Annotated in this window: 48 protein-coding genes and 1 tRNA gene (1 of these 49 running past the window's edge); 22 read left to right on the top strand and 27 right to left on the bottom strand. The window is 53.6% G+C overall.

The annotated features are described in order from the left end of the window. On the top strand, nucleotides 1–604 hold the 3' portion of the coding sequence (locus ACN0VD_RS15380) for a M14-type cytosolic carboxypeptidase (protein ID WP_417595828.1). The gene continues 521 nt to the left of window position 1, outside the view; 604 of the gene's 1125 nt are visible here — the last part of the coding sequence; its start codon lies off the left edge, out of view; the stop codon is at nucleotides 602–604. Between the two features lie 116 nt (nucleotides 605–720). Here ACN0VD_RS15380 and ACN0VD_RS15375 read toward each other — a convergent pair whose 3' ends face one another. Genes ACN0VD_RS15375 through ACN0VD_RS15350 form a run of 6 tightly spaced genes read right to left on the bottom strand, consistent with a single transcriptional unit; the run spans nucleotide 721 to nucleotide 10970 of the window. Then, nucleotides 721–1527, bottom strand: coding sequence for a peptidylprolyl isomerase (locus ACN0VD_RS15375; RefSeq protein WP_417595826.1), 807 nt, complete (start codon nucleotides 1525–1527; stop codon nucleotides 721–723). After that, nucleotides 1520–2239: a respiratory nitrate reductase subunit gamma gene (gene narI, locus ACN0VD_RS15370; protein ID WP_417595824.1), complete on the bottom strand. Its 720-nt coding sequence runs from the start codon at nucleotides 2237–2239 to the stop codon at nucleotides 1520–1522. Before narI ends, ACN0VD_RS15375 begins: the two co-directional genes overlap by 8 nt. After that, complete coding sequence (gene narJ, locus ACN0VD_RS15365; RefSeq protein ID WP_417595822.1) at nucleotides 2232–2948, bottom strand: nitrate reductase molybdenum cofactor assembly chaperone; 717 nt, start codon at nucleotides 2946–2948, stop codon at nucleotides 2232–2234. The genes narI and narJ overlap by 8 nt, the downstream gene beginning before the upstream one ends. Beyond that, the gene (gene narH, locus ACN0VD_RS15360; protein ID WP_417595820.1) at nucleotides 2945–4471 is read right to left on the bottom strand and encodes a nitrate reductase subunit beta; all 1527 of its coding nucleotides are present in this window, start codon (nucleotides 4469–4471) and stop codon (nucleotides 2945–2947) included. Before narH ends, narJ begins: the two co-directional genes overlap by 4 nt. After that, on the bottom strand, nucleotides 4468–8229 hold the full coding sequence (locus tag ACN0VD_RS15355) for a nitrate reductase subunit alpha (protein WP_417595818.1): 3762 nt from the start codon (nucleotides 8227–8229) through the stop codon (nucleotides 4468–4470). The genes narH and ACN0VD_RS15355 overlap by 4 nt, the downstream gene beginning before the upstream one ends. A 20-nt stretch (nucleotides 8230–8249) precedes the next feature. Beyond that, nucleotides 8250–10970 carry a nitrate/nitrite transporter gene (locus tag ACN0VD_RS15350; protein WP_417595816.1) on the bottom strand — a complete coding sequence of 907 codons (2721 nt, stop codon included), beginning with the start codon at nucleotides 10968–10970 and terminating at the stop codon, nucleotides 8250–8252. Nucleotides 10971–11176: 206 nt separating this feature from the next. Here ACN0VD_RS15350 and ACN0VD_RS15345 point away from each other — a divergent pair, with 206 nt between their 5' ends. From ACN0VD_RS15345 to hemN, 6 genes are all read left to right on the top strand, one after another. Further along, on the top strand, nucleotides 11177–11875 hold the full coding sequence (locus ACN0VD_RS15345; RefSeq protein ID WP_417595814.1) for a helix-turn-helix domain-containing protein: 699 nt from the start codon (nucleotides 11177–11179) through the stop codon (nucleotides 11873–11875). 214 nt (nucleotides 11876–12089) lie between these two features. Then, entirely contained in the window at nucleotides 12090–12314 is a 225-nt protein-coding gene (locus tag ACN0VD_RS15340) for a hypothetical protein (RefSeq protein WP_417595812.1), read from the top strand. Continuing rightward, nucleotides 12311–12565 carry a hypothetical protein gene (locus tag ACN0VD_RS15335; RefSeq protein WP_417595810.1) on the top strand — a complete coding sequence of 85 codons (255 nt, stop codon included), beginning with the start codon at nucleotides 12311–12313 and terminating at the stop codon, nucleotides 12563–12565. Before ACN0VD_RS15340 ends, ACN0VD_RS15335 begins: the two co-directional genes overlap by 4 nt. Before the next feature lie 2 nt (nucleotides 12566–12567). After that, entirely contained in the window at nucleotides 12568–13785 is a 1218-nt protein-coding gene (locus ACN0VD_RS15330; protein ID WP_417595808.1) for an NnrS family protein, read from the top strand. A gap of 35 nt (nucleotides 13786–13820) precedes the next feature. Further along, nucleotides 13821–14576, top strand: coding sequence for a Crp/Fnr family transcriptional regulator (locus ACN0VD_RS15325; RefSeq protein ID WP_417595806.1), 756 nt, complete (start codon nucleotides 13821–13823; stop codon nucleotides 14574–14576). A 129-nt stretch (nucleotides 14577–14705) separates the two neighbouring features. Beyond that, nucleotides 14706–16052, top strand: a complete 1347-nt coding sequence (hemN, locus tag ACN0VD_RS15320; RefSeq protein ID WP_417595836.1) for an oxygen-independent coproporphyrinogen III oxidase — start codon at nucleotides 14706–14708, stop codon at nucleotides 16050–16052. Here the strand turns inward: hemN and ACN0VD_RS15315 are convergent. The 3 genes from ACN0VD_RS15315 to ACN0VD_RS15305 are packed head-to-tail and all read right to left on the bottom strand — an operon-like array spanning nucleotide 16031 to nucleotide 18205. Beyond that, nucleotides 16031–17260, bottom strand: a complete 1230-nt coding sequence (locus tag ACN0VD_RS15315; RefSeq protein WP_417595804.1) for a diaminopimelate decarboxylase — start codon at nucleotides 17258–17260, stop codon at nucleotides 16031–16033. The genes hemN and ACN0VD_RS15315 overlap by 22 nt on opposite strands. An 8-nt stretch (nucleotides 17261–17268) precedes the next feature. Continuing rightward, nucleotides 17269–17733 (bottom strand): SET domain-containing protein-lysine N-methyltransferase, encoded by a 465-nt coding sequence (locus ACN0VD_RS15310; RefSeq protein WP_417595802.1) that lies wholly within the window; start codon nucleotides 17731–17733, stop codon nucleotides 17269–17271. Nucleotides 17734–17782: 49 nt separating this feature from the next. Beyond that, on the bottom strand, nucleotides 17783–18205 hold the full coding sequence (locus ACN0VD_RS15305) for an ATP-binding protein (protein WP_417595800.1): 423 nt from the start codon (nucleotides 18203–18205) through the stop codon (nucleotides 17783–17785). Between the two features lie 123 nt (nucleotides 18206–18328). On the opposite strand from ACN0VD_RS15305, the gene ACN0VD_RS15300 reads away from it, so the two are divergent. Next, the gene (locus ACN0VD_RS15300; protein WP_417595798.1) at nucleotides 18329–18661 is read left to right on the top strand and encodes an STAS domain-containing protein; all 333 of its coding nucleotides are present in this window, start codon (nucleotides 18329–18331) and stop codon (nucleotides 18659–18661) included. On the opposite strand, the gene ACN0VD_RS15295 is transcribed toward ACN0VD_RS15300, so the two are convergent. From ACN0VD_RS15295 to ACN0VD_RS15280, 4 genes are read right to left on the bottom strand one after another with little or no spacing between them, the layout of a single operon-like run. After that, on the bottom strand, nucleotides 18635–19897 hold the full coding sequence (locus ACN0VD_RS15295) for a hypothetical protein (RefSeq protein WP_417595797.1): 1263 nt from the start codon (nucleotides 19895–19897) through the stop codon (nucleotides 18635–18637). The two genes, ACN0VD_RS15300 and ACN0VD_RS15295, sit on opposite strands and share 27 nt — an antisense overlap. Continuing rightward, nucleotides 19894–20283, bottom strand: a complete 390-nt coding sequence (locus ACN0VD_RS15290; protein WP_417595795.1) for a Crp/Fnr family transcriptional regulator — start codon at nucleotides 20281–20283, stop codon at nucleotides 19894–19896. The genes ACN0VD_RS15295 and ACN0VD_RS15290 overlap by 4 nt, the downstream gene beginning before the upstream one ends. After that, nucleotides 20280–21554 (bottom strand): histidine kinase, encoded by a 1275-nt coding sequence (locus tag ACN0VD_RS15285; RefSeq protein ID WP_417595793.1) that lies wholly within the window; start codon nucleotides 21552–21554, stop codon nucleotides 20280–20282. The genes ACN0VD_RS15290 and ACN0VD_RS15285 overlap by 4 nt, the downstream gene beginning before the upstream one ends. Then, nucleotides 21544–24174, bottom strand: coding sequence for an MFS transporter (locus ACN0VD_RS15280; protein ID WP_417595791.1), 2631 nt, complete (start codon nucleotides 24172–24174; stop codon nucleotides 21544–21546). Before ACN0VD_RS15280 ends, ACN0VD_RS15285 begins: the two co-directional genes overlap by 11 nt. Nucleotides 24175–24285: 111 nt before the next feature. Between ACN0VD_RS15280 and ACN0VD_RS15275 the strand changes: the two genes are divergently transcribed. Further along, nucleotides 24286–25920: a PP2C family protein-serine/threonine phosphatase gene (locus ACN0VD_RS15275; RefSeq protein ID WP_417595789.1), complete on the top strand. Its 1635-nt coding sequence runs from the start codon at nucleotides 24286–24288 to the stop codon at nucleotides 25918–25920. A gap of 9 nt (nucleotides 25921–25929) precedes the next feature. Here ACN0VD_RS15275 and ACN0VD_RS15270 read toward each other — a convergent pair whose 3' ends face one another. From ACN0VD_RS15270 to ACN0VD_RS15255, 4 genes are all read right to left on the bottom strand, one after another. Beyond that, nucleotides 25930–26721, bottom strand: coding sequence for a hypothetical protein (locus ACN0VD_RS15270; protein WP_417595787.1), 792 nt, complete (start codon nucleotides 26719–26721; stop codon nucleotides 25930–25932). Between the two features lie 14 nt (nucleotides 26722–26735). Then, nucleotides 26736–27449, bottom strand: coding sequence for a TorF family putative porin (locus ACN0VD_RS15265; RefSeq protein WP_417595785.1), 714 nt, complete (start codon nucleotides 27447–27449; stop codon nucleotides 26736–26738). A gap of 387 nt (nucleotides 27450–27836) precedes the next feature. Next, nucleotides 27837–28472, bottom strand: coding sequence for a glutathione S-transferase family protein (locus ACN0VD_RS15260; protein WP_417595834.1), 636 nt, complete (start codon nucleotides 28470–28472; stop codon nucleotides 27837–27839). A gap of 175 nt (nucleotides 28473–28647) precedes the next feature. Further along, nucleotides 28648–28896, bottom strand: coding sequence for a hypothetical protein (locus ACN0VD_RS15255; protein ID WP_417595783.1), 249 nt, complete (start codon nucleotides 28894–28896; stop codon nucleotides 28648–28650). A 254-nt stretch (nucleotides 28897–29150) separates the two neighbouring features. On the opposite strand from ACN0VD_RS15255, the gene ACN0VD_RS15250 reads away from it, so the two are divergent. Both ACN0VD_RS15250 and ACN0VD_RS15245 read left to right on the top strand, forming a co-directional pair. Continuing rightward, nucleotides 29151–29654, top strand: a complete 504-nt coding sequence (locus tag ACN0VD_RS15250) for a hypothetical protein (RefSeq protein WP_417595781.1) — start codon at nucleotides 29151–29153, stop codon at nucleotides 29652–29654. Between the two features lie 64 nt (nucleotides 29655–29718). Then, nucleotides 29719–30276, top strand: coding sequence for a thermonuclease family protein (locus ACN0VD_RS15245; protein ID WP_417595779.1), 558 nt, complete (start codon nucleotides 29719–29721; stop codon nucleotides 30274–30276). A 124-nt stretch (nucleotides 30277–30400) separates the two neighbouring features. Here the strand turns inward: ACN0VD_RS15245 and ACN0VD_RS15240 are convergent, their stop codons facing one another. Beyond that, entirely contained in the window at nucleotides 30401–31543 is a 1143-nt protein-coding gene (locus ACN0VD_RS15240) for a Fic family protein (RefSeq protein WP_417595777.1), read from the bottom strand. Between the two features lie 427 nt (nucleotides 31544–31970). Here ACN0VD_RS15240 and ACN0VD_RS15235 point away from each other — a divergent pair, with 427 nt between their 5' ends. The 7 genes from ACN0VD_RS15235 (at nucleotide 31971) to mobF (ending at nucleotide 41133) form a co-directional block, all read left to right on the top strand. Beyond that, entirely contained in the window at nucleotides 31971–33251 is a 1281-nt protein-coding gene (locus tag ACN0VD_RS15235) for a hypothetical protein (protein WP_417595775.1), read from the top strand. 30 nt (nucleotides 33252–33281) lie between these two features. Beyond that, nucleotides 33282–35207 carry an ATP-dependent nuclease gene (locus ACN0VD_RS15230; protein ID WP_417595773.1) on the top strand — a complete coding sequence of 642 codons (1926 nt, stop codon included), beginning with the start codon at nucleotides 33282–33284 and terminating at the stop codon, nucleotides 35205–35207. Beyond that, complete coding sequence (locus ACN0VD_RS15225; protein ID WP_417595771.1) at nucleotides 35194–37011, top strand: UvrD-helicase domain-containing protein; 1818 nt, start codon at nucleotides 35194–35196, stop codon at nucleotides 37009–37011. The genes ACN0VD_RS15230 and ACN0VD_RS15225 overlap by 14 nt, the downstream gene beginning before the upstream one ends. Nucleotides 37012–37619: 608 nt before the next feature. Beyond that, complete coding sequence (locus tag ACN0VD_RS15220; RefSeq protein WP_417595769.1) at nucleotides 37620–37811, top strand: helix-turn-helix transcriptional regulator; 192 nt, start codon at nucleotides 37620–37622, stop codon at nucleotides 37809–37811. Nucleotides 37812–37854: 43 nt separating this feature from the next. Then, nucleotides 37855–38394, top strand: a complete 540-nt coding sequence (locus ACN0VD_RS15215) for a hypothetical protein (RefSeq protein ID WP_417595767.1) — start codon at nucleotides 37855–37857, stop codon at nucleotides 38392–38394. A gap of 211 nt (nucleotides 38395–38605) precedes the next feature. After that, nucleotides 38606–38974 (top strand): hypothetical protein, encoded by a 369-nt coding sequence (locus ACN0VD_RS15210; protein ID WP_417595765.1) that lies wholly within the window; start codon nucleotides 38606–38608, stop codon nucleotides 38972–38974. After that, nucleotides 38971–41133 carry a MobF family relaxase gene (gene mobF, locus ACN0VD_RS15205; RefSeq protein ID WP_417595763.1) on the top strand — a complete coding sequence of 721 codons (2163 nt, stop codon included), beginning with the start codon at nucleotides 38971–38973 and terminating at the stop codon, nucleotides 41131–41133. Before ACN0VD_RS15210 ends, mobF begins: the two co-directional genes overlap by 4 nt. Here mobF and ACN0VD_RS15200 read toward each other — a convergent pair. Further along, complete coding sequence (locus ACN0VD_RS15200) at nucleotides 41018–41683, bottom strand: DNA methyltransferase (RefSeq protein ID WP_417595761.1); 666 nt, start codon at nucleotides 41681–41683, stop codon at nucleotides 41018–41020. The genes mobF and ACN0VD_RS15200 overlap by 116 nt on opposite strands. A 705-nt stretch (nucleotides 41684–42388) precedes the next feature. Between ACN0VD_RS15200 and ACN0VD_RS15195 the strand changes: the two genes are divergently transcribed. Both ACN0VD_RS15195 and ACN0VD_RS15190 read left to right on the top strand, forming a co-directional pair. Beyond that, nucleotides 42389–42613, top strand: coding sequence for a hypothetical protein (locus tag ACN0VD_RS15195; protein ID WP_417595759.1), 225 nt, complete (start codon nucleotides 42389–42391; stop codon nucleotides 42611–42613). Next, nucleotides 42610–42888 carry a hypothetical protein gene (locus ACN0VD_RS15190; protein WP_417595757.1) on the top strand — a complete coding sequence of 93 codons (279 nt, stop codon included), beginning with the start codon at nucleotides 42610–42612 and terminating at the stop codon, nucleotides 42886–42888. Before ACN0VD_RS15195 ends, ACN0VD_RS15190 begins: the two co-directional genes overlap by 4 nt. 59 nt (nucleotides 42889–42947) lie before the next feature. Here the strand turns inward: ACN0VD_RS15190 and ACN0VD_RS15185 are convergent, their stop codons facing one another. The 3 genes from ACN0VD_RS15185 to ACN0VD_RS15175 all read right to left on the bottom strand — a co-directional run bounded on the left by ACN0VD_RS15185 (nucleotide 42948) and on the right by ACN0VD_RS15175 (nucleotide 46140). After that, nucleotides 42948–44153, bottom strand: a complete 1206-nt coding sequence (locus ACN0VD_RS15185; protein ID WP_417595755.1) for a tyrosine-type recombinase/integrase — start codon at nucleotides 44151–44153, stop codon at nucleotides 42948–42950. Between the two features lie 174 nt (nucleotides 44154–44327). Continuing rightward, nucleotides 44328–44414, bottom strand: a tRNA-Leu gene (locus ACN0VD_RS15180). A gap of 343 nt (nucleotides 44415–44757) precedes the next feature. Then, nucleotides 44758–46140, bottom strand: coding sequence for a DcaP family trimeric outer membrane transporter (locus ACN0VD_RS15175; protein WP_417595753.1), 1383 nt, complete (start codon nucleotides 46138–46140; stop codon nucleotides 44758–44760). 155 nt (nucleotides 46141–46295) lie between these two features. Here ACN0VD_RS15175 and acs point away from each other — a divergent pair, with 155 nt between their 5' ends. Further along, nucleotides 46296–48266, top strand: coding sequence for an acetate--CoA ligase (acs, locus tag ACN0VD_RS15170; protein WP_417595751.1), 1971 nt, complete (start codon nucleotides 46296–46298; stop codon nucleotides 48264–48266). A gap of 3 nt (nucleotides 48267–48269) precedes the next feature. Beyond that, nucleotides 48270–48908: a LuxR C-terminal-related transcriptional regulator gene (locus tag ACN0VD_RS15165; RefSeq protein ID WP_417595749.1), complete on the top strand. Its 639-nt coding sequence runs from the start codon at nucleotides 48270–48272 to the stop codon at nucleotides 48906–48908. Nucleotides 48909–48910: 2 nt separating this feature from the next. Here ACN0VD_RS15165 and ACN0VD_RS15160 read toward each other — a convergent pair whose 3' ends face one another. From ACN0VD_RS15160 to ACN0VD_RS15140, 5 genes are all read right to left on the bottom strand, one after another. After that, nucleotides 48911–52267: a PAS-domain containing protein gene (locus ACN0VD_RS15160; protein ID WP_417595747.1), complete on the bottom strand. Its 3357-nt coding sequence runs from the start codon at nucleotides 52265–52267 to the stop codon at nucleotides 48911–48913. 105 nt (nucleotides 52268–52372) lie between these two features. Further along, nucleotides 52373–54148, bottom strand: coding sequence for a sodium:solute symporter family protein (locus ACN0VD_RS15155; protein ID WP_417595745.1), 1776 nt, complete (start codon nucleotides 54146–54148; stop codon nucleotides 52373–52375). Between the two features lie 11 nt (nucleotides 54149–54159). Further along, on the bottom strand, nucleotides 54160–54471 hold the full coding sequence (locus tag ACN0VD_RS15150; RefSeq protein WP_417595743.1) for a DUF4212 domain-containing protein: 312 nt from the start codon (nucleotides 54469–54471) through the stop codon (nucleotides 54160–54162). Between the two features lie 120 nt (nucleotides 54472–54591). Further along, nucleotides 54592–55284: an exonuclease domain-containing protein gene (locus ACN0VD_RS15145; RefSeq protein WP_417595741.1), complete on the bottom strand. Its 693-nt coding sequence runs from the start codon at nucleotides 55282–55284 to the stop codon at nucleotides 54592–54594. Further along, entirely contained in the window at nucleotides 55281–57152 is a 1872-nt protein-coding gene (locus ACN0VD_RS15140; protein ID WP_417595739.1) for a DUF294 nucleotidyltransferase-like domain-containing protein, read from the bottom strand. The genes ACN0VD_RS15145 and ACN0VD_RS15140 overlap by 4 nt, the downstream gene beginning before the upstream one ends. Nucleotides 57153–57671 lie beyond the last annotated feature (519 nt).

Raw genomic sequence — 57671 nt, 5'->3', positions numbered from 1 at the left:
GTGGATGGAAGGCGCGCTGGAAATGCTCACCGATCCAGCCGATCCCCACGCACGGCTTTTATTGCAGCAATGCCGGTTCCATATCATCCCCAATATGAACCCGGATGGTTCGCGCAGGGGGCATTTACGAACCAATTTCGCCGGAACCAATCTCAATCGCGAATGGCACGAACCGAGCGCAGAAAAATCTCCCGAAGTGCTTTGTGTCCGCAACGCCATGGACGAGACCGGCGTTGCCTTTGCCATGGATGTGCACGGGGACGAAGCAATACCAGCCGTTTTCATCGCCGGTTTTGAAGGCATTCCGTCGATCACCAAAGCACAGCTGGAAAAATATCACGGCTATCGCAACCGCCTCGCCCAGCGTACACCGGATTTCCAGACCGACCTCGGCTATCCCACCGCCGCAGAAGGCAAAGCCAATCTGTCGATGTCGACCAATCAGGTCGCAGAACGTTTTGGTGCGGTAGCGATGACGCTGGAAATGCCGTTCAAGGATAATCGCGATCTGCCCGATACCGAACAAGGCTGGTCCCCCGAGCGCTGCAATCTGCTCGCCCGCGAATGCCTGGCCACGCTGGCGGAGATGATCGGCGATATCTAGAGAATCGGGATTGCGTCCACCCGTTTGCGAAGCGCCTGCCGGTCGCGACGAACATGATGTTGCCCGCTCTCAAGACAGAGAAGCCGCACAGCCGAAGGAATCCCGAATTCCCACCCTCACTGCACCAACGGTCCGTCTGTGATTTCGAAGGCGACGCCCTCAACCTCGGTCCGGGATGCCAATATCGAAAGATATTGGGACACTGCCTTACGAAAGCTGGCTTCTTCCAAATAATCCACGATCTTCTGCCGAACGGCTTCAAAAGGAAGCGTTTCCCCCTCAACCCGGCGGCCTGCACGAATGACGTGAACGCCAAACCGTGATTTAACCGGTTGGTCGCACAGTTCACCCTCGTTCAGGGCAAACAGGGCCTGCTCAAACGGTTCGACCGTTTGTCCTGGACCAATCTGCCCAAGATTGCCGCCCTGTTCCTTTGACGGGCAGGAGGAAAGCTGGCGCGCCAGTTTGCCGAAAAGATCCGGCTCCGCCTGAATTTTCCGGATCGCACCGCGCGCATCTCCGATCGCCAGAGAATAAGCGAATTCATCATCGGGCGACGCCGCAAACAGAATATGCTCCGCTTCGACGATAGTCGGTGAAGAAAATCGATGCTGATGCTGTCTATAGAAACGCTGCGCAGTGGCCTCATCGGCAGATGGCGTTTTTACTTCCTGTTCCAGCAAAGCTTCGATGCGGGCATCATCGGGGGCGAGCTTATGGCCCTTGGCATCTGCCAGGTCGGTTGCCGCAATATCAAGCCGGTCTGCTTCGTCCAGCAACAACCGTCGTACAACAAGCGCCTCGGCAGATCGTATCCACGCATCCTCAGGCGTCTCTGAAGGATGGTTCTGTGCCTCTGCTGCGATGTCGCCCGGTGCTATTTCAACACCGCCCACGCTGATCCTTTCCATAACATCAGCCATTGCGCGCCTCCATCTTGTGGCCGGCTAATTTCCGGGAACGCACTATCTGATATCCTGGACGCCAGATATAACGTAGCGGCGCTGATAACATGTGCACCAGCCGTGTGAACGGAAACAAAAGAAATATGGTCAGGCCCAGCACGATATGGGCCCTGAAAATCCAGTGAGAGCCAAGAATGTAGGAAGAAGCTTCCGGATTGAACGTAAAGATGCCATTTGCCCACGCCATGAATCTGACCATTTGCATACCATCCATATGGCTCAATGAAATCGGTACGGTTGCCAGACCTAAAGCGAGCTGAAACCATAGCAGAATCAGAATACCGGTATCGGCAAAAGTCGAATTCACCCTGATACGGGGATCAAACAGACGCCGATGCAACAACAGGCTTGCCCCGATAAATGAAACGGCTCCGGCAAATCCCCCACCACCGACAGCCAGCGCCTGTTTCCATTCATGCTTTACGTGAAGACTGTCAAAAATCCAGATTGGCACCAATAGTCCGAATAAATGCCCGAAAAAAACGACAAGCACACCCAGATGAAACAGGGTCGATCCCCATATCAATTGCTTGCGTCGCAAAAACTGGCTGGACCCGGAGCGCCATCCATAGGGTTCACGGTCAAAGCGGATGATAGAGCCAATCGCCAGAACCGTCAGCGCGAGATAGGGATAAATCCCGAAGAGCAAATGATTGAGAAAATCAGCCATGTTTTTCACTCCTGATTGATTCAGCATCCAAGGACGGAGAAAAACGGCTCACCATCGCCGCCGCTTTCGGGCATTCCGCTTGACCATGAGGCGCAGATTCTGCGCCAAACGTCACTTCCTCCTCCTCCCACGCGGCATCCAGTGCTTCGAGATCATCGGGATCGTCGGCTGGCTTGATTGCGCTTTCAACGTCAATGCCGCGATCAATACCCGCCATATCGCACAATGTGATCAGAACCGTGGCATAGTCCGATCCGCGTTCCTCCAGCCGCCGAGCCAGTGCAACCAGCACAAGACCGGGCTCGGCCAATTGTTCAAGCGCTGCCTCTCGCGGCAACACCGAGCAATATTCAAGGAACTGAGGCAAATAATCGGGCAATTCACTGGACACCGGGTCAAGTCCGGCTGCCAAATATCTTTCGCGTAGATCAACCATCGCCTGGCCCCGGTCACGACTTTCACCATGGACATGTTCAAACAGATGCAGCGAATGGACGCGGCCACGATCAAACAATTCTACATAATTCTGCTGCACATCAATCAGGTCATTTGTCGCCAATCTGTTGAGTAGCGGCTCCAGGGCCTCGATATGCGCTGCGTTCAACATGGCGTCCTCGAAAAGCGCTTTTCGCATTTCCGGAACAGCATTTTGTATATCCACAGTAGGATATTGGAGCAGGGCAGACAGGATGCGAAATGTGACGCTCATGATATTAACTCCGTCGGGGTCGGGAGTTTCTTGCGGGCGGGCGCACCAAAGAGATTGGTTTCGCTGCTCCCGTTCGAACAACCATTGCCAAAGGAAAAACCACATGAACCGCGTTCGTCGAACATATCCTCTGCGTCTTCACGATGTCCGGATGGAATCACAAACCGGTCTTCATAATTGGCAATGGCCATGATCTGGTACATATCTTCAATCTGCGCTGGCGTGAGGCCGACACGTTCCGCAACCTTGTCGCGGATGACGCCGTCAACGGTCTTGCCCCGCATATAGCTGCGCATGGCGAGCATTCGCTCCAGACAGATCGCGATCGGGTCTTCGTCGCCGGCTGTCAGCAGATTGGCGAGATATCTGAGTGGAATGCGCAAGCTGCGGATATCGGGCATATCATCAATCATCTCGATCTTGCCCGCACCGGCGGCGGCGCTGATCGGAGACAGGGGCGGCACATACCAGACCATCGGCAAGGTCCGATATTCCGGATGTAGCGGAAACGCGACTTTCCATTCCATTGCCATTTTCCAGATGGGCGAATGACGAGCGGATTCCAGCCATGCCTCCGGCACGCCATCTTTGCGTGCCTGTGCGATGACTTCAGGGTCATGGGGATCAAGGAAAATATCGAGCTGCGCCTGATAAAGATCCTCGACATTTCCCGCCGACGCGGCCTCGTCAATACGATCCGCATCATAGAGCATCACACCAAGATAGCGGATACGTCCAACACAAGTTTCTGAACAAACGGTTGGCTGTCCAGCTTCAATACGGGGATAGCAGAATATGCATTTCTCCGATTTTCCTGTTTTCCAGTTATAATAGATTTTCTTGTAGGGGCAGCCCGACACACACATGCGCCAACCACGACATTTTTCCTGATCAATCAGGACAATGCCATCTTCCTCGCGCTTGTAGATGGAACCGGACGGACAAGCTGCAACGCAGGTCGGGTTAAGACAATGTTCGCATAGACGGGGCAAATACATCATGAATGTATTTTCAAACTGGCCGTATATTTCTTTCTGAATTCCGTCGAAATTATAGTCCTCCGAACGCTTGGAAAATTCGCCGCCGAGGATTTCTTCCCAATTGGGTGCCCAGTTGATTTTTTCCATGCGCCGGCCGGTGATGGCCGAGCGGGGCCGGGCGGTGGGTTGCGCTCTGGATTCTTTCGCGCTTTGCAAATGACCATAGTCGAACGTGAACGGTTCATAATAATCGTCGATTTCCGGCAAGTCAGGATTGGCGAATATCTTTGCCAGAAGCCTCCATTTTCCACCCATGCGTGGTTGCAGACGACCGCCTTTTTTCGTCCATCCGCCATTCCATCGTTTCTGGTTTTCCCAATCCTTGGGATAGCCAATGCCGGGTTTCGTCTCGACATTGTTGAACCAGGCATATTCCATGCCTTCGCGACTGGTCCATACGTTTTTGCACGTCACCGAACAGGTGTGGCAGCCGATACATTTGTCAAGGTTCAGAACCTTGCCGATTTGCGCTCGAACCTTCATGCCACTTGCTCCCTTGCTGCCATTGCTGGCAAGGCCCCATCGGGCAGTTCCTCTTCCATCCAGTCCACTCTGGACATTTTGCGAACGATGACAAATTCATCGCGGTTGGACCCCACTGTTCCATAATAGTTGAAGCCATAGGAAAGCTGCGCATAGCCACCGATCATGTGGGTTGGCTTCAAGACGGTGCGGGTGACGCTGTTGTGGATTCCGCCGCGAAGGCCGGTCAGCGGCGAGCTCGGCATATTCACGATCTTTTCCTGTGCGTGGTACATGAACAATGTACCTTCTTTCATCCGCTGCGACACGACGACGCGCGCGACCAGAGCACCGTTGCTATTGAACGCCTCCACCCAGTCGTTATCGACCAGCCCTGCCTTGGCAGCATCGATTTCCGACATCCACACAATCGGTCCGCCACGCGATAGCGTCAGCATCAACAGATTGTCGCTATAGGTTGAGTGGATGCCCCATTTCTGGTGCGGTGTGATAAAGTTCAGAATGACATGTTTTTCCTCCGCCGCCTTGTCGATCATCGGCTTGACGGCCTTCGTATCAATCGGCGGGCGATAGACGCAGAAGCCCTCACCGAAAGCGCGCATCCAGCTATGGTCCTGATATAGCTGCTGCCGTCCGCTCAGCGTGCGCCAGGGGACAAGTTCGTGCACGTTTGTATAGCCGGCATTGTAACAGACATGTTCGCTTTCTATCCCCGACCATGTTGGCGAGGATATGATCTTGCGTGGCTGAGCCTGAATGTCCCGAAAACGGATTTTCTCGTCTTCCTTGGGTAGTGCGAGATGCCTGTGGTCGCGTCCGGTATTTTCGGACAATGCTTCCCAGGCCTTTACCGCGACCTCGCCATTGGTTTCGGGGGCCAGCATCATGATAAACTCGGCCGCGTCAATTCCGGTATCAATCCGGGCATTGCCTTGAGTCGGTCCTCCGTCATTGACAGTACCGTTGAGCTGTTTCAGCAGTTCAACCTCATGCCCGGTATTCCAGCCGATACCTTTGCCGCCATTGCCCAGTTTTTCCAAAAGCGGTCCGACGGAAGTGAAGCGTTTGTAAAGTGCGGGATAATCGCGCTCCACCACCGTCACTTTGGGCATGCTAATGCCGGGTACAGGTTTTGTTTCGCTCTTGCCCCAGTCCTCCACATCGAAGGGCTGGGCAATCTCACCCGGCGTGTCATGCATGATCGGAGTCAGAACGACATCGTCTTCGACCCCCAGAACCTCTGGTGCGATTTCGGAAAACTTCTTTGCGATCGCCTTGTATATTTCCCAATCGGACTTGGATTCCCAGACCGGATCCACCGCAGCGGACAGCGGATGAATGAACGGATGCATATCCGAAGTGTTGAGATCGTCTTTTTCATACCAGCTCGCCGTTGGCAGAACGATATCGGAATAGACGCATGTCGTGGACATCCGGAAATCCAGGGTTACGACCAGGTCGAGTTTGCCTCTTGGCCCCTGATCATGCCAGACAATCTCATCGGGCTTTTGCCTGCCGGTTTCACCCAGGTCTTTGCCCTGGACACCATGCGACGTCCCCAGCAAATGCTTCAGAAAATATTCATGCCCCTTTCCCGACGAGCCCAATATATTGGATCGCCAGACAAACATGTTGCGCGGCCAGTTTGCGGGATCATCGGGATCCTGGCAGGACATTTCCAGCGCGCCGGATTTTAATCCATCAGCGACATAATCCTGTGCCTCTTTGCCAACCCCCTTGGCCGCTTTGGCGATGTCCAGCGGATTGGTTTTCAGTTGTGGCGCGCTGGGCAACCAGCCCATGCGTTCCGCCCGGACATTGTAATCGATCAACGTGCCCGACCAGTCGCCGTCTGGCGCAGTGGGTGACAATATCTCTTTGATGTCCAGCGTTTCATACCGCCACTGGTCACTATGGGCATAAAAGAAACTCGTGCCGTTCATCTGGCGCGGCGGACGGTTCCAGTCCAGTCCAAAGGCCAGCGGCAGCCAGCCGGTCTGCGGACGCAGTTTTTCCTGGCCAACATAATGCGACCAGCCACCGCCCGATTGCCCCACACAGCCGCACATCACCAGCATGTTGATGATGCCACGATAGGTCATGTCCATGTGATACCAATGGTTGATCCCGGCCCCCAATATGACCATGGATTTGCCATTGGTTTTTTCCGCATTCGTAGCGAACTCCCGCGCGACCGATATGATCTGGTGCGCCGGAACGCCGGTAATCTGTTCCGCCCATGCAGGGGTATAAGGCACATTGTCGCGGTAATCCTTGCTGACATGTTCACCGCCCAACCCTCTGTCGAGACCATAGTTGGCGCAGAAAAGGTCAAACACGGTTGCAACCATTGCCTCGCCGTCTTTTAATTTCACGGCACGGACCGGCACTTTGCGGTTCAGAACGTCAGGATGATCGGTTCCCTTGAAATGGTCATGTTCCTGATTGCCGAAATATGGGAAGGATACATCGACAATATCATCGCGATGCTGATCCAGTATTGCGGTCATTCGCAATGCGACATCATTGCCCTTGCCGTCCTTCTCCTCCAGGTTCCATTTGCCTTTTTCACCCCAGCGGAAACCAACCGAACCCAAGGGCGCAACAATTTCTCCGCTGTTGTCATCAAAAGCTACCGATTTCCATTCGGGATTGTTCTTCTCTCCGAGTGAACCCTTGAAATCGGACGCGCGCAGCATCCGTTCCGGAACATAAGCACCGTCTTTTTCAACGAGCCGCACCAACAACGGCATATCGGAATATTTGCGACAATAATCCTCGAAATAGGGCACCTGGCGATCAAGATGATATTCACGGAGGATGACATGGCCGATTGCCATGGCGAGGGCGGCATCGGTTCCTTGTTGCGGGTTCAACCAGATATCTGCAAATTTTGTCGCCTCGGCGTAATCGGGAGACACTACGGACACTTTCGCACCGCGATAGCGTGCCTCTGTCATGAAATGCGCATCGGGTGTCCGTGTTTGCGGCACGTTTGACCCCCAAAGCATCAGAAAACCTGCATTGTACCAGTCCGCACTTTCGGGAACATCGGTCTGCTCACCCCATGTTTGCGGCGATGATGGCGGCAAATCACAATACCAGTCATAAAAAGACAGATTGGTTCCACCCAGCAACGAGAGATAGCGTGCACCGGCGGCATAGCTGACCATCGACATGGCCGGGATTGGCGAGAAACCAACCACCCGGTCAGGACCATATTTCTTGGCGGTATAGGCATTGGCAGCGGCGACAATTTCTGTCGCTTCATCCCATGCCGCGCGGATAAAGCCGCCATGCCCGCGAATGGCGGTATAGCTTTGCCGCTTCGCCTTGTCCTCGACAATAGACGTCCAGGCCGCAACCGGTGTCATCGTTTTGCGTGCCTCACGCCAAAGGCGGACCAGCCGCGACCGGATCAAGGGATATTTGAGCCGCTGTGCCGAATAGATATACCAGCTGTAACTCGCCCCGCGTGGGCAGCCTCGAGGTTCATGGTTGGGAAGGTCAGGCCGTGTACGCGGATAATCCGTCTGCTGCGTCTCCCAGGTGATGATTCCGCCCTTGACATATATCTTCCACGAACAGGAGCCTGTGCAATTGACTCCGTGGGTAGAACGCACAATCTTGTCATGCTGCCACCGTTTGCGATAGCCATCTTCCCAACTGCGATCTTCGGCCGTGGTTACACCATGCCCATTTGAGAACGGTGCTTTTTGTTGCTTGAAGAAAGTCAATCGATCAAGAAGGAAGCTCATGGTTCGGGTCCTTTAATGGGCTATGCTGGAACGGTTTGCGGGGCTTTGCCGCGTTCGATATCGTGGAGGGTTCCGCCTTTTCGGACATAGACAAACCATGTCAGAGCCGCGCAGCTGGCATAGAAGATCAAGAAACCCCAAAGCGCGGCCATCGGCGAACCCGTTACGGCGATTGAACTGCCAAAGCTTTTGGGAATGAAAAATGCACCGTAGGCAGCGATGGCGGACGTAAAGCCAACAATCGCCGCCGATTCCTTCTCAGCCTGTCTGGTGCGGTCCGCGTCGCTTAGCTCCGGCATCAAGCGGCTGACTTCCTGACGCATGATAACAGGGATCATCTGGAAGGTGGAAGCGTTACCCACACCGGTGATGAAAAACATGAAAATGAACATCGCCAGGAAGCCCACAAAGCTATTCTGGTTCAGGAAATAGATGACGCCGACGACGCCCAGCATCATGGCGGCAAACACCCAAAAAGTTACGCGCGCCCCACCCCATTTGTCGGACACCCAGCCGGTGGCCGCGCGGCTCACTGCCCCGACCAATGGCCCCAGGAAAACATATTGAAGGACATTTACATCGGGAAACTCGCTCTTCGCGAGCAGCGGCAGTCCGGCAGAGAAGCCGATAAAGGATCCGAATGTTCCCGTATATAGCCAGCACATGATCCAGTTATGCTTGCGCTGGAAAATCACGGCTTGTTCGGCAAAACTGGCTTTTGCATCCGCAATATCACTCATTCCGAACCATGCCAGCAAGCCCGATACAATAATGAACGGGATCCAGATAAAGCCGGCATTCTGGAGCCAAAGCGGCTCGCCCTCGCTGGTCGATATCGGCTCACCGCCAAGCGCGCCAAAAACGCTCACCGTTATGACGATGGGAATGAGGAACTGCATTACCGAGACGCCAAGATTACCAAGACCAGCATTGAGCGCCATTGCATTGCCCTTTCTTGCTTTTGGAAAGAAGAAGCTGATGTTGGACATGGAAGAGGCAAAATTTCCGCCGCCAAATCCGCATAGCAAAGCAAGAACCAGAAAGATAAAATAGGGCGTATCCGGGTTTTGAACCGCATATCCTATCCCGAAAGCCGGAATCAGGAGCGAGAAAGTTGATAATGTTGTCCACAGCCGCCCGCCGAAAATGGGAACCATGAAACTGTAGAATATTCGCAGCGTGGCCCCCGACAGCCCCGGCAATGCGGCTAGCCAGAACAATTGATCGGTTGAATAGTCAAATCCGATCAGCGGCAGCTTGGCAACCACCATCGACCAGACCATCCAGACAGCGAACGCGAGCAATAATGCGGGTATCGATATATAAAGATTTCTGCGCGCGATCGGTTCACCGACATTTTTCCAGAAGTCTTTATCTTCGGGACGCCAGTCTTCCAGTATCTTGGAAGGAACCTGCCCATGAAATTTTTCCTCATGGATCTCCGCGAGTTCCGGAAATTCCGGGAGCGACCGGGCATCAACCCCCGACGCCTTTTGCTCCATCTGGCGAACTGCGACATGCATCCATGCCAATGCTATGCCGACAAGCGCAAACAAGACCATGAAGCAACTCGTCCAGATACCGGTGAGATCGCTGACCGCGCCAAAGACAATAGGGAGTATGAATCCGCCAAGCCCGCCAACCATGCCAACGAGCCCACCGACCGCGCCAACATGTCCCGGATAATAAACCGGGATGTGCTTGTACACAGCGGCCTTGCCCAGCGACATGACGAAACCGAGCACGAAAATCGTCAGAACAAACGGTACGAGCCCCATGGAAGTGGAAAAACTAATGTCACCCTTGATCCCGTGGATCACGTAATCGGTTGCGGGATAAGAGAGCATGAACAGGCAAAGAAGCGATATGCCAAAGGTCGCGTACATGACCTTGCGTGCGCCATATTTGTCCGAGAGTATGCCGCCATATGCCCGAAACAGGCTCGCTGACACCGAGAAGGTTGCGGCTAATATGCCGGCCATCTTGATGTCGAGACCATAGACGCCCATCAGATATTTGGGCAGCCAGAGGGCCAGTGCGACAAAGGCACCGAAGACGAAGAAATAATAGAGCGAGAAACGCCACACCTGCTGGTTTCTGAGCGGTTCAAGCTGTTGTTTCAGGGATTTTGGTTTTGCGCCGGATATTTTGCGGGCCGCATGTTCAGGGTCATCTTTTGCGAAAAGGAAGAAGATTATCGCGGTGGCCCCCATGATAACCGCCCAAATCTGTGCCACCGCGGTCCAGCCAAGAGCGACCATAACAAAAGGTGCTGTGAATTTCGTGACTGCGGCGCCAACATTTCCCATGCCAAAAAAACCCAAGGCCATTCCCTGCTTCTCTTGCGGATACCATTTGGAGACATAAGCAACGCCCACCGCAAAACAGCCGCCAGCAAGCCCCAGGCAGAGCGCTGCAACCAGCATCGGGAGATATGTTTCGGCATAGGACAGCAGGAATGTTGCCACCGCCGAGACCAGCATGGTCAGCGGAAGTACCAATCGTCCGCCATATTGATCGGCCCAGACCCCGAGGAACAGCCGGGTCAGTGATCCGGTAAGAATTGGCATCCCGACAAGCAGACCAAATTGGGTATCATTCAGTCCCAGTTCGGCTTTTATCTCGATGCCGATAATGGCAAATATCGTCCAGACAGCGAAGCAGACCGCAAAAGCAAAGGTACTGAGACCCAGAGCCCGGTTCTGATCCGCAACGGTCGGAATTTGTGTCGCCGGCATCATATAACTCCATTAGAGTTTTCTCGCGATTCTATTGGGAGGGTTGACCAGACAGTATTTTGATCTGGGTCAAACAAGTGGGCACAGATGACCAGAAATTGCTTGTTGCCTGACAAGTTTCAGGCCATGCCTAGATTATGATCATTTCGCGAGTTGATTAAAATCAATTTACCCGATTTGTTTGAGTATCATGCGTTGAGGAAATAGCTTTGCGTGCAGGTGAACGTCCAGAAATAGCCCAGCTGCCTCTTTTTGCTGAAATGAATGAAGACCAGCGCGAACGTGTTTTCGCCGCGTCGCTGTTGCAGGTATTTCCCCCGCAACTCACATTGTTCGACGTTGGTCAGAAACCCGATTTCCTCTTTGTTCTTGTCGATGGTTTGGTCGAACTGTTCACATCAAATGCGGACCGGGATTCGACATTGGCGATTGTTGAACCGGTGACCAGTTTCATCCTCGCAGCACTGGTTACCGATCAGCCTTTTCTCATGGCTGCGCGCACGTTGAAACCTTCCAGAGTGATGCTGATCCCGGCAGACCTGCTGCGCGATGTGATAAAGCAGGACAGTGCATTGATGCAGCAAGCGATGCGCGAACTGGCGATCGGCTACCGGAATATGGTGCGCGCCCTGACAGACATGAAATTGCGGCAGTCGACCGAACGGTTGGGAAATTTCCTCTTGCTCGAAAGCCACAGACACAATGGTGATAGGAACCTGCAACTGCGAGGCGAGAAAAAGCTCTTGGCTTCCCTGTTGGGAATGACGCCAGAAAATCTCTCGCGCGCGCTCAGCGCGCTATCGAAGCATGGCGTATCCGTCGATGGCCCAAATATCGAAATCACAGATCATGATGCGCTCGTAAAATTTGCCCGGCCCGATCCGTTTCTCGATAAATATATATCCTAGATCCAACAGCCTTTGCGGCAGGTTTTCATTTTGGCTCGATAGAGACGCATGCCTTGGTAATATCGGCGGCGAAACCATCGACTTCCTATCTTGTGCCGAATTCTTTTCGCACCGGCTGGGTTGATCTCGGCCGGCAGGAAATAATTGACTTATATCAAGAGAGACCGCACTATCAGAGACGATAATAAGGCCATGCTTCATACAAGAGAATGAGATGGATGATTATACGATAGCGCGAGTGGTCCATGTCGCCAGCGTCCTGCTGTGGATCGGTGGGGTCGCTTTCGTAACGATGGTTGCGATGCCGGCAATCCGGCGTCAATCCGGCGTCAATCGCACAGCGATGACCGCTTGCATAATTTCCACAAGCTGGAAAACGGCTTTGCCTGGCAAGCGAGAATATGGGTTTTGCTTGCTGGCGGGAGCGGGTTTTGGATGACCTGGCGCGCTGACCTTTGGGACCGGTTTCTGGATATTCGTTTTTGGTGGATGCTGGCGATGATCATAATCTGGCTGCTGTTCATGGTCATGCTCTTTGTGGTGGAACCGCTGTTCCTGCATCGCCGGATGGCCGAATCCAAAGAGCCCGGTCGTGATTTTCTGAAAATGGAAAGATTGCACCGGGTTTTGACTATTTTTGCAATGCTAACGGTCATGGGCGCTGTTGCAGGTAGCCACGGGCTCATCTGATAGTGGCGCGTTTGGCGATACTTTTCGCTGCAGCCCATCGCCCGCTGTTCCTTGCCGGTGTGTTGAATTTTGCGTTGCTGATGATGTGGTGGACGGCAACGCTGTTTGATATTCATATCTGGCCCATCGGCATGCCGTCGAATGATTTTCCCGCCGCGCTTCAGCACGCTCCGGTAATGCTGTACATCATGCTCCCTGCTTTCTTTTTTGGGTTTCTGCTGACCGTCTTCCCGCGCTGGATCGGCTATGCTGATCTGCGCCAGATACAATATCTACCGGTCGGATGCGCTTTCATCATCGCGTCGATACTGGCTTACTATGCGCTGTTCGCCGGGCAGCATTATTGGCTGGCAGCCGCCCTGTGCGTGGCTGGCTTTGGCTGGTTGATTGCCTTGTGGCATATGGTTCTCTTGATCCTGGCAGAAAGGCGCGACGGCAAGGGTCCTACCTGGCATGCATGGTCTGCATTTGCGGCTTTATGCCTCAGTCTCGCGGGCCTCGGTTTTTCCGTTGTCTTCTTGATAACGTTGGATGGTCAAGCCTATCTGGTTGCCAGCAGCATCGGCACGTTCGGCTTTCTATTGCCTATATTCTTTACCGTTGCGCACAGGATGATTCCATTCTTTGGAAGCAATGTTGTCAAAGATTATGTGAGCTGGCGACCTTATTGGGTGCTGGCGCTATTATGGATCTTTCTCATCGCACATCTGCTGTTTTCGCTTGGCGGCTATAATGCGATGCGGTTTGTCAGCGCATCAGTGCTCTGCGCGCTCACCGCGATACTGCTGCGGCGGTGGTGGCCATCGCAGAAGGCACCGGGGCTTTTCATGGTTCTGATATGGGGTTTTGCATGGGCTCCCATTGGCTTCGCGATGATTGCCGTTGCCAGTTTGATCGAATATACCGCATCCGGCATTGGACTGGCCCTTGCGCCGGTCCATGCACTGTATATCGGGATGGCGGGCAGCCTTGTGATCGCCATGGTCACGCGAGTAACATTGGGCCACTCTGGTCGGCCATTGGCGATGAACCGTATAGCATGGCTGGCATTCTGGGGGATCCAGCTCGCCGCCGTCGCCAGAATTGTCGCCGGTGCACGCGGAGAGCATGGCCATTGGCTTGTTCTGGCGGGCCTGATCTGGGTCTTGCTTGTCACGCCATGGGTTTGGCGACAGGCGGGCATGTACTTGTCAAAACGAGCCGATGGAAAGCCCGGCTAAATGACAGGTGCTCGAAATTCTGAACCGAATTGCAAATGGAACAATCTCATTATGCTGCGTTCATTGACAATCATGCCTGGTCATCGACCATGAGCGACTGTTCAACCTGTGTTGTTCGCAACCGGGCCATTTGTGCCAGTCTTGACGCCGGTGAATTGCAGGTGATGGGCAAGCTGGGCCACAAACGTGTGATGAAACGCGGTGAAACTTTGTTGTGGGAGGGCGATCCGGCTCCTCTTGTCGGCAATGTTATCGATGGTGTACTCAAACTGTCGGTGAACCTGCAGGACGGACGAGAGCAGATCGTCAGCGTGGTGTATGCTTCCGATTTTATCGGGCGACCGTTTGGCAAGGAAAGCCCTTATCGCGTAACCGCCATGACGGATGCAGAGGTTTGCGTTTTCACAAGATCTTCCTTTGACAGTTTTGCGCGCGAACATCCCGACTTGCAGAATAAATTACTGCAGCGGACGTTGGATGAACTGGATCGCGCACGCGAATGGATGACGTTGCTCGGCCAAAAATCTGCAAATGAGCGTATGGCTACCCTGCTGATAGAATTGTCTGATCGTCTGAGTATGAATGGGTGCGCTCCTGTTACCCACTATCTTGATCGTTTCGAGCTGCCGATGGGCCGCCAGCAAATTTCGGATATATTGGGCCTGACGATAGAAACCGTGAGCCGCCAATTTACCCTTATGCGCAAACAAGGAATCCTAGACCTGCCGGACCGGCGCACAGTTATCATCAAGGACCGTGACCGGTTGAAAGCACTTGCAGAAGTAGAATGAGTCAAGGCAGGGGAACCGGGGCTTCGCCGAAAATCGGAAATCAAATTGCCCCATTCCAGGCCCTTTTCTGAATAGCGTTTTTGACCGAGATCAAAGCGCATCGTGCTCCCATCGCCTATCGGCTTCGCCATGTGGCCTTATCATCCAGAATTGCTGGCAAAACCTGTGCCGCGCTATACGAGCTATCCCACTGCAGTCGAGTTTCATGGGGGCGTGAATGCGGACGAATATGTCCGGGCCCTATATGACATAAGATCAGGGACGCCGCTCTCACTTTATGTCCATATTCCCTATTGCCAATCCATTTGCTGGTATTGTGGATGCAACACCGGTGCAGCGGGCAAAACCCAGAGGCTAACAGCCTATCTCGACGCGCTCGAAAGCGAAATCGCGCTTGCTGGGCGCTTGCTCAGTGGAAGGGGAAAAATTCGCCGGATTGCCTTTGGCGGGGGAAGTCCGAACGCAATCACAACCGTAGAATTTGTTCGCCTGCTGGACAGGATCATAACAATATTTGATGCTGGCACACCCGAAATATCGGTTGAGCTCGATCCCCGCGGCTTTTCCAAAGAATGGGCGTCGACGATGGCTGCGGCCGACGTCCGCAGAGTGAGCCTCGGCGTGCAGACTTTTGCGCCGCATGTCCAGGAAGCCATAGGCCGTGTACAGCCGCTGGCCGATATCGAAAAGTCGGTGTCGGCTCTGCGTCTGCGTGGAATTGAAGCCATTAATTTTGATCTGATGTATGGCCTGCCCAACCAGTCTCTTAGGGATTTGAATGAAACATTGGCGCAGGCAATTCACCTTGAACCCAGCCAGATCTCATTATTCGGCTATGCCCATATGCCCGAGATGATACCGCGGCAGAGGCGCATTGATGGCAATAGCCTGCCCAATGCAGAGCTGCGTTTTGCCCAAAGTGCAATGGGCTATGAGCAGCTTACCAAAGCAGGCTATGTTGCGATTGGCTTTGATCATTTTGCCTTGCCGACCGACGCGCTCGCCATAGCTGCCGCCGAAGGTCGGGTGCATCGGAATTTTCAGGGTTTTACCGATGACCCGAATGATGTTCTGCTGGGTTTCGGCGCTAGTGCGATCAGCAGCTTGCCAGGCCTTCTGGTTCAAAATGAAAAGAATGTAGGACGGTATCGGTCGATGGTCTCATCCGAAAAGGTGGCGGCCGTTCGCGGAGTGGCTTTGAACGACGAAGCACAAAAACGGCGAACGATCATCTCGTCTTTGCTATGTCAGGGGCGGGTCGACGACGACGCCCTCGATATGTTGGCGGAGCCGGGGATATTGGATGTATTTGAGAGCAAAGGCCTGATCAGCCAGCGTGACGGCGCACTGTTCATTACCGGGGCAGGAAGACCTTATGCAAGGCATATTGCATCACTTTTTGATCAGTTTCGTACGGCACATGAAGCAAAAGACACGAACCACCCGGTCCCTGTTCAGAGGGCAATTTCGGTATAGTCCCCGCGCATACAATGGTTCGAACTCATTGATGCGCCATAGCCCCCCGCGTTGAGGAGCGCGATATGGTCTTCTTCGAAAAGCGGCGGTACGGCGACCGCCTCTCCCCAGATATCGAGAGCCTCGTTGATATTGCCGGCGATGGTAGCGCTTTGCCAATCGGCGGGATCACGACTTCGAATGAAACAGGCCACCGGCTCGCACGGCATATCGTAGAAGGCCGGTTCGGGGTGCAGGTTGAAGCCGCCATCAACGCTGACGAACAGCGTATCACGTTTGCGCTCTACATCCGTGACACCGAGCACCAGCATGCCGGCGTCCTTGACCAAGAAATCACCCGGCTCGACCGCTACGGTCAGACCGGTTCCGGAAAAATGTGACCGCAAAATCGCGGACCAGCGTGTCAGATCGAGCGGCCTTTCGGCTGCGCGGTGCGGCAGACCAAGGCCTCCCCCGACATTGACCATTTCCAGATCGGGTAATTCCGCAACAGATGAAAGTGCGGCAGCGACGGCCTCTTCCCAACTTGCGAGCTGGCCGTCGAGATATCCGCATCCGACATGAAAGTGCAATGTCGTAACCTTCAGATCGAACCTGCGCGCCATATCCAGCGCTTCGGCCCATTGCTCCCGATAGATGCCGAATTTGGTGGTGCGCGCGCCTGCATAGGTCAGCAGGGCGCTATCGCCATAGCCGGTACCGAGACCGGGATTGACGCGAATACCGATGGCGCGCCCTGGTGCGCGTTCGCCGATCCGCCGGATCATGCCGATGGAATCGCAGTTGATAACCAGTTCGGGATGAACGAGCAGCCGATCGAGATCGCGATTGGCGACACCGGTTCCGGTGAAGCTGATCTGCTTCGCAGCAAAACCGCAGGATAACGCGAGATCAAGCTCATTCGGCGAGCAAATGTCGACGCCGCACTTTCCGGACCTCGCCATCATTTTCAGGAGCGGCGCAAAGCGATTAGCCTTCATCGCATAATAGACGCGATGCGTGCATTCGGTTCCGTCAAGCGCCTGCAAAAGGGTATCAAGCTTGGCAGCTACCCGGTCGAGAGAATAAAGATAGAGCGGTCCATCCGCTTCCGCCGCCAGGGCGCCGACATCATGGCCGGCGAATTGAAGCCGGTCGTCATGATAATGCAGATCATTCCGCTCCCACCAGAAATCTTCGCGGAGCGGGAGGCCTGGCGATATTGTCATCACCCGGTCTAGAGCCGATGATCGGCGTCGTTTATATCGTTTGCGGGGGGCTCGCCCGCCTCGATCCGCCCGACGATCCAGTCGCGGCAATTCTTGGCGCCGCAGTTGCAGGAAAAATTGGTGAACAACCGATCCTCTGTTTCTGCATAATCGATACTGAGCAACTCGTCGGGAGCAATGTCGCGCAGGGCAATCAGCTCCTGACGCTGCATGTCGAGTCGGCAATTCGGATCGCAACCATGGGAAATATAGCCGACGAAACGGGTGCCGGAAATATGCCAGCCCGGACTAACCTGCAAACTGTGCTGGGTCAGTTCCGGTCCGATTTTACCGGTAAAACGGTCAAGCAGATCGCCCTTGGAAAAATTGACTCTGGCAACCACGCCAATGCCGACCGCTTCATCATAGCAAATCGCCAGATCATCATTCGGATTACGAAGAGTAAATAGCTCGGATGATGTTTCCTGATACATTTCAAGCTTTTCCCTGTCTGACGCCATTGATGACCAGCGCATGATTGCGCTAAGTGGTCTCTAACGGGAAGACTTTAAAAAATCGTAGCCTGTTCCAGCCATCCTCCCGGGAATAAACGATATCATCCATAAGTTTGCGCACGATATGCAGACCCAGCCCGCCAAGCGCCCTGTCTTCGACGGGCAGATCGGTGGCAGGCTCCGGCCGGGAGAGAGGATCAAATGCATTACCGTCATCGGCAATTTCAACGCTGACAGAATCTTCCCGAACATCGATCTTGACATGTACCGCCGGCTTACGGCCATCAGCTCCATGGCTGAAGACATTGCTGATCACCTCGTCAAAGACAATCATCAGCTGTGCCGCAGTTGCGGACGGAACGCATTGTTCATCCAGATAGGCTTCGATGGCCTCGAGGAACCCCGCAAAACCTCCTCGCCCGTCTTTCAGGGTGCGCTCAAAACTGGACATCGTGAGCCTCGATCCCTGCACCTGCCATATAATTTTCCTGAAACCAGCTTAATCGAGTGGAAAAATTTCTCAATCTCTTTAACATAGAACCTATAGACAAAACCATTGGCACAGAGGCGATAGATGCAGATCAGCGAAGAACTCAAACCCGAGGCGCTGGTGATTGTCGCTTCTGGCCGGATCGACAGCAACACGGCATCGCAACTCGAAACGGTCCTTCCCGAACGGGTTCAGGTCAATGACGCAACCGTGATGGACCTCAGCGATGTCGCCTATGTCAGCTCGGCCGGGCTGCGCGTATTGTTGAAAGGTGCAAAAATCGCGAAAACCACAGGGCACAGACTGGTTCTATCCGGTCTCTCGCCATCGGTTCAGGAAGTCTTCGACATCAGCGGTTTCACCAGCATATTTGCTATCGAACCCGATATCTCAAGCGCGCTGGCTGCGATCGGCTGAGCCCGACGCACCGACCGCCATGAATATGCCCGATGGAGCAAGCAGGATTTCGATTGCCGCCAGCCATTCTGCCGGCGTCGCGTCCGAATTTGCCGATATATAGCGCTGTGCAGCGGCAGCAACGTCCGCATCGGCAATGCAGAGCAATCGCTCATCTGGCTGAGGCAGCTCATCGCTTCGCCACGCAACGCTAACCAGTTCTTCGATGCGATAGGCCTCACGCGCAACAGCCAGGCAATTTTCTGCCCCCATATCGATCCAATTGGCTTCGATAAAGCGCCGCGCTGCGGTTGCCTGGGCAAGGGCGCTGACCGGGTCCTCGGCAGCACAACAGCCAATCACCGCTGCTGCTGCTTCATCCACAGCGGCAAGGGCAAAAAATGCTCCCGACGGCGCGTCACGGGAGATGCGCATCGCAATCCGGGCACCGGCAGCCTCCTGTTCCAAAGGCTTGAATAGCAAAGCCCGCGATCTGAGAACCGCTTCGCCAAGATTCCGCTTCCGGTCATTCCTTGCCACAACCCGGCGATCGCGCATTTCGGCAGCGCTCTGGCTCGCTCCCATCAGCCGGACAGCATCGGCCAGATCACGCGTTTCCCGGATCCGCAAACCATCTTCACCGGAAACCGTTTTGCCCGCTGCAATCGCGGCGAGCGACCGGCCGTTAATCCGCAATTCGCGTTCGATACGGCGGGCGACGAACCAGCTAAGCCCGGCGGCAAATATACTGGCACCCAGGACGATCAACAGGATTGCGCGCTTGATTTCCTCGATTTGCGCAAACATTGGTTCGGCGTCCAGCCGCACGGCGATAAAGCGCCCATTGGCGGCGGGAGCGAAGGCTGCAACGAAGCGCGATCCGTCAGTTCCTGTCATCGTCGGGGCAATACGCTCCCTGACAACAGGAGCATCGGGCTGCGGCAGCCACTCAACCGAATCCGTTGTAAGCGGTATCGCTGCGCCGTCAGCATCGACGAGATAAATGGCTTGCATGCCAACGATCCGGCGGCTCGCTGCATCCATGGCCTGACGTCTGAGCGGCCTGGCCAGTTCCTGCTGCGGATCCTCCATCGCAGCGACAAATTCGGCAGTGACCACCGCTGCTGCCAGTGCCTGCTCGCCCAGCGCACGCGACATTTCCGCTTTCTGTTGAAAATAGAGCAGCGCCCCGTTCACCGACGCCATGACAAGAAATAGTGGAACCGTCAGCATGATGATGATCGATCGGATTTTCATGCTAAGTCATCCGATTCCAGCGCAACCAGCCCGACGACAAAGTCGGGGCATTCTCGCGCAATCGTGAAAAGGTGCGGTTTCGCCAGACAGAGAGCCTCCAGCCCATCGGGACCGGCGAGAATCGCATCGCGAACCGGCAGGCCGAAGAGGGCTGATGAGGGGTCGAATATGGCAGGACCGCGCTCACCGCGAACTTGTGCCTCGCCCGCAAGGGTTATGACCAGCATGTCCGCAACCTGGCCAGCGGCAAATATCGTTGCGCCGGATGCATAACGGCGATGATGCGCATGCATTGCGATAAGCAACAGCTCACTTTCGGTCAGCACATCAAACGGTTTGGTCGCGCTGAGCACAAACAATTTACGAACTGTGTCGATCGCGATCATTGCACCTGACCTTTTGCAAGGCTCTGATAACCACCCGTAGCGATCCGCAGGACATCGACCGCGGCGTCGAACACCATGGGAAGTTCGGGATTGAGCGAAAGCTCCCGACCATCGCGACGGATGGTAACGTCTGCATTTCCGACAAGCTCAATCGACCGTTGCCGATCATTCACCACAAGGCATGCGCCGTGATTTTTATCCGCAAGCCTCCGCCAGTGTTTCGCGAGCGCCGGGTTTGTCGAAAAACGCTCGACCAGCCGGACCATTGATCGTGACGCGAGCGCAGTTTCAACATTCTGATCACCGCCCGGAATCCAGAAGATGCGCGCACCGTCCCGTTCGGTAAGGTAGATGATCCTTTCGCCGTTCCGCCGAGCGTCTTTCAGCAGCAGGGCACTATCGGCATCATTTTCATGCTTTGCAGCAGCCCTCTGACGAGCAGCCGTCGCAACGCCCATTTTTTTGGCCAGCGCCGCCAGCGCATCGTGCAAACGGGACACCTCACGCGGTCCCGCCGCCAGTGACGAAGCATGGCCGTTGCCAGCCGCAAATTTTAGCGCATCATCCTTGAGCGCTTCGATCGGCTCAGCCACTCTGCGCACGATCATCAGCGCCACCAGCAGGCATGCCAGTATCGAACCAATGCCGATCAGGGCGCTGGCAAACAGGGTGTTCTGGGTAGCCACCTGGATCACCGAGATGTTCACATCGGCGCCTGCGGTCGCGGTTATTTGCCCGTCACTGCCATAAACCGGTGCGAGGGCTGTCTTCAACAAGCCCCACTGCTCCTGATATTCGATCGGCGAAACGTAAATCCCTTTGCCGGCCTCTGCATTGTCGAGGCCCTCCATCGTCATATCGGACAAGTCATCTTCCGAACCGATCGGTGAATGATCATCCCCTTCCGAACCATCGAGGATATAGGTTACGTCCTGCGATCCTCCGGCGACCTGGCTATAAAGATAGGTCAAATCCAGTTTCGACCGGATCCGCCGGATCGGGATAACGTTTCGCAAATAGGGTGGAGACTGCTCGACCACATCGGCATCTTCCTGGGCAAAGGCGGCATGTATCAGTCGATCGTGATCAGCAGGATCGATCAACACTCCTGTAAGGGCGCTGGTTGTGGTCAGCTTTTGGTCAAAGCCGTCAATGATCGTGCTGTAGAGCCAGTTATAAACGAACAGGGCGAGTAGCATCGACACGAGGACCACTGCGGGGACAAAAATACGCAGTAAAAGCGTTTTGATCGGAACGGTCTTACGCGGCATATCGGCGACCATCCATCGACCGGAGCATGACAAGAGCGAGATCGGAATAGCGTGTTGCTATATCACGTATATCACTGTTGAGAATCCAGGCCGGGCTATCTTTGACCAATATCTGAAACGCGGGTCCGGAGGGTTCTGACCATTTGGCTTTTTCCGCAAGCGCCAACAAGGATTCGAGAGTGGCACTGCCAAACTCCTCTGATTGGCTCAAAGCCTGCAGAATCTGGAGAGCAGGTGGACAACCCGTTTTTGCGAGTCCGTAAAGCGCAAGCAGTTGATCGCGCAGGACCCAAGGCATGTCAGGGCAGACAAGCGGGTGCATGCGACGGGAGAATGTCGCCTCATCCAATCGTTCGTGAAGTATATCTGCCGCAGCGGCCGCTTCAATCGACCTGCCGCTTAGCAGAGCCTTTGCGAGAAGACCGTCTATATCGCCCTTTTCGCTTTCCTCGCCAGCAGCCGGACCATGAGCTCTCAGCAATGGTTCCAACTGCCGGAATGTCGCGTTATCTACACCGCTTTCGATAGTTTCAATGGCGTTACCACGCACTTTCGCGTTTGCAGAATGGAGCGATACGATCAACAAGTCGGCATTGGGCAACCGTCCGCCAAGCGAAAGCAATTCGAGCGCGAAATCGATTGATGCTGCAACCCGCGCACGCTGGGTGCGGGCAAGCAAGACAAGAGACGCAGACTGCCGATCGCTGCGTTCCAGCCTGTCGGCACTGGCAAGCAGCCTGCCGGTGTCGCGAAGTTCGGTTTGCACCAGCCCGTCCAGATGCGACATAAATTGCGCCAAAGACAGTTCGGCCAAAGCCCGTGCCGCTATCGAACGGATGCGGTAGGTTGTGGTTCGGTCGCCCATGGCAAACAGCAAGCGCGGGATGGCGGTTTCTCCCATTGCCGCGAGGATCGCAGCGACCGCCCGCCGGTCGCGGGGAGAAAGCCCGCCGGCTGCGGCGAGGATTTCCGGTATGGCTTCGACATCACTGATCCGACCGAATAGATCAATGATCCTTAGCCTTTGTTCCTGGTTCAGATCCGGCAACCGGGCAGCAAGCTCGGGAATCAGATAGAAATCTTCGGAAGTGGCGGAAGCAATCAGACTGTTCAGCGCCGCCTCGCGGTCCTCTGGACTTGCATCAAGTTGCGGGACAAGGTGTTCGAGATCGGCGGCTGGTTTTGCAGGCGGTGGTAGAGGCTCCGTCGCCTGCAACAGACGGCGGGCAATATCGCCTTCCATCCCGCCATCGATCCGTGCCGTCGTCTCGAGCAGATCATATGCGTCGGGATCATATTGCGGCGATTTCGCGCTGCGATCACCAAAGTTCAGCCAGCCGAACCGCATATTTGCAGCCATGGCTGCCGGATAGAGCTGGCGGAGCGCCACGACCACGGCAATCAGCACGATACCAGTGATAACACCGATACCCGATAGCTCCCGCATATCCAGATAGTTCGCCGCATAGAGCAGGAATCCGCCCGCAACGAGACTGGCAACTGGTTCGCACATGCCCTCCATCACCGTTCGCAGAGGCCGTTTCACGTGCGAGGGCACCGCGTTAAAAAGCAGGTTTTCGTTATTGTACTGAATCGAGGTCAGAACGCCATGATAGGCAAAAAATGCTGCGAGGGCGGCGCCGGTTCCCCCCTGCAGAAAAAAATAGCCGAAGACCTCAAAATAGGTGAGCGGCTGGATGAAGGCGACATTGCGTACGCCGAACCGGGCGACCAGCCGGTTGAAAACAAACAGACATACGACGAGATTGAAGAAGTTGGCCGCGGCGTAGAGCGCGCCCAGAAGCGATGCCAGTTCGGCCTCGCTCCGGCCATCCTGCAAAACTTTGGAATATTGGAACTCGGCAAGATTGGTCATCAACAATGTAAGGAACAATGTCATGGTCAGGACAATTGCATAGCGGGAATTGCGAAATGCCCGGCCGACCTCGGCCAGCTGGTTCACGGTGCTGCCGTCATCCTCCGCCGCCGCCATATCATTCTCGGCGATCTGTCCCCAGCGCCGCCCCAGAAACCGGGCGAGCGGTGCGGTGAGCAACGCGATTCCGGCCCATATGAGCAGGAAATAGTGCATCGGGATCGATCCCGCGAACAGGCTGACGAACAGCGCCCCCGTGGCCGTGCCAAGCGCGCAAAATGCTGCAAACAGCGGAAACAGGCGTTTGGCATCCTGAATATCGAAATAGGTGTCGGTGAAGTTCCAGAATAGCGTGTAAAGTGCGATATACCAGACAGCCAGATACAATTTGAGGATATAATATAAAATTGTCTGCCATTCTGGATCGAGACCCGCATCGAGCAGCGCCCAAAGCATCGCGCCACCAGCGATCAGCGCACCCAGCGTGAAATCCACCATGTTACCAATGGAAGACCGGACCAGAAGATAGGAGAAGACTGCCGTGTAGAGCAGCATGACAATGGGCGTGAGCAAGAAAATGACCGGCAGGCTATCGGCACCGACATTGCTGAGAAATGCCGCGTCGCCCGCGCTGAAACCAATGCCCATGCCCATTTGCAGAAGGAACCCGAACAGCCCGAACTGAATCAGCTTTGGCCATTCGCCCTGTTCCAGACGGAAGATATGATTAAAAAATTTCTGCAATTATCCCCCCGATGGCGCTGGCATCCGTTTTTCTTAATCAATTCCTTTTACTAAATCCTTTAGAATGGGCTATTCAGTCGGTTCGGGGCATCGGGGGGTATCATTTCAGACATGGTTGAGACGGCACAGCGCAAGCGCAGGTTTGGCCTGAAGCCACAACTGGTTTTATTGCTGCTCTCCCTGAACCTCATTTCCGCCTTCGCCTATACCACCGCACTTTATACCAACAGCAGATCAGAGATCATTGCGGGTATCGACGGCCGTTTGTCCGCTGCCGCAAATGCCGCACGCGAGATCATCCCGGAAGGCTATCATAGCAGGATCGAAGGACCCGATTCCATTCCACAGGATGAATTTGACGAGGTGCAGAAGCGTCTGTCCCGTTTCGCCAACGATTCCGGCTTCGTCTATGTCTATTCCTATATGAAATTTGGCGATGAGATCCGCACCGTCGCCACCAGCGCCACACCATCCGAACTGAAAGACGGCGCGCAGACCGGATATTTCACCCTGTACAGCACCGCTCCGGCAAAACTCTACCGGAGCTTTGAAGACGGCCGTGTCCGGTTCGACGAATATCATGACTCCTTTGGCTCCTTCCGGTCGATCTACAAACCCATCCGCAGTGAAGACGGTCGAATTCACGTCATCGGGGCCGACATCGATCTCGCGAGTCTGGACAAACGGCTGCATCAGGCTCTGGTGAAATCGATCCTTATCGGCATCATGATGTTCGCTCTGGCCATGGCTGTGGGATTGCTGCTGATAGCGCGCATTGTCGGACCGCTCGTGCGTCTAACCGCCTATACGCGGAATATGGAGCAGCGCAGTTTTGAGCCTGACGAAGAGGAAATGGCTGCAATGCAGCGGATCAGCCAGAGCCGGGGCGACGAGGTCGGTAGCCTGGCCGAGGCCATGGCGGCCATGATTTCCCGTCTGCAACGCTATCTGGTTGAAATGGAGGTCGCCACGGCCGCACGCCAACGGGTCGAAGGCGAACTGTCCGCCGCGCGTGATATTCAGATCGGTATGCTGCCTCGCAAGTTTCCACCCTTCCCGGAACATGGCGAGCTGGACGTTTTCGCGATGCTCGAATCCGCCAAAGAAGTCGGCGGCGATCTGTACGACTATTTCCTGATAGACGATCACCGGTTATTTTTCGTGGTCGGCGATGTGTCAGGCAAGGGCGTTCCCGCTGCGCTGTTCATGGCGATGACAACCACCCTGTTCAAAGCGCACGCCATGTCGTCCAGCTCGACCGGCGAAATCATGGAGAAGGTCAACTCCGAACTTTCGCGCGAGAATGCGGCGGAAATGTTCGTAACCGTTTTCGCCTGCATCCTCGATCTGCGCGATGGAACGGTAGAATATAGCGATGGTGGCCATGAGGCACCGTTTATCGTCCGGGCCGATGGGTCGGTCGAGCGTCTGGCCAAACATCAGGGGATTGCCTTGGGTGTATTTGACGATGCTTCGTTCAAGACCGATCGGTTCCCGCTTCGTCCGGGAGATGCGCTGGTCCTGTTCACGGATGGCGTCTCCGAAGCAACCGACGCCGACGACATGTTGTTCACCACCAGCCGTATCGAAACGGCGCTCGCAACTGCGCGATCCGAGTTCTCGGCGCGCTTTATTGCTGAAAATCTGGCTGAAAATGTCCGCGGATTTGTCGGTGCGGTGCCTCAATCGGATGATATTGCGATCCTCGTCGTCTGTTACGAAGGAACACCGGTAGCCGACAGTTGACCGGGACGCTTAGTGACCGATCCGGAACGGTCCCCGTTCGATTCCATGCATCTTGCTCAGATATAGCCGCATATCGCCAATGGCACGGCGCAGCGTTTCATTGTCGGTGGGCGAAGCATCGGTTACGGACGCGGTCATCGAACAGGTTTCAATTTCCCACGGGAGAAAATCGAAACCGGTCTCCGCATCCGCCATCCAGATGATCGGATAGGGCCTGCCGAACAGAACCCCTTTCAACTCCTCGCTTCCCACGAGATAGAGCGCGATTGATGACAGGTTGTCTGCCTCCAGCAGCAGCTCGACAAGATCAAGGGAGAGAACCAGGCTGGCAGGCCGCGCAAATTTGGAAAGCCTGAAGCCGAGATCAAGGTCCGGACCGATAAAGTCGACATGAGGCGCCCCTTCACTGAACGAAAGCTCGGGAATATCGAGTTCGATATTATGTTCGCCAAATTCGGCAAGCCACGCCGTGCCCTTCAATCGCAGCGGCAATTTCGCATAATGCTGCTGTTCGTATAGCTTCATGGTGCGCAACAAGGTCCGCAGGATAGACGCCAGTTCCTCCGCGCTCGAGGGCTCGGCCATGAAGATCACTTCATCACCCATCATTTTCCAGACATCAACTGCGGGTGTCTCCTCCTTGTCGAGAAATTCAAAGCCGAGCTGGCCGGCAAGCATCAGCGGAAAATGCGTGAAAAAAGTGTGGAACGTATCGAGCCAGCCATCACTGGCGCGGCCACTGAATTTTGCCTTGAACTGGGTTGAGCCAACCATGTCGACGGAAAGGAAGAGACGTAGCATGTTCAGTTTGACCTTCAGAAATCCACTGCAACAGACGCTACCAGACCGCTGCGGCCAAGTCTGCCAGCCTCACCCACACCGCCATAATCACTATCGACATAGGATAACGACGTCGTGAATTTTCCGAAAGCATAGGCAATGCCGGCTTCCCAGTCCCATTTCTTGATGAAATCGCTGGTTTCCCGGCCCACACGCGCGGTTGCGGAAAATGGCGTCTCCGGGATGGCCACTGCCGCTGTACCAGAAACATAGACATTATCGCCGGGATAGTTCTTCTGATCAGGAACATAGGCAATCTCGACGCCCAGCGTCGCCAGACCCACACCCTTTTCCACACCCGCGCTGACTTCATAATAATTTACACCGCTGCCGCCCGGATAGAAATATCCCAGCGCCGTTACCGTATAATCGAACCCAGCCGCCGATCCGGCATAGCCACCATAGAGATCGACTTCGACATTGGAACCGCCGGTATCCGCGACGCTGGATGCCCAGCTTCCCAGAAACAGACCATTGTCCATGCCTAGATCCACACCCCCCTGAATTGCCGGGTCGCGATCGGAAAGGCTTATACCCCGAAAACGGTAGTCCGAAACGATCGCGGCATTGGCGGACAGGGTAAAGCGCGAAACGCTCTCGTTCTCCACGGTCGACTGCGCCTGGGCTGGTGTTGTGCCAGCAAGACCAACGGCAGCGCTCACCACCCAATAGAATTTCAAACGTGTCATCCGCACCTCTAGATTTGTTTAGGTCCGGCATTTACCACGATGCCCATAAATAATTATTAACCAGCTTGGGCGTCACTGCTTCCCGCGCTATCTAGAAATCTTGTTCGGAAGCACTATTCGCCCGCCCATCAGGTAAATTATTCAAGCTACAATATTTCATACGAACAATAATCGCGGAACCGAAGACACTCGAGTTATCCAGTTAACCCACTGATATATTGTTGATATATTCGCTACATCTCTAAGTGATCCCCGATCATCCCTCGCCGCTATGAATGCTATATTTTGGGCCTGTCTTATGACCTGTTCCGCTCATCGGATGGCTTGACCGGCTATGGCTGTCATCCGTCACTATCCGAGCAAACCAAACGCTATTGTCAGGTCCGACTATTTTGCGACCCGTTCCTCTGCTGCTTGTTCGCGGGCCAGAGCCCGCTGAAACGCCGGAAGCGCCTCCACCCGCTTGCGATGCGCCGCGATGCTTTCCAGTCCGGCGAGCGAATAGCCGCCTTCTTCAGCTGCCGAATAATTCCAGCAGAAATACACGTCGAGAATTGACCAATGGTCACCATACCACCAGTCGTTGCATTGCAATCGGTTTTCAAGCTGTGCGATCGGTCCATTGAGCAGTTCGCGGCCCCGCTCCTTCACCGGTTCAATATCGCCGGTTGTCCATCGTGTGGGAGCGCGATTGGCACGAACGGCGGGATGCCAGCCTGAAGAAAGCCAGAACAGATCTGATATCTGCATTGCCTGGCTCCAGTTGTCATTCACTTCGGGGAAAAGGCCAGCTGCCGGAAAATTCTGGTGAAGCCACCACAGGATGGCACCGTTTTCGCTTATCAACTGCCCGTCTACCACCAGGGCCGGAACCTTCCCTTTTGGATTGATCGCGCGATATTCCACCGAATTCTGCTGGCCCGAACCCAATGAAACCAGTTCATCTTCAAACGGGTTACCGATCTGCTCTAGAGCCGTCATTGTGACCCTGGAGCAAGCGCCTGGCTGGTGGTATAATCTCATTGTAGCCATATGCAGCTTCCTCTGACTTGGTTGGATTTACTGTTGCAGAATTTATGTGGCGAAGAATCGGCAGACTGCCTTCTGCCCAGGATCAGGGGTAATGCAATGCGTAATTTAAACGATCGCGATACCCATCTCGATACGAGCAGCCCGATCTTGAGACGTTTCTCGTCGGTCATTTTGAACTTTCCCTGTCCGCTTCCACCCAAGGTATCCCTGTTTCCGGAAGCCGGAGGTTATAATTATTGCTGCCGTCTTTATTTTGAAAAAGCCTTTCGGGTCGCGGACCTGTCTCGGCGAGCGATTTTATCCCGTCATATTGCTTTAATTGCGCTGCCAGCTGTTTCGCAATTTTCGGATATTCTTGCGTAATGTCCATTGTCTCCAAGGGATCATCTACAATATTGTAGAGCGCCGTCGTCACCGTTGTTTCGAACCTCGGTATGTGGCGAACATATTTATAGGGCCAGAAGAGGACCAGAGACTTTCAACAACCTGTTATTTATAATCAATTTTTCTGGAATTTGTTTAATTGAGGCCCCCAATTAGGCCCCCAAAAGTGCATTTAGATTTGGGTTCGAGTCCAACTACCTTGCCAGAAAATGGACGAACGTCCCATGAAACTGCCATTTTTTGTATTAAACGAAAAGTGCACTGATTTGCTATAATTCGCAACCCATGAATAGCCAATCTCAATCGTTTGTAACCTTCGCTGACCTCATGTCAAAGGTCGGCTCTTTCCTTTTTTATTGGAGCTGGCTGGAGCAGGGATTATCAAAATCCATTGTCGAAATGAGAGAAGCTCTTGGCGATCAACCCAAGCCGGTAAGGGGTGAGTTGAAAAAGCGGCTTGAGGCTTGGTCGAACCTATTAAATCGCACCGGGATTTCTGACGATCAAATCGATATCGCAAACGCTGTTGTTGAGCAGGCACTCGCTATCAAAGCTATCAGAAATATCATCGTGCACGGTCTCTGGGGAGGCGACACACATTCAGACACTGATGGTCGATCAATCGAATGTGTTGTAAGTGGGTATGAAGAACCAGATGGTAAGCGAGTGCGTTATACCTTGGATGATTTAGAGCATTTTACCCAAGCAACCGATGCATGCCGACGCGCATTTATCGATCTGTCATATTTTAACTACATGCTTGACCGCTCCCTAGCGGTATCAAATTGACATGATCATTGTTCCTGACGTTCCCAACAGGGTTTCCCCTGACGATGCGTTAAAGGCAAATGTCGTGAAAGTATTTGATGGCGACGGCTTCCTTGCAAATGTCTGGCATCCTTCGCGTGAGACTTGGATTCAAAAAATTCCCTTTCGCTTCGCATTCATAGATGCCCCTGAGATCGACCAGCCATTTGGTCCAGAATCGAGAGATTTCCTAAATCACTTGATAGCCGGAAAACCGCTGAGTCTTGACCCTATTGGCAAGGAATCTAACGACTATATGCCAATTGATCCATACAAACGGGTGCTGTGTATGGGTTTCCTGACCGAGCAGATGGATATTGGCAGGATCGAATATTACATGAATGGCAAATGTCACGCCGGTTCAGTGAAGAGCGGTCGGCCCGCTACCCGAAATATCGAGCTGGAAATGATCGTCAACGGCTGGGCCTGGGTAATTGAGCAATATACGTTTGATCGGGAAGCCGAGTATTTTGAAGCGCAAGATGATGCCCGACAAAATCGGCGTGGCCTCTGGTCGATGGATGACCCTGAGCCCCCATGGGTTTTCAAAAAACGTCAGAAGCGCCGGAAGCGCGTAAATGATGGGCAAGGCCGATTGCTTTAGATATGTGAAATGATATCGGTGTGTGAATATTGCATCGCACACATGCCCGTTCCATCGGACTTGTTTGAATAGCTAGTATAAGTATGGCGAAAGGTGACGCCGGACTGGGTTTGGAAATGACTATTCAATCCACTTTTCGGAAAAGATTCATATAATCATCAAACACAAAAAGGCGGTTGCGCCGCTGCCCTGTTATCTCCCGCAATACGCCATGATTTACAAGGTCGTCGATCAACGATGAAGCGGTGTTGGGTGTCGTATCAAGATATGCGGCAACGCCTTTCACATCAACCACAGGACGCGCATAAAGACGGTGGACCATTGCCTGTGCATTGGCCTGTCGTCGCTGGCTAAAATGGGGCAACACTTCCCGCTCGATGTGCTCTTTCAGAGTGAGTATTTCCCGGAACACCCCGGCGGACGCTCGCGCCGTTTCTTCCACACCATGGAGAAAGAAAGTCAGCCATTCGCGCATATGATTGCCCTGGCGCACTGCCATCAGGTGATCGACATATGCGGTTTTGTTCCGCTCGAAATAGTCGGACAGGTAAAGCGCTGGCTTTATCAGCAAATTTTCGGAAGCCAGATAGAGAGAAATCATCAATCGTCCCAGACGCCCGTTACCATCCAGAAACGGGTGAATGGTTTCGAACTGGTAATGCGCAATCGCAATTTTAATCAGCGGCGGCACCATGATTGCCTCGTCGTGCAGAAACCGCTCCATATCGCTCATCAGTTCAGGGACATGCTCGTGATTTGGCGGCACGAACACCGCATTTTTCAGGCTGACCCCGATCCAGTTCTGACTGGCGCGAAATTCTCCGGGCATCTTATGCTCACCCCGTACACCTTGCATCAATATGGCATGGGTGTCGCGCAATAGCCGGTTGGACAGCGGCAATTTTTCCAGTCGCGCGATACTGTGATTTATCGCCTCGATATAATTCTGCACCTCTGACCAGTCATCGCGTTCTTCGGGTTCCAGATCATCCGCATCCTTGAACGCATCCTCGATATTGGTCTGCGTTCCTTCGATCCGGCTTGATTGCGTGGCCTCCTTGGCAACATACATGCGGATGAAAAATTCGATATCGGGGATTAATTGAGCAAAGGCATTCAGTTCACCAAGCGCGCGATCTGCCGCACCAAGCAATAGCTGGATATCGGGATCAGATATGATCCACGGATGATGAATGGGGTTTGGCCGGAAGCTCCTATATTCATATTCATCCTGATACCCGCCGGAAACAAAGTCTGCCAAATCCATATATCAGAAAGCCCTGTTGTTTTTACGATATGAACATCCTTATGTCAGAAACCGCGCGGGGCGCAAGCTTTATTTCAGAAACCATGGCAGTTTCTACAATAAGATATTTCTTATGTCAGAAACCATTTTGCCAAATCAAACCTCCTGATGCCAGCCAAGTTGACTCATTCGTCCAATCTGGAGTGACTCATAGTTCCTACTGAATGACCGCTTTGCCATCACAACTTTCAGAAAGTAGACTTTCCGGAAGCGCCCGCCGAGCGGTTCGGTGCTTGTGTTGCGACGATCAGTTGAAATCACCCCCCAATTCAGGACATTAAAACCCAATCTGCACGTGCCCATGAGCAGACCTTATGTAATTTACAAATAGGCAATAGTTGGCCGAGCTTTGGCTTGCCAATATATGGCCATGCGATACGTTAACGAAATGGCAAGGGCACCCCAGAGAATTGTCGAAGCGGCGATTATTGAGCGCATAGGCCCGGTGACGGCCCATGATCTACTCGCGATGTCTGACGATAGTTGGGGCCTCCTGCGCGACCAGATCACCGATCGGCGCAACGGTAAAGACGGCCTCGTCGCCAAGTGCATGGCCTGCGAATGCGAAGTCTATATCCGCGCGCCAAAGTCGCGTGGCATCCCCCGGCCAGCTTTCTGGCACTACTCAGGCAGCGACCAGTCCTGTCCGTGGTATCAGGGACGTAACCTTAATCCTGACGAAGCACGGGCGGCTCAATACGAAGGCCGGCAGGAATCGCTTTTCCACCGACAAATGTGCGAGCAAGTAGGGGAACTCGTCGCTCTTGATGATCGCTATATCGTGCACACTGTTGCCGAGTATCTACCGCCGACAGACAACGAGCATGGTCGTTATCCCGACATATACGTGGAATGGGAGGACTACGGCCCGTTTGCGGTCGAATTCCAAATGTCCGGCACGTTCCAGACGGAAATCTCGGCACGGTGTAAACACTATGAACGAGAGGGCATCCCGTTGCTCTGGATTCTGTTCGGCATCGAAACACTTGGCGATTTGCCGCAGAGTTTCGTCGACGTGATCCGCCGCCATCGCGGAAACGCCTTCGTCCTCGATCCAGCAGCCATTGCAGCATCGCGCGAACAAAAGACGCTCTTGCTTTCCTGCTATCTTCGCAACGCCAACGGTGAGCTCGATCCGCCAATGCTTGTGCGGTTTGACGGGTTGACCGTACCGCGCTCTAAGCTGCCTTATCATGAAGATCGAATCGTGAAGCCGCATCTGGACAAGATCGATGAAATTCGCGGTCCTTGGTTTGCAGCACTCAAAAAGTGGAAAGACCGTTTCAAGCGGTTGAACGATCTTGACCGGCCCGAAAGTCTGCTGCTCGCGGCCGCGTTCTCGATAGTCGCGACGGCGGCGAGCGGTAAGGTCGTCAACTATGCAAGCGAGCAGAGCAGTATTTCTGCAATGCTGAACACTTACCTGCATAACGGAGACTTCGCGCGCTACACGAACCTGCTGACGCGGCTGATCGAAAACACCACTATTGGTCCTTCGATCAAGTCAACTGTTTGGGAACATACGCGACGCCATAGCGACGATGATCAAGCAGACGAGAATTCGCCGGAATGGCGCCTGCTCCGCAGATTATTACCTGAAGCATTTAATCCCGTACTCAGGGAGGAGTTGCTGTATTTGGATGCGTTACCAAATTGGGTAAGAATATAATTTCTTTCTACTTATTCAGATCAACAAAATATGCTACCGAACTACGAAAATCTAGGGGCATTTATGAGAGCTTGTCGCATCGGCGTTAGCCATTTTCGGGGGATCAAAGCCGCTACGCTTTTGTTGCCTAAACATGCTGTTCTCATTGGAGACAACAACACCGGCAAGACTACCATTCTTGAAGCTTTGGATCTTGCCTTGGGGCCAGATCGCCTCAACCGTTTCACTCCCATTGATGAGCACGACTTCTTTCAAGGACAGTATCTAACCAAAAAGCCGGATGGCGAAGATGAGACCGAAGAAGTTGAGGTGGTGGAAGAGCAACCAGTAGAGACCGTTCAAGGTGCAGTTGAAGTCGCTCAAGCGACAGATGCTGAACCTGCTGAAACACCTCGCATTGAAGTCGAAGTTGCTATCGCTGATCTCTCAGAAGAGCAAAAGGCCCGTTTTGGTGACTATGTCGAGTTTTGGGACGCGGAAGCAGACAAGTTCTACGACGACCCGAACCCAGAAGGTGTTGACCCCAACCATATTACCGAAGCCCTGCGTGTCACCTTTCACGGCTGGTATGACGCTGACGAGGATGACTTTCAGGGCAAGACTTATTTTGCACGCAGCCTGAATGAAGGCGGCACACCTGTTGAGTTTCGAAAGAAGGATAAGCAGATATGTGGCTTCCTCTACCTTCGTTCCCTGCGTACGGGAAGCCGTGCTTTGAGCCTGGAGCGCGGTAGTCTGCTCGACATCATCCTGCGGCTTAAGGAAGTCCGCCCGCAGATGTGGGAGGATACTATCGACAAGCTGGCGGATTTTACAGTCGCAGCGGACCCCGAATTGGGCATCTCCGGGATTTTAGAGAGCATTAATACGGCACTGAAGAAATACGTTCCCAAGGAGTGGGGCGTTGAGCCTCACCTCAAAGTTTCAAATCTCACCAGAGAGCATCTCCGGAAAGTCATTACAGCCTTCATCGCAACAGGCGAGGGTAATCATGCCGCTCCCTTCTATCGGCAAGGCACTGGAACCATCAACATGTTGGTGCTTGCAATGCTGTCACAAATTGCCGCTGATAAACAAAACGTCATATTCGCGATGGAAGAACCTGAAACGGCCATTCCACCCTATGCCCAAAAACGTATCGTTCACGAAATCCGTTCGCTTGCTTCACAGGCGATCTTCACGTCCCACTCTCCATACGTTCTCGAAGAGTTTGCACTTGATGAGACCGTGGTGCTCGGTCGAAATAAAGTCGGCGAGTTATGCCGACAGTCCATCACGCTCCCTGCCAACTTGAAACTAAAGACCTACCGGCAAGATTTCCGAACACGGTTCTGCGAAGGTTTGCTGTCGCGGCGTGTTCTGGTTGCGGAGGGCGAAACGGAAACCACTGCTTTCCCAGTCGTTTGCCGCCGATTGGCAGAGTTGAATCCAGCGAGCTACAAATCTTTAGAGGTCTTGGGGGTTTGCACTTTGAACGCAGGTAGTGACTCCAAGATCGCTGGCATTGCCAAGCTTTTTGGAGACCTTGGCAAGAGTACCTTTGCGCTTTGTGACAAACAGGACGCCGCAGACCAGGCTGCTATTGAAGCTGAAGTCGAGCTTCTTCTCATGCACGAGAAAAAGGGAATCGAAGCATTGGTGCTTGAGGGTACTACGGACGCCGCCCTTCAGCGATTTGCAGCTACGCTGGAGTGGCCACCGCACCTGACTCAGAAATACCCCGATCCGATTGCGGACGCCCGCAATGCACTCTCCGAATATTTTGCATGGGCGAAAGGCAATTGGGGACTAGCGGACTTCCTCGCTCAATGCACTGAAGCCGAGATTCCGGAGTGGTTGCGCGAAGCGTGCCAGAAACTGATGCAGGTTTGTGAGCCTGCATCAGCCGAGGAAGAAGCCGATGCTCCCGCCGACGAAAAACCCGAGTTCGGGGCCGCTGCCAATGGAGCTGACTGAGAAGCAGCTTCAGGTTTTGGCCACTGATGGGCATTTGCTCGTAACTGGCGGGCCGGGCTCCGGGAAGACAACAATATCAATCTTGAAGGCTGCCCAGCTTGCTGAGAGCGACCTCAAGCCTCAGCAGAAGGTGCTCTTCTTGAGCTTCGCACGCGCTACCGTTTCTCGCGTCGTAGAAGCGATTGAGCAAGAGCAGAGCATTGCACGCGAGACTAGGAGGCAAATTGAGGTCGAGACCTACCATTCTTTCTTCTGGCGAATTCTAAAGACGCACGGCTACCTTATCGGCCTGCCGCGCCGCTTGGATATCCTCACCCCACCTGCCGAGGCCATTGGCCTTTCTGACATTCGGAATAGGTTTGACGCGGATAATAAACTCTCGGCGCAGGAGAAGAAGGACAAGAAAGACACTGAGGTTGCGGAGAGGAAGCGGCTTGCCTCCGAGGAGGGCCGCATCTGCTTTGACCTCTTTGCGCCTTTTGTCGGTGATTTACTTCATGGGAGCGACCGGCTGCGACGCCTGCTGGCAACGATGTATCCGACCATCATTCTAGATGAGTTTCAGGATACAAACGCCGAGCAATGGCATGTCGTTAAAGCTATTGGAGCTTGCTCAAATCTCATTGCCTTGGCTGATCCTGAACAACGCATCTTCGATTTCATCGGAGCCGATCCCGAACGCCTCGACCATTTCCGAGACGCCTTCAATCCTACTGAGATTGACTTCAGCGATGCCAATCATCGCAGCGCTGGCACTGATATCGCTAAATTCGGCAACGATGTTCTCTCCGGAGCTTTTGGGCAGGACAAATACGAAGGGATCGATTGCCTCCTTTTTGAACCGTATGCGGATCAAGCAATGACGGCGCTGGTTACGACCGTCTACAAGGCTCGAAAGCGCCTGGTTGATGCAGGAATAATCAACTGGTCTTTGGCCATCCTTGTACCCACCAAGAAGATGACGCGTCTCGTCTCCGATAAATTTCGCGAACCTCCGGCAGGTATGCAGGCTATCTCGCATAATGCGATCATTGAGTTGGAAGGTGCAATCCTTGGCTCAGAAATTATCGCACACCTTTTGCAGTCGCATGACGTGGGCCATACCGAAGCATTCGTGGACCTGCTCTGCAATTACTTTCAAGGAAAGGGTGGAGACAAACCGACGAAAGGGGCGTTGAAGGAAGCAGTTGGTCTGCGCAAGGCCTATGCAAAATGGTGTGCAGCGCTTGATGCAGGAAAGAAGCCTCCCAGCAATAGCGTTCTCAAATCCACCTTTATAGTCTATGATGAGGCGCGCGCCGTTGAGTTGACCGGCGACCCCGACAAGGATTGGCGCGCGGTCAGGGCAGTGTTGGAAAAAGGCGGATGCAAACGACTAAAGGAGGTCGGCGCAGAGGTTCGCAACATTCGCCTTTTAGAACGAGGTGCCCAGCTAAGACTGGAGCTTGCTCAAAATTGGCGTGACAACGGCTGCTACACAAATGCTTTAGAAATTGTCCGGCAGGCGTTTGTGCAGGATCACTTTGCCACCAGTGCGAAACCCGAAACTGGTGTGGTGGTCATGAACATGCACAAGGCCAAGGGAAAGCAGTTCGATGAAGTTATCATTTTCGAAGGCTGGCCACGAATTGTGAAAGGGCAGATAGTTGCTAATGTCGATCGTATTGTTCGCGGCAATAATCGAGCTGAAGTCAACGATGGATCACGGCAAAACTTTCGTGTCAGCGTGACCCGAGGTCGCAAACAAATCACTATTCTGACCCCGAAAAGCGACCCGTGTGTGTTGTTGGTATCCGAAAAATAGAGCGGTTGTTCGCGTGTAAATAGCGGTTTGTGGCGCGCATCCACCGAAAGCAGACATTCCGCTATCGGCCCAGAAGCAGCCTTTCTCGCGGGCGTATCTAAACGACTGCTTCCCACGCCAATAGCTGCCAGTGACATGCACCAAATTTGACTGATCGAGAGTGATATTCATATCTGCACAAAGTTATCACTTTGAAGGAGTTCTCATTCGGAAACCCGAACAGCGTGACGAACCCTTTATCTAGACCAATTTGCATTTCGAATCGAAGCAATACCAAGCCTCTTCCGATATGAATTTGACACATATTTCTAGTTTTCTTGGCGATGAGCGAAAAGAACGAAGAAAATTTTTAACGTCCCATGCTGTGCGTAATAGTCCGAGGTGATCCCGTTGGGTGGCTGCAACGCTTTTCGTTCCTCTTTTGTTCTTTCCTACAGACACTGTTTCTGCATATCAATCCTATTGTCAAAAGGGCCAGTGTGCCCGGACAGGTACAATTGGAAAACGACGATGGCATTTCATGGGCCATCAGGTTTTCGCAAAACTAAGGCCTGCCAAAGGCAATATTGATCCTTTTGACACTCCAGCAACCCCCCAAGGAGTGCACTATGATCGAAGCAGAACTACTCACCTGTCAGGACGTCATGCGCCTGACCAGCATCAGGAGCCGAACAACCGTTTGGCGGCGCGTCCGCAAGGGCGACTTTCCTTCCCCGATTGATATCGGCAACGGGCGCATCCGTTGGCGAACCAGCGACATTACTGACTGGATCGAGACGCTGCCCGAGCGCCGTTACTGACCAGCGCATTCTCTCCCCCAAATCATTCCTCAGGACAAAATCCATGTTTAACACATTAAAACGCCGCCTTGCCCGTATCAAAAAACAACCAGATTATATGGAACTTCTGCGTAACATTGGACGCCTCACAAGCGACGATGCAGATGGCCGATGCTATCGCCGGAGCATCGGCTTCTGGTCTTTATTTAGTCGCCCCATCACACTCAATTATCACGGTGTATGTACCTTCATGTTTCTCGAAGGCCCCAATCACGTTGTGGGGCGCTATGCAATTCCTCTGTGTGCCAGAATCGAGATTGATGGTGATTGGATCATTCTTGATCCCATTGCCGCCTTGCAACTGACGGCAGATGTTCAAAAGCAGTTTGATGATCTCATCATAAATCACCCGCTGGTCAAACAGGCATGCGAATATGGCAAGTCTCCATCCACCGAACCAAGCCGGGACATTTGCGATCCCGAGTATCACGGGAAAATCAATGACTGGGTAGCAGAGCTTATCAACAAGGAGCTTCGCGCCAACCATTTGCCAAAGCTGCTCGAAGGCTCGTCCGAAACATCAAAACCGCAAGAAGTTTTATGATGTTTGGACGATATTCTCCGGAGAATAATTGTGCCCGCGATACTTCGTATCGGAGCAGCAATTTAGATACACACCTCACGCACGGGTGCATGCCTGTTTTCTGCCATTTTTTGAGAGTGCGATCAGGATACGCGGCCAAAACGGCGCTAACAAATCCCTTAAAACTGCCGTTTTTTGAGAGTGCGCGCCGCACTCTGATGGGAGCGGAGCTATGAAATATGTCCAGTTTACCGTGAGGGTCAGTCCAAGCCATTTTCGGCTGCTTTCAAGCCTGGCCGAACGGCGCAAAATTACCCGCTACAAGATGCTCGGTCATGTCATTTCTAAAGGGCTTTTGGCCTATGATCTGGACGCCAGTGCGCCTGTGGAATCGGCTCAAATCGTTTCCGAAATTGCTGAACTCTCTAACCGCTTGGCAGAGATCGACCGGGTATTGGACCGCACCCTTTTTACCGCCTGCGCGGCCTATTCCTATGCGCGCAATTCAGCCCTCGAAACAAAGCGCGATGACAAGCAAATTGCCGCCGAAGCCCTGGCTGCATTCGAGCGCCAGCGCGCCATCGCGGAGGTCAAATCATGAGCTATCAGGATGATCGCAGAAGCATTTCCCATGCCCTTTTCCGGGTGCGGATGCAGAACCAGTCTTACCGTATCTCATTCGCATTCAGACTGATTGCCGCCATCACATTTATCGGCGCGGTGTTGGTTCCAACGCAGACGCTGGTTGCTTCGGTTTCTGCGCTTTCCAGCGCAGGTCAGGCCGCGAGCTATTATGAGGCCGATGATTATTATGCCGAAGGCGGGTTAGCGCCGTCTGAGTGGCAGGGCGAAGGCGCAGAGGCGCTTGGCCTTTCCGGAGATGTGGATCGCGAGCAGTTCAAGGATTTGCTTGAAGGCAAAGTTGCGGGCGAGCAGCTTGGGACGATCCGCGATGGTAAGCTGGAGCATCGCCCCGGATGGGATATCACCTTGAGCGCGCCCAAATCGGTGTCGATCATGGCCGAGGTTGCAGGCGACAGGCGGCTCATTAGTGCTCATAGCGAGGCGGTCAAAACCGCTTTGGGCTTTGTCGAAAAGCATATGGCGGCAACGCGCATAAGAGAAGATGGCGTTGTCACCCGCGAGGCGACCGGCAATCTCGCCATTGCTTCTTTTCAGCATGGCACGAGCCGTGCGCAAGACCCGCAGCTTCATACGCATAACGTGATACTGAACACTACACAGGACAAGGACGGCAATTGGCGCAGTCTCGAACCACGCGCCATTTATCAGCTGCAAAAACAGATTGGCGCGGTGTACCGGCAGGAACTGGCATTAAAAATTCGCGAGCTGGGTTATCAAATCGAAACAGCCAAGGAATCCATGTTCGAGATGAAAGGCGTCTCGAAAGATGTGATCAATGCCTTTAGCGGGCGCAGTGCTGCCATTGAAGATCGATTGGCAGAGCGTGGCAAAACCCGTGAGCAGGCCAGCGCCGCTGAGAAACAGATCGCGGCGCTTGATACGCGTGATGGCAAGCGCGGTATCGATCATGCAAAGCTGGTCAAGGATTGGCGCGCTACCGCAGATGCGGCAGGCTTTGGCTTCGCAGACCGCTTGGCATTGACCGACAATGCCAAATCGCAGGCTGCGAATAACGTAGCGTCCGACGCCATTGCTGCAAAAGGCCAAATCACGGCTGAACGCGCGGTCGCGCACGCCATCCAGAATTTAAGCGAGCGGCAATCGGTTTTTGCGGAGAGCAGTTTGGAAGAAGCCGCCGGAAGATTTGGATTGGGTCATGTCAGTCATTCCCAGATCCAAAGCGCCATTAATGCTGCCACAAATGCAGGCGATTTGTTACCGCGCAGTTTTGAAGACAAACGCGGCGCGGAATTTTCCGGCTTCACCACCCGCGAAAATCTGGAGATCGAACAGCGCATGTTGAAAAGCGAACAAATAGCTCGTGGCATCATGCCCGCGATCAGTTCACCAATTGTCGCAGCGAAAGCCGTTGCCAGTGCCTCAGCCGAGGCGCAAAAAATGGGATTGCCCTGGAACAAGGACCAGCGGTCATCAACCACGCAGCTATTGGTAAGCCGCAATCGCATCATAGCGTTGCAAGGCTATGCGGGTACCGCAAAAACAACAACTGTATTGGTGACTTATGCAAAGGAGGCAGAAGCGCGGGGGTTTAGCGTGACGGCGCTTGCGCCCACGGCATCGGCGGCGATGACTTTGGGTAATGCGCTCGATACGCGGGCTGACACCGTAGCGCGGCATCTGTTGTCATCAGCCAATGCGGGCAGCGATAAATCCGTCTGGATAGTGGATGAAGCATCGCTTCTATCATCCCGCGATACCGCGAAGCTGTTCGATATGGCCGAGAAGCAGGATGCACGGGTGCTTCTGGTGGGTGATATCAAGCAACTAGGATCGGTCGAAGCGGGAGCCGCTTTCGCGCAGCTTCAATCCGCTGGCATGGAAACCGCCAAGCTGGGCGAGATTTTGCGCCAGACCAATAGCGCGACAAAGGAAGCCGTATTGGCTTCGATTGAAGGCGATGCCAGAAAGGCGCTGGCTGCGATCAATGGCGGTGGTGGCAGGATTGTTGAAACTGCGGAACGCGAAGATCGTTTTGCAGCTATCCCCATTCATCGCGCGCCGCCAGATCACGCACCGCCATCGGTGGATGGCTTTGCATCGGCTGGAAAATCTCGTGGCGGCCTAGCCGGGAAAACAGCGACCGCTCTTCCTTGAATTTCGACATGTCTGTCAATACGTCCAGCCGGAAATCGCGTCTGTTGAACTTGCCCTTGCCCAGATAGGCCCATTCAACCACCACGATGGGATCGCCATCGGCCCCCTTCATCGTCATCGCATCGCCATGGATCAGGTTGAGCGAGAGGATATGGCTGGCTGCGCGATAGAGCTCGTCCGTTTCGTTAAGTCCAAGATATTCGGCGAACACCGCTAGCATGTTTGCGCGGCATTCGGCGATATTATCGGCCAACAGCTCGATCCCGTACAGGCTGGTCAGCGCGAGAAGCGCGTAATGATTCTTCTCGAATGCCGACTTGCCATATTTCGTCTCCACTGCCGCGAGCTTGCGTTGCAGCACAGGCACCAGGAAATTGCCGCTGCCGCATGCTGGCTCCAGAAAGCGGGAGTCAATTCGCTCCGTCTCGCCCTTGACCAGATCGAGCATCTTCTCGACCAGCCAGGGCGGCGTAAACACCTCGCCATGATCGGCAACGCGCTTTTTAGATTTGATCAGGTCCGTTGAAGGCGCAGTCGATTGGCTTTTCATATGGCCCTGCTTTTGCGGTTCCGCGTCCCGCGACGCAGAACGAATCTCGCTATCAGTTTTCGTTTCGATTGGCATTGATTGCTTTCTAGCAGCCGATTGCTCCACTTGATAGCGACCTATGAATTCTAACGAACGAATGATGTGATCAGGTGCTTTTGCTTTTCCAACGTCCCAGCTTTGAACATCTTCACGCTCTACCCTGAACTCGATCGCAACATCCGAGAGTGTGAAACCAGCTGCAAGTCGGGAATCCGCGAACGAACGAGCTGCGTTCATGACGCTCCAGCTTTCGAGAGCAGGGTAATGTCGGATACTCGTCCATCATACCCTTTCGTTTGCCAGATTTGCTGACCATTTTTATCGTCGCAAGTTACATCAATAAGGCTAAGCTTACGCGCCAACTCTTGCTCCCCCCTTAGAATAGTTTCGAATCACAAACTTATAGTCCGATGTTCCACAAACATTGTTCCATAATTTGGAATATTTTTATAGTTTGATTTACTAGATGTTTCTGAAGATCGAAGATTGCCTTTGATCTGCTTACCTCGTTTTCAAGCACCCTTCACTGACCGAACGCGGACTGCCGTCAATGCCCGGCCCGCGCCGGTTCTCTGCGTTCACCCGTGTTGGGCATGACGCCCGTCCTTTTTCGTCCGGTCTTTTGGTTCGGTGCAACGAGCCAATCAGACAAGAAAGGAAATTCTCATGGCAAATGCATCTACATCAACAAACGGCGAACCCAAGGTTCCAGACTTCCATGCCTGGCATGTCAGCAACAAAGGCGAGAAAGGTTTTTGGACCAAAGTCGGAGCCGCATGGCCGCACCGCGACGGCAAGGGACTTTCGATCCAGTTGGATATTCTTCCGATCAACGGTCGCATTGTTCTTCGCAAGCCTCTGGAGTCGACCGAACAGGGAGCGGGCGCATGAGCGCCCGCCACATCCTGCTCTGGCAGGACATTCGCATCATGATCGTTCACAAGCCAGAATATTTTACCGGCACAGATCATCTCGAAATTACCAGCGAAGGATCAGTCCCGCTTCCCATAACCGAAACCGGCTATCGCTCCCATTTTATGCCTTCCAGCACATTGGAAAACCACAGTGACGCATTGGCTTTCGTCGCAAAATGGCTGGACGAAGCCAGTCAGTCGAAACAATGGCAGAAGCATCTCGCTGAATCTCGGCAAATGAGTCTGTTCTGACTCTTATCATTTCAGATCTTCTAAGGTCACGTAAGAATGATGTAGCCGGGCTTAATCGGTCAAAGCTTTGGATTTTCGCCAGCACGCAGAGCATCCAGATAGTCGCTCCACCACTGCGCCATCCGCACCCGTTCATCCCAATAGTTGCCGCGATTATAGACGCCGCGCACCGCATTGCTGTCACCATGCGCGAGCGCGCGTTCAATCGCATCGGGGTGCCATTTCCCACTTTCGTTCAGAAAAGTCGAAGCGGTCGAACGCAGTCCGTGCGCGGTAATTTCTTCCTTGCCAAATCCCATCCGCCGAAACGCGACGTTCACTGTGTTTTCGCTCATCGGACGGGCGGATGCATATAATGACGGGAAGATATAACCGTCACCGCCCATCTTTGCCTTGTAATGCTCAAGATATTCCAGGACTTGGCGCGACAGTGGCACCGCATGGGTACGCCGCGCCTTCATCTTGCCCGCCGGGATGGTCCAAACTTTCTTGTCCCAATCGATTTCTTTCCATTCGCCGTGCCGCAGTTCGCCGGGGCGGACGAACACATGGGGCGCAACGCGCAACGCTGCTTTGGTGATTGGACTGCATTCGAAATTTTCAATGGCGCGCAGCAGTTCACCTAGTTTTTCAGGCTCCAATATCGCCGCATAGTGCCGCGCCTTTGGCGACACCAATGCACCTTGCAAGATCGCAGTTGGATCGCTTTGACAGCGTCCAGTGGCAGCGCCATAGCGAAAAACTCTGCTGGCAAAGGATTTGCACTTTTTCGCAGATTCCAGATTGCCGCGCGCTTCCATCTTCTTGAGCGGGGCCAGCATCATTTGCGGATCAACATCGGCAATCGGCATGTCGCCGATGGCAGGTTTCAGAAGATCGAGAAACCAGCGTGCCTTTCGTAAAGTCGCCTCGGCGCGACCTGCGCGCACCATATTATCTTCGATATATTCGAGTGCTACCGATTCAAAAGTATGCTCCGATCCTTGTTTTTCCAACGACTTTTCGCGCATCCGCTCCGCCATCGGATCAGTGCCTTCCAGTATTTGAAGGCGCGCTGTTTCACACAGCCGACGTGCATTGGCCAAGCCAACATCCGGAAAAGGCCCCAAAGACAACTTTTTCTCTTTTCCCCGGAAACGGTACTTCAAATACCAAAGCTTTGATCCATTTGGTTTTATTAAAAGGTACAAACCCCGCCCATCGGCCTTTTTATAAGGTTTCGCCTTCGGCTTAAACGACCGGATTTCTGAGATATTTAGTGGCATTTGGGGGCCTCACTTTTCACGAAAATAGGGAAAAAGCGATAGAGCCCCCAATGAGGCCCCCAATTCGAGCGAAATAGGGTGAAACATAGCTAAACTCCAATGAACGTCATTAGAGATATTATGGCAGAAAACTGCGGTTTATGCAACGATTTGGGATTTTCTGAAAAGAACAAATGGTGCCCAGAAGAGGACTCGAACCTCCACATCCTTGCGAATACATGCACCTGAAGCATGCGCGTCTACCAATTCCGCCATCTGGGCACGGGGTAGGCGACGCGCTTAGCGGCATTCAAAGACCATTGTCAATGCTCGTTGATCGGTCTTTTACGCATGTCTCCCCAGACGACCAAAATTAGTGCCGGACTCATAATTCTTCTGGCTATCGTCCGGCTATATTCTCCCGATCTCAAAACGGGCTGTGAGTGTATGCTGACCGATATGCGCCGCGGCAATGCGCCATTCATCTACGGCGGCAAATGAGCCGATAGCAGAACGCCTGTTTTCAACGAGCCACAGCGCAATGCGGACCGTCAGATCCTTGCGGAATCGATCAATGCGATGGGTCCCATGGCAGACCCCAGCCAGTGCAGAACCAAGTTGCTGTTCAGAATGAATATTTGGCTGACACCTGCACCTTTTGCAAATTGCCAGATTCGCCATCTTCCAGTTCACGGTTGGCATACATAAATTCTATTCCCAGATCGAGCGGTGGAACCGGTGAGTAGATTATATTCGCAAAGGCATTCCAGCTTTCATCGGTTACACCGCCGGTCGTAAGTGCCACTGGATTATCCGCTTTAAAATAACTGCCGGAAACTGTGGACCGGACATTGTCCCTCCACATATGGCGATAGGCAAGAAACCCGGAATAGGTAGCAATCGGATCAAGGCTGCCGTCGACGCGCAATGCGGCATCGTTGACGATATTTAGACCAATATAGCGTCCCAGTCCCTGGCCGGCGGTCGCCATGAAACGGACATCATCACGCGAACCCAGATTGACTTTACCGGACAGGCTTAGGCCATAGCCAATAGCGCTATCGGAAATCAGACCGAAATCATCGGGTTTCACCCGCAGCACTCGCCCGATGGCTGCGGCGGTAAGATGGCCGAAATCGCCTGTATGATTATAGCGCAAGACTATATCCGGAACACTGTCATCACCGGCCACAACGCGGGTCCCCGTGGGACTGGTCACCGTTGTTTCGGGCTGTTCAACCGCAATTTGAAGAGCACCATTCGTGTAGCGGATCATCGGTTGACGATCAAAGACCGTACCAGGAGTGGGGCCAATAAAGTCCAGCGCTTCGGGTAGAGCGCCCACATCTTGAAATGTGGACCAGGCCTGACCGAATAGCCAGTTGTCGAATGTGATATAGGCTTGTCGCAGACGCGGCGTATAGCTATTTGAAACACGCTCATCACCGCCGCTGGTGACCATGAAGTCCATCTCGATTTTTGAACCCAGTTTATGGTCTTCACCAACATCGGTGCTGGTTTCAAGGATGAAGCGACTTTGGCGCGCACTGAAATCCGTATCAAATCCGGAAGAAGCTCCGCCAACCGGTATGGCACCGGGGATCAAAAAGTCGCGCACGATGCTACCGGTTCCAACCTGACCGCCGCTGGTGCGTTGTGAAATGGCATCTATTTTTACATAACCGCCGTAAGTCACCCGCGTTTTTCCAACATTGAAACCATTACCGCCAGAGGACTGCTCCGCGACTTTGCTTTCCACCGCCGCTGTCCGTTCAGCAAGGGCGCGCGCCTCAGAAATTGCTTGCTGGGCCTGTCGGGCAACGGCGACATCGGTTGCCGCCGGTACATCCTCTTTGGCATCCATGCGTTCAATCAATCCGGTTACCAATGCTTCCAACCGATCCAGTCGCGCATCGACATCGCCATTTTGGGCCCACGCTGGTGTCGTACTCAGCATTGTCGCGGATAGTAATAATCCCTTGATCAAAACGCTTCCAGCATTGGCCATGTGCCATCCTCCCTTTCGTTTATATTCCAGCAAGAATGACAGGTGAACTGACAAAGGGAAATTAGCCAATGGTCTATACGACCAATGTCCTATTCAAAACCAATGGACGTTTCGGATAGACTGGCTTTGATATTACACAATATGGGGAGATGATCATGTCGGACGGCGTGGATATAAAAGCCAGAGCAGGCGAGAATACTGCCATTCCATCACCACAGGAAGGAGCTTCAACCTATTGCACCTCCGAGGATTATGGCCGCTTATATGCAGAAAGCATATCCAATCCCGACTCATTCTGGGCGAAGCAAGCAGAGCGACTAGACTGGATCGCCAAGCCTTCCCAGATATCCAATTGGTCCTTCGATCCCGTGTCGATTAAATGGTATGAAGATGGCAGCCTGAACATTTGTCATAATGCCATCGATCGTCATGTCGAGGCGGGTAAGGGAGATGTGACGGCGCTGATTTTTGAACCGGATGATCCGCAGTCGGACGCGCGCAAACTGACCTATGCTGAGCTTCTGGCGGAGGTCATCAAAATGGCTGGCTCTCTTAAGAAAATGGGGGTCAAAAAGGGTGACCGGATTACAATATATATGCCCATGATTGTCGAGGGCGCGGTTGCTATGCTGGCCTGCTCCAGGATTGGCGCGGTCCACTCCGTGGTGTTTGGCGGTTTCTCTCCCGAAGCACTGGCGGGACGGATTGAGGATTGCAAAAGCCGATTTGTGATTACGGCAGATGCAGGGCTGCGCGGCGGGAAGACCGTGCCCCTGAAGGCCAATGTTGATGCAGCGTTGGACCATGGCGGAGTGGATGTAGGGGCGGTGTTGGTGGTGGGCCATACTGGCATTGATGTCGCGATGACCGAAGGCCGCGATCACTGGTATCACGAGATTGGCAAAGATGTCGACGCTGACTGCCCTTGTGAACCCATGAATGCCGAGGACCCGTTATTCATACTTTACACATCGGGATCGACGGGCACTCCGAAGGGAGTATTGCACACAACCGGTGGCTATGCAGTCTGGGTGGCAACCACTTTTCATTACGTGTTTGATTATAAGCCGGGCGAAATATTCTGGTGCAGCGCAGACATCGGCTGGATCACCGGACATAGTTACATTGTCTATGGTCCGCTCCTGAACGGCGCTACGGAAGTGATGTTCGAGGGCATTCCCAACTATCCCGATTTCGGTCGATTCTGGGAAGTGGTGGAGAAACATAAGGTCAATATCTTCTACACAGCGCCGACCGCCATCCGTGCCCTGATGCGTGAAGGCGATGCACCGGTGAAGGCGCATGATCGCTCCTCCATTCGCCTGCTCGGCACGGTTGGCGAACCGATTAATCCCGAAGCCTGGCGCTGGTATTATGACGTGGTCGGCGAAGGCAAGTCGCCCATCATCGATACCTGGTGGCAGACAGAAACCGGCGGCGTGATGATCACCACCCTGCCCGGCGCGCATGGCATGAAACCGGGCAGCGCAGGTTTGCCGTTCTTTGGCATCCAGCCACAACTGGTTGACAATGATGGTGCCGTGCTGGATGGCGCGACCGACGGGAATCTCTGCATTACTGCCAGCTGGCCGGGACAAGCACGGTCAGTTTATGGCGATCACGAACGGTTCATTCAAACCTATTTCTCTACTTATAAGGGTAAATATTTTACCGGCGATGGCTGCAAGCGCGATGCGGATGGTTATTACTGGATTACCGGCCGGGTCGATGATGTCATCAACGTCTCGGGCCATCGCATGGGCACGGCGGAGGTTGAAAGCGCGCTTGTTTCCCACGCACTTGTCGCGGAAGCCGCGGTTGTCGGATATCCACATGATATCAAGGGACAGGGTATCTATTGCTATGTAACGCTAAACGCAGGCGAGGAATCGTCTGATGCAATGGTTGCCGAACTGCGCGCCCATGTCCGTACCGAAATCGGTCCTATAGCCACACCCGATCATCTCCACCTGACCCCTGCGCTCCCCAAGACCCGTTCGGGTAAAATCATGCGGCGGATTTTGCGGAAGATAGCCGAGAATGACTATGGCGCGCTCGGCGATACTTCCACACTTGCAGATCCCGGCGTTGTTGATAGTCTGATCGATGGAAGGTTAAACAGATAAGCTATGGCCCGCATCATCATCGCTGACGACCACCCGCTATTCAGGGTTGCATTATGTCAAGCGGTGCTGAAAGTCTGGCCGCAAGCAGAATTGGTGGAAACGGAAACTGTGGCCGGGGCCAATGTCGCGGCCAAAGCCGGTCCGGCGGATCTGCTACTCCTCGACCTACATATGGAAGACAGCGACGGGCTCACCGCATTGCTGGACCTTCGACACGAATTCCCTGCACTTCCCGTTGTGGTCGTATCCGCCAGCGAAGACAGCCGTGTTGTTTCTGCCTGCCAAAGCTTGGGCGCATCAGGCTTCATTCCCAAATCGGCCGATCTCGACGTGATGCGCGAAGCGCTAGCCCAAATCAGGGATGGCGATGTCTGGTTTAATATTGAAGCGACCGAAAGCGAAGAAGATACGGCGCTGTTCGACAAGCTCGCGAGTCTGACACCCGCACAGAGACGAATTTTGAACTTGGTCAGCCAAGGCATGCTCAACAAGCAGATTGCCTATCAGATGGAGATTAGTGAAGCGACGGTTAAAGCCCACATAACCGCCATTTTCAGGAAGCTCGGCGTGGTAAATCGCACGCAGGCCGTGCTGGTGGCAAAGCAGCTAGACATTGGACTGCCGGAAGTCAAATCAGCCTGATCTCAGCCTTTACGAAGGGTCTGACTGATCAATGCGCGAAGGACCGCAGGGGATGCGGGCTTTAGCAATCGTTCAACGGACAATCGGATGCCGACCTCTCTGGTGCGGTCAGAATCCTCTGCGGTTACCAATATTCCTGCCGTCGGCGTTCCCCATTTATCAATCAGCTTTTCAAACAGCTGATCGCCTGTCCAGCCATCGTCCAGTTGATAGTCGAAAATCACCATATCGGGTGGATCAGCAAATGCGTCATAGGCCTGCTCCGGCCCCAAAGCCGTTTTAATCTCGCACCCCCAACGCTCAAGCAACGCGGATAGTGAATTCAGAGCATCTTGATCATTGTCGATATAAAGGACGGTCCGGCCTGCCAGATCTGACACATTGGATTTGCTTGTTTTGGGTAGGATTTCATCGGTTGATTGCGCCGCAGCCAAATCAAGGAGGAGCGAAAAACTGCTACCCTCTCCCGGCTTCGATTCAACCACAATTTCGGTGTTAAGCAAACGCGCGATACGCTGTGATATGGACAAGCCAAGACCAGCACCTTCTTTCTTTTTGTGCGTCCCGACCTGGTGGAACTCTTCAAAAATTCGCTGATGTTCTGCGCTATCAATGCCTGGTCCGGTATCAACGACCCGGATACAGGCCTGATCGCACTTGCTGTCTACCGTCAAAGAAACGGATCCAGTTTCGGTATAGCGCACAGCATTGGCGACAAGATTTTGCAGGATGCTGAGCAACAAGTTGCGATCTGTCTCAACCCATAGTTCAGTCGCAGGCACTGCCAATATGATTCCTTTTTCTTTCGATGCCCGGTTAAACTCGGAGCGCAGGTCGTCAAACAATGGTGACAGCGGAAATGTTGTTATTTTGGGTTGCAATCCGCCGCTATCCAGTTTGGATATGTCGAGCAGCGCACGAAGCAGGCGATCTGCCATTTCGATCGAACGGTCTATATCATTGGCGAGCTTTTTCGCTCTGGGCTGCTGCGTGCCGATCTCCTCGTCGAGCGCGGATGTGAATAATCTTGCTGCATTCAGCGGCTGGACAAGGTCATGGCTGGCGGCTGCCAGAAAACGGGTTTTGGACCGGGTCGCCTTTTCAAGCGCGGCATTGGCTTCGGTAAGCTGCAAGGTGCGCTCTTCAACCTTTGCTTCCAGCGCCCGCTCCGACCTCCGATCGGCGGTAATGTCCGTATAGCTGGTCACATAGCCACCAGTCGGCGTCGGATTTCCCAATATGCGCAATATCCGGCCATCGGCTTGTTCGCGCTCCAAACCATGTTTGCGGCCGGAACGCATATGATTGAGCCGCTTTGCGATTTCCGCTGTCACTTGATTTTCGTTCAGTCCGTTGCGCCTGATATTATAGCCAATCAGATCCGAGATAGGGCAGCCCACAGCGACGAGATCATCGGGTAGATCAAACATCTCCACATAGCGGTTGTTCCAAGCTACCAACCGCATGTCATTGTCAACGACCGCGACGCCCTGATCAATATTCTCAATCGCTGTCTGGAGCAAATCACCGCTAAATTGGAGGCGCTGCGAGGTTTCATCGAACATCGCAACAACCTGCTCCAGCGGTATCGGATCACCCTCCGTTGTCGAAACGATAATGGCTCTAGCAGATGATGCGCCTAGCACGCCGGAGAGTTGCCGTTCAATCATTTCGATCAGGCGATTGTCCGCAATATCAAGGTCGGAATAGCGTCGACCCAACTGCTCACCAAGTTGTTGTATCGCCCCGCGGCTGCGCGTTTCACCGACAAATTGCCGAAGCAGCAGGCGATAGTCGGCAACGCGCATCTTTTCTGATGCATGGCTGCCATCCGCCACCCGATAATCCATCCCGATAAATGCAGCCGACTGCGCCTTGTCGATGATATTCGCCTGCGTGTAGAGGGAGAATAATATATAGGCGCCTATGTTGATGCCGAGACTGACAATCACCGCAGAAACCAATATATCGTCTGCAATCTGGATCACCGGGCGCGTGTTAAGGTAGGTGGGGACTATCAGCAGGATCAACCACGCTGCAAAGCCCAGTACCAATCCTGCGATCATCCCTTTCCGGTGACCGCGCTTCCAGAACAAGCCGCCAATCAAACCTGGCGCGAACTGCGAAACCGCAGCGAATGAAATCGTCCCCAGTCCGGCCAGCGTAGAGGCGCTGTTGATGGTGCGATAATATAGAAAGGCGAGGAACAGCAGGCCGACAATGGTCAGGCGCCTTATCCACAGCAACGATTTACCCAGCATGGCATGCCTGGTTTTCCGGCGATAAAATAGCGGTACGATCAGGTCGTTGGTGATCATCGTCGATAGCGCCACGGTCGTGACAATCACCATGCCGGTCGCTGCTGAAAATCCACCAATAAAAACCAATATGGCGAGCCAGTCAGCGCCCGCGCTCAACGGCAATGCGAGCATCAGCATATCGGGGTTCATTTGATCAGCGGACAAGGCCGACGTTCCAGCAATGGCGATCGGAAAGACGACCAACGCGATCAGAACAAGATAGGCGGGAAAAACGAACCGCATCGGCCCGTCCGGACGATCTTTTTGGGCTTCTACAATGGTCATGTGAAATTGACGCGGCAAACATAAGGCCGCACAGCCAGAAATAAGCGTCAGTACCGCAAACCGGCTATCCATCTGCTCTGCTTTGAAAATATCGCCAAACCCGCCCGAAGACGAAATTTGCACTGCATTGGTTCCGGTAAGCATCAGGCCGGCGAATAGCGCGACTGCCAACAAGGCCAGCATTTTCACGACTGCCTCCGCAGCGATGGTCAATACCAGACCTCGATTATGCTGGGTGAGATCGACCTGCCGCGCGCCGAATAATATGGCAAATAATGCCATTACGGCTGCTACTCCCAATACGATATCGTCGGAATTGACCAACGCGCCCATGTCTGGTGACAATGCCGACAGGGTCTGACCAACGGATTTCAGTTGCAAGGCAACATAAGGCAAAAGACCGATAGTGGCGATGATGGTCACCAGGCCGGCCACTGCGCCGCTTTTCCCGTAGCGCGTCGACAGGAAATCCGCGATCGAGGTGCTATGTTGCGCCTTGCCGATTCGCAGGATGCGCGCCACAAGACCATATCCGAGTGTGAACAACAATATCGGCCCCAGATAGATTGGCAGAAAATGCCAACCTCGGGATACGGCTGTTCCTACAGCACCATAGAATGTCCAACTGGTGCAATAAACGGCGAGAGAGAGCCCATAGATCCAGGATTGTGTGCGAGGCCCGAGAGGAAGATGTCCGCTATCACCTCGTAGCGCCAACCAGAATAAGCCGGTAGCATAGAGCACTGCAATTGCCAGTGCGATCCATAAGATCATCTTTTCCTCCCTAGCCGACTAGATAACATATCAACGCACCCTCCGCCCGGACAAATAAAAAGGGCGGCGAAAAACGCCGCCCTTTCTTCCTCGGGAGGGAACTGATTAATGCGAGGCCGCTTCTCCCGCTCCACGTGGCACGCGGATCGAGTCGATCATCTTGAGCACCTCCACCGGCGGCGAGGCGGTCATTTTCGATACCGCAATTGCGATAGCGAAATTGATGACCATGCCGACCACACCAATGCCCTCTGGAGAGATGCCAAACAGCCAGTTCGCCGCTACATTGGCTTCCGGCGCGACCAGCTTGAAATAGGCGATGTAGCTGAAGGTAAATACCAGCCCGCTTACCATCCCGGCAATCGCACCTTCCTTGTTCATGGATTTCCAGAAGATGCCCATGAAAATGGCCGGGAATAAGGATGCTGCCGCCAGACCAAAGGCAAATGCCACAACCTGCGCCACCCATCCCGGAGGATAGATGCCAAGATACCCCGCCACCACGATCGCTGCTGTTGCCGCGATACGTGCTGCCATCAATTCGCCTTTCTCCGTGATTTGCGGACGGAAAGTCTGTTTCAGCAAGTCATGACTGATCGACGATGAAATTACCAACAGCAAACCCGCCGCCGTCGATAGCGCTGCAGCCAAGCCGCCAGCGGCCACCAAAGCAATCACCCAACCAGGAAGATTTGCAATTTCCGGATTGGCGAGCACCATGATGTCTTTATCGACATAGACCTCATTGTCGCTTTCTGCATTGACCGCATTGGCAATCAGTCGTTCTCCGTTTTTACCGGTTTCCCCGGTAAACGCAGGACTGCCGGCAAAGGCATCACCGGAACGATATTCCATCTTGCCGTCACCATTTTTGTCGGTCCAGGCGATCAGGTCATTGGCTTCCCAGTTCTTGAACCATGCCGGTGCTTCAGCATATTCGGTCTGATCAACCGTTTCGATAAAATTGATCCGCGCAAACGCGCCAATCGCAGGTGCAGTGGTATAAAGCAGCGCAATGAAGATCAGGGCCCAGCCTGCAGATTTGCGAGCATCTGATGCCTTGGGCACAGTGAAGAACCGGACGATCACATGCGGCAACCCAGCCGTACCGACCATCAACGCAGCCGTGATGCAGAACACGTCGATCATCGATTTGGACCCGTCGGTATAGGCGCCAAAGCCCATATCCTGAAGCACCAGATCAAGCTTCTGCAGCACGTATAACCCCGAGCCGTCATTGACCGTCGATCCCAGCCCCAACTGGGGTATCGGATTGCCGGTCACCAGAAAGCTGATGAAAAATGCCGGCACCATATAGGCAAAGATCAGCACGCAATATTGTGCGACTTGCGTATAGGTGACGCCTTTCATCCCGCCGAGCACAGCATAAAAGAATACGATGCCCATTCCGATAATCACGCCGAGCGTGATCGGTACGTCAAGAAAGCGGGAAAAGACGATCCCGACCCCGCGCATCTGCCCTGCAATATAAGTGAAACTGATGAAGATCAGGCAGATAACCGCAACCACACGCGCCGTTTTCGAATAATAGCGCGTGCCGATAAAATCGGGCACCGTAAATTGTCCGAATTTGCGCAGATAGGGCGCCAGCAATAAAGCCAGCACCACATAGCCGCCTGTCCAGCCCATCAGGTAGACCGAGCCGTCATAGCCGGCGAAAGCGATGATACCCGCCATCGAGATAAAGCTGGCCGCCGACATCCAGTCAGCCGCCGTGGCCATGCCATTGACGACCGGGTGAACCCCGCCGCCGGCAACATAGAATTCCTTGGTCGATCCGGCCCGCGTCCATATCGCAATGCCGATATAGAGGGAGAAAGAGAGACCGACGAAAAGATAGATTAATGTCTGTGTATCCATGTCAGCCTCCCTCAATCATCCAGATCATATTTGCGTTCGATCCTCTTCATCTTCCAGGTGTAGTAGAAGATGAGAAGAACGAAGACGTAGATCGACCCTTGTTGTGCAAACCAGAAGCCCAGAGGATATCCGCCAAGCGAAAACTGATCGAGAAAATCACGGAACAGGATACCCGCACCGAATGACACGACGAACCAGACCGTCATTAATGTCCAAAGCAGCCTGATATTTTCCGACCAATAGGCCTTTCTATTTGCGTCGGCTTCGCCGTCTGATTCCGGATTACCCTTCGGCTCCGGAATGGATATGTCTTTGTCGGTCATGCTTATCCTCCCCTATTTTGTTTCACGTCATGGCCGTTTTCTGACCATTCTCCTGCAAAGTTAAAGGGGATGCAGAAATTTGATAGAGAGACTTTGGTCTAATAGGCGCGCGAAACAGACTTAGCCCTTCATAAGAACGGCTTTGAGCAACAGATTTTCGACTTTGTGGCGCGCACGTTGGGCCAGAAACAGCTCGCCGCATGCAATGGCATCCGTCAGACCATCATGTGCGCGATATGCAGGCAAACCATATTGCGAGCGCAATTTGCCCAGACGCAGACCATCTGCCGTCCGCTGTTTCGGAAACCATCGTTTCTCAAGTTGCATGGTACAAATAAAACGTCCGACGAAGGGGACACCAAAGCAGCGTAAACAAGCGATATTCAAGAATGAGTGTTCAATTGTAGCCGCGTGCGCGACAATCGCGGACCCCTTCAACTCGTTCAGCAGCAAGGCCAGGATATCTGGTTCCAAGCCCCCTTCTAGTGCGGCATCATCTGTAATGCGGTGAATGACCACAGCGGATTCTTTAAGCCGGTTTTCCGGCCTAATTCGCAATCGCTGTGCCGTTTTTAGCTTCAACGCCCGATCAATAATGTGGACCCAGCCCGCCTCCAGCAGTTGAGCGTCCTTCTCCAGCCCGTCACTTTCAAAATCAAGTGCAACCAGTGGCGTGTCATCCAGCAAATTGTCTTCCGGCAGCAGGACATCATAATAGTCTTGCATCGGTGTGAATTGAGCCGCCTCTTTTGCGCGCTGCCAATCCCGTACAAATCTTTTTCTTTCGAACCAGTTCTGCCAATCGAGTTTCACGAGATACCGCCCGCATATTTGCGACTGATTTTGTCCATATGGTCCCGTATGATATGGAAAGCATCTTTCAGATGCTCCCGCTCGAACCGGGATAGCGCTTTGGGCGAAAGATTGTTGGTGGGCGCTTTGCCGCGTTTGATCTGATCGGACTGATGGCGGAACCGGACGCCGCGGATAAATTCAAAACAATCGATGATGTCGGAGACTGCTTCCTCACTTAACTCGTGGTGCTCGGCGGCCATTTTCAAGCGTTCTTCGCTGTTCACTTCAGCCAGCCCAAGCGCCAGCGCGTAGACCCGGGCAATATCGACCACCGGTGCTATCGCCTGATGTTTCAGGTCAAGCACATCGCCTTCCTTCTCATCATGTTGCAGCAGAAAATTGCGGAAAAAACCCAATGGAACTTTGGTGTTCGACGCGGCGCGCGCGATGAAAGAGAGAAATATTTTGTTTGCGCTGCTCCATTCAAAAACCTGCGTGCGGAGGCAGGCAACCAGATCTTCTTCGCCAGCGACGCAGCGCATATCAAAGAAAATCGTGGTGTTTAGGACGTTTTCCGGATCGGGTTTGTCAATCCATTCATGGTAGCGCTTTTGCCACACCGCGAGGGGTTGCCGCCATTTCTCGTTTGTCGCCATGATATCACCCGGACAATAGATATAGCCTGCACTGTTCAGCCCGTCGCACAATAGTTCAGCAAGCTGCTCAAAATATGGTCCGTGCTCGACGGCGTTATAGCTATCATCAAGAATAAACCCATTGTCCTGGTCCGATCCGCCGGCCTGTTCCTGACGAGCGAGAGATCCGAAAACAACAAGAGAATAAGGAACCGGCGGCGGCCCCAACTGTTCTTCGGCCAGTTTCAGCAACTGTTGGTGAGTGGTTTCCCCGATATTCGAGACGAAGCGCGCGGCATGACCGGCATCAACCCCGGCTTCAACCAGATTGGTCAGAACCGCATTCACCCGCTGTGCCGCTATGGCAACCGCCGCTGCATCAGGGGCCGCTTTGATCTCGGCTACCACCTGCAGCGCGTTCATACCAAATCGAGTGAGCAAGTCGTTCGAACTGATCACACCAACAATCCGGCTGGCGCCATCAACAACCGGAATATGGTGAATATTTTTCTGGGACATAACCAGCATCGCGGATAGTAAATCATCATCCAATGACATGGTAATAGGATCTGGCGTCATCACGCGGGAAACCGGCTCATCCAGCGAGATATCCCGACCCAGTACCCGGCGACGCAGATCCTTGTCTGTCAATATTCCCACCAGCTTGCGTTGAGCGGTTAATGGCAAGGTCGACACATCTGCCCCGGTCATCAGTTTCGCCGCATCACGGATCGTGTCGCCAGGACTTGCGGTCACCACATCTTTGCGACGCAGCAGGGTTTCCAGCTTCACCGCAGTCATCGCGGCATCGCCGTTGCTATTTTCAGTTCGGCGCAAGCCATCAACTGCGCGGCGCAACCGCTCGGCCTCGTCCTTGGCAAAAAAGGCCTTCAATGTTTCTTGCTTTTCCATCAGATTAAGAAATTGGGATTTGGGAAGCTGATAGATCAGGCAATCTTCAAGCGCGATTACCTTATTGCGGGTGACCTCGTGGTGCAGCAGCGATGGATAACCATAGACACCGCCTTCACCCAACCGGTCATTCAGCTCTGTTCCACCCAATCGCAGTTCAACCGCGCCAGACCGCACGATACCCAATACGAAATTTTCTTTGCCGGCATCGATAATCACCGTCCCGCGCGGGAAATAACGAATCTCGATTTTCCGCGCAATGGAAGCAATGACATCAGTTGAAAGCGTATCAAACGGCGCGTGCCGGTTAAGAAACGAAATGACCTCATCAATTTCCACGGAAACCTCCTCGGTTAATATTGCATAGCATAGGAGAGAGACGCTATTAGCCAAAGGTATGACTGGCATTAAAAAATTCAGATCCATGTCCGTTTTTACACGGTGCTTTCAACCGGTTGCCCCAGACATTAAGCTATGTCGCCGAAAGGCCGCGATGGTTCTGATATTGCATCTCAAGGCCGACAATTACGATGTTCGCCTTTAGGCGGCGACCGTTATCTATCGAACGGCCGGAACTCGGCTCGAAGCGAAAAGGTGGATTTTGCCAGCAAGGGCGCTCATTCTCATCGAGCGTAACTTCCCAAAGCGCTAAACATCAGACATCTCGCGCTCGCTTCATACTGCCATAGCGCTCCAATGGACAGAAGCCCTGATTTTTGGACAGGGGCATTGTTAAAATCCGGTCGCTCACCAAACCGACACAAAAAACCCCGCGCGAGGCGGGGTGTTCTGTTTGGTTGCGGGAGTAGGATTTGAACCTACGACCTTCAGGTTATGAGCCTGACGAGCTACCGGACT

It is taken from the genome of Parasphingorhabdus sp. (assembly GCF_048267785.1).
Lineage (GTDB): Bacteria > Pseudomonadota > Alphaproteobacteria > Sphingomonadales > Sphingomonadaceae > Parasphingorhabdus.
Note: the sequence above shows the minus strand (reverse complement) of the source record. Positions and strands in the feature narration are given on the sequence as shown.

Excerpts from the sequence above, each read along its gene's own strand:
- ACN0VD_RS15375 (WP_417595826.1), bottom strand. The coding sequence starts at position 1,527 with ATGGCTGATGTTATGGAAAGGATCAGCGTGGGCGGTGTTGAAATAGCA.
- narI (WP_417595824.1), bottom strand. The coding sequence starts at position 2,239 with ATGGCTGATTTTCTCAATCATTTGCTCTTCGGGATTTATCCCTATCTC.
- narJ (WP_417595822.1), bottom strand. The coding sequence starts at position 2,948 with ATGAGCGTCACATTTCGCATCCTGTCTGCCCTGCTCCAATATCCTACT.
- narH (WP_417595820.1), bottom strand. The coding sequence starts at position 4,471 with ATGAAGGTTCGAGCGCAAATCGGCAAGGTTCTGAACCTTGACAAATGT.
- ACN0VD_RS15355 (WP_417595818.1), bottom strand. The coding sequence starts at position 8,229 with ATGAGCTTCCTTCTTGATCGATTGACTTTCTTCAAGCAACAAAAAGCA.
- ACN0VD_RS15350 (WP_417595816.1), bottom strand. The coding sequence starts at position 10,970 with ATGATGCCGGCGACACAAATTCCGACCGTTGCGGATCAGAACCGGGCT.
- ACN0VD_RS15340 (WP_417595812.1), top strand. The coding sequence starts at position 12,090 with ATGGATGATTATACGATAGCGCGAGTGGTCCATGTCGCCAGCGTCCTG.
- ACN0VD_RS15335 (WP_417595810.1), top strand. The coding sequence starts at position 12,311 with ATGACCTGGCGCGCTGACCTTTGGGACCGGTTTCTGGATATTCGTTTT.
- ACN0VD_RS15325 (WP_417595806.1), top strand. The coding sequence starts at position 13,821 with ATGGAACAATCTCATTATGCTGCGTTCATTGACAATCATGCCTGGTCA.
- hemN (WP_417595836.1), top strand. The coding sequence starts at position 14,706 with ATGTGGCCTTATCATCCAGAATTGCTGGCAAAACCTGTGCCGCGCTAT.
- ACN0VD_RS15315 (WP_417595804.1), bottom strand. The coding sequence starts at position 17,260 with ATGACAATATCGCCAGGCCTCCCGCTCCGCGAAGATTTCTGGTGGGAG.
- ACN0VD_RS15310 (WP_417595802.1), bottom strand. The coding sequence starts at position 17,733 with ATGTATCAGGAAACATCATCCGAGCTATTTACTCTTCGTAATCCGAAT.
- ACN0VD_RS15305 (WP_417595800.1), bottom strand. The coding sequence starts at position 18,205 with ATGTCCAGTTTTGAGCGCACCCTGAAAGACGGGCGAGGAGGTTTTGCG.
- ACN0VD_RS15300 (WP_417595798.1), top strand. The coding sequence starts at position 18,329 with ATGCAGATCAGCGAAGAACTCAAACCCGAGGCGCTGGTGATTGTCGCT.
- ACN0VD_RS15295 (WP_417595797.1), bottom strand. The coding sequence starts at position 19,897 with ATGAAAATCCGATCGATCATCATCATGCTGACGGTTCCACTATTTCTT.
- ACN0VD_RS15290 (WP_417595795.1), bottom strand. The coding sequence starts at position 20,283 with ATGATCGCGATCGACACAGTTCGTAAATTGTTTGTGCTCAGCGCGACC.
- ACN0VD_RS15285 (WP_417595793.1), bottom strand. The coding sequence starts at position 21,554 with ATGCCGCGTAAGACCGTTCCGATCAAAACGCTTTTACTGCGTATTTTT.
- ACN0VD_RS15275 (WP_417595789.1), top strand. The coding sequence starts at position 24,286 with ATGGTTGAGACGGCACAGCGCAAGCGCAGGTTTGGCCTGAAGCCACAA.
- ACN0VD_RS15270 (WP_417595787.1), bottom strand. The coding sequence starts at position 26,721 with ATGCTACGTCTCTTCCTTTCCGTCGACATGGTTGGCTCAACCCAGTTC.
- ACN0VD_RS15265 (WP_417595785.1), bottom strand. The coding sequence starts at position 27,449 with ATGACACGTTTGAAATTCTATTGGGTGGTGAGCGCTGCCGTTGGTCTT.
- ACN0VD_RS15260 (WP_417595834.1), bottom strand. The coding sequence starts at position 28,472 with ATGAGATTATACCACCAGCCAGGCGCTTGCTCCAGGGTCACAATGACG.
- ACN0VD_RS15250 (WP_417595781.1), top strand. The coding sequence starts at position 29,151 with ATGAATAGCCAATCTCAATCGTTTGTAACCTTCGCTGACCTCATGTCA.
- ACN0VD_RS15240 (WP_417595777.1), bottom strand. The coding sequence starts at position 31,543 with ATGGATTTGGCAGACTTTGTTTCCGGCGGGTATCAGGATGAATATGAA.
- ACN0VD_RS15235 (WP_417595775.1), top strand. The coding sequence starts at position 31,971 with ATGGCAAGGGCACCCCAGAGAATTGTCGAAGCGGCGATTATTGAGCGC.
- ACN0VD_RS15230 (WP_417595773.1), top strand. The coding sequence starts at position 33,282 with ATGCTACCGAACTACGAAAATCTAGGGGCATTTATGAGAGCTTGTCGC.
- ACN0VD_RS15225 (WP_417595771.1), top strand. The coding sequence starts at position 35,194 with ATGGAGCTGACTGAGAAGCAGCTTCAGGTTTTGGCCACTGATGGGCAT.
- ACN0VD_RS15220 (WP_417595769.1), top strand. The coding sequence starts at position 37,620 with ATGATCGAAGCAGAACTACTCACCTGTCAGGACGTCATGCGCCTGACC.
- ACN0VD_RS15215 (WP_417595767.1), top strand. The coding sequence starts at position 37,855 with ATGTTTAACACATTAAAACGCCGCCTTGCCCGTATCAAAAAACAACCA.
- ACN0VD_RS15210 (WP_417595765.1), top strand. The coding sequence starts at position 38,606 with ATGAAATATGTCCAGTTTACCGTGAGGGTCAGTCCAAGCCATTTTCGG.
- mobF (WP_417595763.1), top strand. The coding sequence starts at position 38,971 with ATGAGCTATCAGGATGATCGCAGAAGCATTTCCCATGCCCTTTTCCGG.
- ACN0VD_RS15200 (WP_417595761.1), bottom strand. The coding sequence starts at position 41,683 with ATGAAAAGCCAATCGACTGCGCCTTCAACGGACCTGATCAAATCTAAA.
- ACN0VD_RS15195 (WP_417595759.1), top strand. The coding sequence starts at position 42,389 with ATGGCAAATGCATCTACATCAACAAACGGCGAACCCAAGGTTCCAGAC.
- ACN0VD_RS15190 (WP_417595757.1), top strand. The coding sequence starts at position 42,610 with ATGAGCGCCCGCCACATCCTGCTCTGGCAGGACATTCGCATCATGATC.
- ACN0VD_RS15185 (WP_417595755.1), bottom strand. The coding sequence starts at position 44,153 with ATGCCACTAAATATCTCAGAAATCCGGTCGTTTAAGCCGAAGGCGAAA.
- ACN0VD_RS15175 (WP_417595753.1), bottom strand. The coding sequence starts at position 46,140 with ATGGCCAATGCTGGAAGCGTTTTGATCAAGGGATTATTACTATCCGCG.
- acs (WP_417595751.1), top strand. The coding sequence starts at position 46,296 with ATGTCGGACGGCGTGGATATAAAAGCCAGAGCAGGCGAGAATACTGCC.
- ACN0VD_RS15165 (WP_417595749.1), top strand. The coding sequence starts at position 48,270 with ATGGCCCGCATCATCATCGCTGACGACCACCCGCTATTCAGGGTTGCA.
- ACN0VD_RS15160 (WP_417595747.1), bottom strand. The coding sequence starts at position 52,267 with ATGATCTTATGGATCGCACTGGCAATTGCAGTGCTCTATGCTACCGGC.
- ACN0VD_RS15155 (WP_417595745.1), bottom strand. The coding sequence starts at position 54,148 with ATGGATACACAGACATTAATCTATCTTTTCGTCGGTCTCTCTTTCTCC.
- ACN0VD_RS15150 (WP_417595743.1), bottom strand. The coding sequence starts at position 54,471 with ATGACCGACAAAGACATATCCATTCCGGAGCCGAAGGGTAATCCGGAA.